61 protein-coding genes (2 of these 61 running past the window's edge) are annotated in these 54,057 nt (G+C 64.5%); 23 read left to right on the forward strand and 38 right to left on the reverse strand.

The genetic code is table 11. The annotated features are described in order from the left end of the window. The 5 genes in view from H587_RS0103820 to rpmH are tightly spaced (at most 52 nt apart) and all read right to left on the reverse strand, a layout consistent with a single transcriptional unit that may run on beyond the window. A protein-coding gene (locus H587_RS0103820; RefSeq protein WP_027175143.1) for a Jag family protein crosses the window boundary here: on the reverse strand, positions 1–935 show its 5' portion. 226 nt of this gene lie to the left of the window's left edge; 935 of the gene's 1,161 nt are visible here — the first part of the coding sequence; its start codon is at positions 933–935; its stop codon lies off the left edge, out of view. A gap of 52 nt (positions 936–987) precedes the next feature. Beyond that, positions 988–2,574 (reverse strand): membrane protein insertase YidC, encoded by a 1,587-nt coding sequence (gene yidC / locus H587_RS0103825; RefSeq protein ID WP_027175144.1) that lies wholly within the window; start codon positions 2,572–2,574, stop codon positions 988–990. 3 nt (positions 2,575–2,577) lie between these two features. After that, positions 2,578–2,826: a membrane protein insertion efficiency factor YidD gene (yidD, locus tag H587_RS17145; RefSeq protein WP_051202423.1), complete on the reverse strand. Its 249-nt coding sequence runs from the start codon at positions 2,824–2,826 to the stop codon at positions 2,578–2,580. Continuing rightward, complete coding sequence (rnpA, locus tag H587_RS17150; protein ID WP_051202450.1) at positions 2,814–3,215, reverse strand: ribonuclease P protein component; 402 nt, start codon at positions 3,213–3,215, stop codon at positions 2,814–2,816. Before rnpA ends, yidD begins: the two co-directional genes overlap by 13 nt. Further along, complete coding sequence (gene rpmH / locus H587_RS0103840; RefSeq protein ID WP_027175145.1) at positions 3,203–3,340, reverse strand: 50S ribosomal protein L34; 138 nt, start codon at positions 3,338–3,340, stop codon at positions 3,203–3,205. Before rpmH ends, rnpA begins: the two co-directional genes overlap by 13 nt. 245 nt (positions 3,341–3,585) lie before the next feature. Here rpmH and H587_RS0103845 point away from each other — a divergent pair, with 245 nt between their 5' ends. Together H587_RS0103845 and H587_RS0103850 are read left to right on the forward strand one after the other, a co-directional pair. Continuing rightward, on the forward strand, positions 3,586–4,239 hold the full coding sequence (locus H587_RS0103845; RefSeq protein WP_027175146.1) for a lactate utilization protein: 654 nt from the start codon (positions 3,586–3,588) through the stop codon (positions 4,237–4,239). 1 nt (position 4,240) lies between these two features. Further along, the gene (locus H587_RS0103850) at positions 4,241–4,981 is read left to right on the forward strand and encodes a UPF0280 family protein (protein ID WP_027175147.1); all 741 of its coding nucleotides are present in this window, start codon (positions 4,241–4,243) and stop codon (positions 4,979–4,981) included. Between the two features lie 5 nt (positions 4,982–4,986). On the opposite strand, the gene H587_RS0103855 is transcribed toward H587_RS0103850, so the two are convergent. From H587_RS0103855 to H587_RS0103880, 6 genes are all read right to left on the reverse strand, one after another. Then, entirely contained in the window at positions 4,987–5,631 is a 645-nt protein-coding gene (locus H587_RS0103855) for a Crp/Fnr family transcriptional regulator (protein WP_027175148.1), read from the reverse strand. A gap of 3 nt (positions 5,632–5,634) precedes the next feature. Continuing rightward, complete coding sequence (locus tag H587_RS0103860; protein ID WP_034608570.1) at positions 5,635–6,129, reverse strand: hypothetical protein; 495 nt, start codon at positions 6,127–6,129, stop codon at positions 5,635–5,637. Positions 6,130–6,264: 135 nt separating this feature from the next. Continuing rightward, positions 6,265–7,248: a hypothetical protein gene (locus H587_RS0103865; protein ID WP_156904443.1), complete on the reverse strand. Its 984-nt coding sequence runs from the start codon at positions 7,246–7,248 to the stop codon at positions 6,265–6,267. 62 nt (positions 7,249–7,310) lie between these two features. Beyond that, the gene (locus tag H587_RS0103870) at positions 7,311–8,468 is read right to left on the reverse strand and encodes a radical SAM/SPASM domain-containing protein (RefSeq protein ID WP_027175151.1); all 1,158 of its coding nucleotides are present in this window, start codon (positions 8,466–8,468) and stop codon (positions 7,311–7,313) included. 104 nt (positions 8,469–8,572) lie between these two features. Then, positions 8,573–9,154, reverse strand: coding sequence for a flavodoxin family protein (locus H587_RS0103875; RefSeq protein ID WP_027175152.1), 582 nt, complete (start codon positions 9,152–9,154; stop codon positions 8,573–8,575). Then, a complete protein-coding gene (locus H587_RS0103880) occupies positions 9,151–9,459 on the reverse strand; it encodes an MTH1187 family thiamine-binding protein (RefSeq protein ID WP_027175153.1) in 309 nt (102 codons plus the stop codon). The genes H587_RS0103875 and H587_RS0103880 overlap by 4 nt, the downstream gene beginning before the upstream one ends. Positions 9,460–9,555: 96 nt before the next feature. Between H587_RS0103880 and H587_RS0103885 the strand changes: the two genes are divergently transcribed. Continuing rightward, positions 9,556–10,479 carry a radical SAM/SPASM domain-containing protein gene (locus H587_RS0103885; RefSeq protein WP_027175154.1) on the forward strand — a complete coding sequence of 308 codons (924 nt, stop codon included), beginning with the start codon at positions 9,556–9,558 and terminating at the stop codon, positions 10,477–10,479. Between the two features lies 1 nt (position 10,480). Here the strand turns inward: H587_RS0103885 and H587_RS17155 are convergent, their stop codons facing one another. Beyond that, positions 10,481–11,263: a YkgJ family cysteine cluster protein gene (locus H587_RS17155; protein ID WP_051202425.1), complete on the reverse strand. Its 783-nt coding sequence runs from the start codon at positions 11,261–11,263 to the stop codon at positions 10,481–10,483. A 375-nt stretch (positions 11,264–11,638) separates the two neighbouring features. On the opposite strand from H587_RS17155, the gene H587_RS0103895 reads away from it, so the two are divergent. The 6 genes from H587_RS0103895 (at position 11,639) to argC (ending at position 16,661) form a co-directional block, all read left to right on the forward strand. Further along, complete coding sequence (locus H587_RS0103895; RefSeq protein ID WP_027175155.1) at positions 11,639–12,592, forward strand: hydrogenase small subunit; 954 nt, start codon at positions 11,639–11,641, stop codon at positions 12,590–12,592. A gap of 62 nt (positions 12,593–12,654) precedes the next feature. Further along, complete coding sequence (locus H587_RS0103900; protein WP_027175156.1) at positions 12,655–14,358, forward strand: nickel-dependent hydrogenase large subunit; 1,704 nt, start codon at positions 12,655–12,657, stop codon at positions 14,356–14,358. Between the two features lie 72 nt (positions 14,359–14,430). Next, positions 14,431–14,928: a HyaD/HybD family hydrogenase maturation endopeptidase gene (locus tag H587_RS0103905; RefSeq protein WP_027175157.1), complete on the forward strand. Its 498-nt coding sequence runs from the start codon at positions 14,431–14,433 to the stop codon at positions 14,926–14,928. An 8-nt stretch (positions 14,929–14,936) separates the two neighbouring features. Further along, complete coding sequence (locus tag H587_RS0103910; protein WP_027175158.1) at positions 14,937–15,194, forward strand: HypC/HybG/HupF family hydrogenase formation chaperone; 258 nt, start codon at positions 14,937–14,939, stop codon at positions 15,192–15,194. A gap of 110 nt (positions 15,195–15,304) precedes the next feature. Next, complete coding sequence (locus H587_RS0103915; RefSeq protein ID WP_027175159.1) at positions 15,305–15,604, forward strand: DUF1844 domain-containing protein; 300 nt, start codon at positions 15,305–15,307, stop codon at positions 15,602–15,604. 1 nt (position 15,605) lies between these two features. Beyond that, entirely contained in the window at positions 15,606–16,661 is a 1,056-nt protein-coding gene (gene argC, locus H587_RS0103920) for an N-acetyl-gamma-glutamyl-phosphate reductase (RefSeq protein WP_027175160.1), read from the forward strand. A 71-nt stretch (positions 16,662–16,732) separates the two neighbouring features. On the opposite strand, the gene H587_RS17160 is transcribed toward argC, so the two are convergent. From H587_RS17160 to H587_RS17170, 7 genes are all read right to left on the reverse strand, one after another. Next, positions 16,733–17,032 carry an ErpA-related iron-sulfur cluster insertion protein gene (locus tag H587_RS17160; RefSeq protein WP_034608536.1) on the reverse strand — a complete coding sequence of 100 codons (300 nt, stop codon included), beginning with the start codon at positions 17,030–17,032 and terminating at the stop codon, positions 16,733–16,735. Between the two features lie 149 nt (positions 17,033–17,181). Then, positions 17,182–17,478 (reverse strand): ErpA-related iron-sulfur cluster insertion protein, encoded by a 297-nt coding sequence (locus tag H587_RS21315; protein ID WP_156904444.1) that lies wholly within the window; start codon positions 17,476–17,478, stop codon positions 17,182–17,184. A 20-nt stretch (positions 17,479–17,498) separates the two neighbouring features. Next, the gene (locus H587_RS0103945) at positions 17,499–18,395 is read right to left on the reverse strand and encodes a glycyl-radical enzyme activating protein (protein WP_027175161.1); all 897 of its coding nucleotides are present in this window, start codon (positions 18,393–18,395) and stop codon (positions 17,499–17,501) included. Positions 18,396–18,486: 91 nt separating this feature from the next. Then, positions 18,487–20,931, reverse strand: coding sequence for a glycyl radical protein (locus tag H587_RS0103950; protein ID WP_051202451.1), 2,445 nt, complete (start codon positions 20,929–20,931; stop codon positions 18,487–18,489). A 322-nt stretch (positions 20,932–21,253) separates the two neighbouring features. Next, positions 21,254–22,753 (reverse strand): sigma-54 interaction domain-containing protein, encoded by a 1,500-nt coding sequence (locus H587_RS0103955; RefSeq protein WP_027175163.1) that lies wholly within the window; start codon positions 22,751–22,753, stop codon positions 21,254–21,256. Positions 22,754–22,781: 28 nt separating this feature from the next. Beyond that, a complete protein-coding gene (locus H587_RS17165; protein WP_051202426.1) occupies positions 22,782–23,696 on the reverse strand; it encodes a DMT family transporter in 915 nt (304 codons plus the stop codon). A 97-nt stretch (positions 23,697–23,793) separates the two neighbouring features. Further along, entirely contained in the window at positions 23,794–25,290 is a 1,497-nt protein-coding gene (locus H587_RS17170; RefSeq protein ID WP_051202427.1) for an APC family permease, read from the reverse strand. 537 nt (positions 25,291–25,827) lie between these two features. Between H587_RS17170 and H587_RS0103970 the strand changes: the two genes are divergently transcribed. The 3 genes from H587_RS0103970 to H587_RS0103980 all read left to right on the forward strand — a co-directional run bounded on the left by H587_RS0103970 (position 25,828) and on the right by H587_RS0103980 (position 28,170). Further along, positions 25,828–26,379 carry a DUF4125 family protein gene (locus H587_RS0103970; protein ID WP_027175164.1) on the forward strand — a complete coding sequence of 184 codons (552 nt, stop codon included), beginning with the start codon at positions 25,828–25,830 and terminating at the stop codon, positions 26,377–26,379. Between the two features lie 29 nt (positions 26,380–26,408). After that, the gene (locus tag H587_RS0103975; RefSeq protein WP_027175165.1) at positions 26,409–27,143 is read left to right on the forward strand and encodes a sulfite exporter TauE/SafE family protein; all 735 of its coding nucleotides are present in this window, start codon (positions 26,409–26,411) and stop codon (positions 27,141–27,143) included. A 172-nt stretch (positions 27,144–27,315) separates the two neighbouring features. After that, a complete protein-coding gene (locus tag H587_RS0103980) occupies positions 27,316–28,170 on the forward strand; it encodes a DUF4037 domain-containing protein (RefSeq protein WP_211219487.1) in 855 nt (284 codons plus the stop codon). A gap of 93 nt (positions 28,171–28,263) precedes the next feature. Here the strand turns inward: H587_RS0103980 and H587_RS0103985 are convergent, their stop codons facing one another. Both H587_RS0103985 and H587_RS0103990 read right to left on the reverse strand, forming a co-directional pair. Next, positions 28,264–30,312: a ribonucleoside triphosphate reductase gene (locus H587_RS0103985; protein ID WP_027175167.1), complete on the reverse strand. Its 2,049-nt coding sequence runs from the start codon at positions 30,310–30,312 to the stop codon at positions 28,264–28,266. Continuing rightward, positions 30,257–30,907, reverse strand: a complete 651-nt coding sequence (locus tag H587_RS0103990) for an anaerobic ribonucleoside-triphosphate reductase activating protein (protein ID WP_342662364.1) — start codon at positions 30,905–30,907, stop codon at positions 30,257–30,259. The genes H587_RS0103985 and H587_RS0103990 overlap by 56 nt, the downstream gene beginning before the upstream one ends. Before the next feature lie 734 nt (positions 30,908–31,641). Between H587_RS0103990 and H587_RS0103995 the strand changes: the two genes are divergently transcribed. From H587_RS0103995 to H587_RS0104005, 3 genes are read left to right on the forward strand one after another with little or no spacing between them, the layout of a single operon-like run. Continuing rightward, positions 31,642–32,049, forward strand: coding sequence for a chemotaxis protein CheX (locus tag H587_RS0103995; protein ID WP_051202452.1), 408 nt, complete (start codon positions 31,642–31,644; stop codon positions 32,047–32,049). A gap of 11 nt (positions 32,050–32,060) precedes the next feature. Beyond that, a complete protein-coding gene (locus tag H587_RS0104000) occupies positions 32,061–32,267 on the forward strand; it encodes a hypothetical protein (RefSeq protein WP_027175170.1) in 207 nt (68 codons plus the stop codon). A gap of 8 nt (positions 32,268–32,275) precedes the next feature. Next, entirely contained in the window at positions 32,276–32,812 is a 537-nt protein-coding gene (locus H587_RS0104005) for a hypothetical protein (protein ID WP_027175171.1), read from the forward strand. Here H587_RS0104005 and H587_RS17175 read toward each other — a convergent pair. Next, on the reverse strand, positions 32,778–33,098 hold the full coding sequence (locus H587_RS17175; protein ID WP_051202428.1) for a zinc ribbon domain-containing protein: 321 nt from the start codon (positions 33,096–33,098) through the stop codon (positions 32,778–32,780). The genes H587_RS0104005 and H587_RS17175 overlap by 35 nt on opposite strands. A 117-nt stretch (positions 33,099–33,215) precedes the next feature. On the opposite strand from H587_RS17175, the gene H587_RS17180 reads away from it, so the two are divergent. Beyond that, complete coding sequence (locus H587_RS17180; RefSeq protein WP_051202429.1) at positions 33,216–34,826, forward strand: hypothetical protein; 1,611 nt, start codon at positions 33,216–33,218, stop codon at positions 34,824–34,826. Between the two features lie 146 nt (positions 34,827–34,972). Here H587_RS17180 and H587_RS0104020 read toward each other — a convergent pair whose 3' ends face one another. The 5 genes from H587_RS0104020 to H587_RS0104040 all read right to left on the reverse strand — a co-directional run bounded on the left by H587_RS0104020 (position 34,973) and on the right by H587_RS0104040 (position 39,762). Beyond that, positions 34,973–35,707 (reverse strand): ABC transporter ATP-binding protein, encoded by a 735-nt coding sequence (locus H587_RS0104020; RefSeq protein WP_027175172.1) that lies wholly within the window; start codon positions 35,705–35,707, stop codon positions 34,973–34,975. Continuing rightward, a complete protein-coding gene (locus H587_RS0104025; protein WP_027175173.1) occupies positions 35,704–36,471 on the reverse strand; it encodes an ABC transporter ATP-binding protein in 768 nt (255 codons plus the stop codon). Before H587_RS0104025 ends, H587_RS0104020 begins: the two co-directional genes overlap by 4 nt. A 20-nt stretch (positions 36,472–36,491) precedes the next feature. Beyond that, positions 36,492–37,505 (reverse strand): branched-chain amino acid ABC transporter permease, encoded by a 1,014-nt coding sequence (locus H587_RS0104030; RefSeq protein WP_027175174.1) that lies wholly within the window; start codon positions 37,503–37,505, stop codon positions 36,492–36,494. Between the two features lie 18 nt (positions 37,506–37,523). Continuing rightward, the gene (locus H587_RS0104035; protein WP_027175175.1) at positions 37,524–38,432 is read right to left on the reverse strand and encodes a branched-chain amino acid ABC transporter permease; all 909 of its coding nucleotides are present in this window, start codon (positions 38,430–38,432) and stop codon (positions 37,524–37,526) included. A 148-nt stretch (positions 38,433–38,580) separates the two neighbouring features. Beyond that, positions 38,581–39,762 (reverse strand): ABC transporter substrate-binding protein, encoded by a 1,182-nt coding sequence (locus H587_RS0104040; protein WP_027175176.1) that lies wholly within the window; start codon positions 39,760–39,762, stop codon positions 38,581–38,583. 247 nt (positions 39,763–40,009) lie between these two features. On the opposite strand from H587_RS0104040, the gene H587_RS0104045 reads away from it, so the two are divergent. Further along, positions 40,010–40,630, forward strand: a complete 621-nt coding sequence (locus H587_RS0104045; protein WP_027175177.1) for a D-sedoheptulose 7-phosphate isomerase — start codon at positions 40,010–40,012, stop codon at positions 40,628–40,630. A gap of 7 nt (positions 40,631–40,637) precedes the next feature. Beyond that, positions 40,638–41,045 carry a response regulator gene (locus H587_RS0104050; RefSeq protein WP_027175178.1) on the forward strand — a complete coding sequence of 136 codons (408 nt, stop codon included), beginning with the start codon at positions 40,638–40,640 and terminating at the stop codon, positions 41,043–41,045. 3 nt (positions 41,046–41,048) lie between these two features. Here the strand turns inward: H587_RS0104050 and H587_RS0104055 are convergent, their stop codons facing one another. The 5 genes from H587_RS0104055 to H587_RS0104075 form a co-directional block, all read right to left on the reverse strand. Beyond that, complete coding sequence (locus H587_RS0104055) at positions 41,049–41,399, reverse strand: hypothetical protein (protein ID WP_051202430.1); 351 nt, start codon at positions 41,397–41,399, stop codon at positions 41,049–41,051. 10 nt (positions 41,400–41,409) lie between these two features. Beyond that, positions 41,410–42,225, reverse strand: coding sequence for a metal ABC transporter permease (locus H587_RS0104060; RefSeq protein ID WP_027175180.1), 816 nt, complete (start codon positions 42,223–42,225; stop codon positions 41,410–41,412). Positions 42,226–42,324: 99 nt separating this feature from the next. Then, positions 42,325–42,810: a VOC family protein gene (locus H587_RS0104065; RefSeq protein ID WP_027175181.1), complete on the reverse strand. Its 486-nt coding sequence runs from the start codon at positions 42,808–42,810 to the stop codon at positions 42,325–42,327. Next, positions 42,807–43,667, reverse strand: coding sequence for a metal ABC transporter ATP-binding protein (locus H587_RS17185; RefSeq protein WP_084630384.1), 861 nt, complete (start codon positions 43,665–43,667; stop codon positions 42,807–42,809). The genes H587_RS0104065 and H587_RS17185 overlap by 4 nt, the downstream gene beginning before the upstream one ends. After that, the gene (locus H587_RS0104075; protein WP_169432745.1) at positions 43,615–44,463 is read right to left on the reverse strand and encodes a metal ABC transporter solute-binding protein, Zn/Mn family; all 849 of its coding nucleotides are present in this window, start codon (positions 44,461–44,463) and stop codon (positions 43,615–43,617) included. Before H587_RS0104075 ends, H587_RS17185 begins: the two co-directional genes overlap by 53 nt. Positions 44,464–44,568: 105 nt before the next feature. Between H587_RS0104075 and H587_RS0104080 the strand changes: the two genes are divergently transcribed. Further along, a complete protein-coding gene (locus H587_RS0104080) occupies positions 44,569–44,832 on the forward strand; it encodes a SemiSWEET transporter (RefSeq protein ID WP_027175183.1) in 264 nt (87 codons plus the stop codon). 5 nt (positions 44,833–44,837) lie between these two features. Here the strand turns inward: H587_RS0104080 and H587_RS17190 are convergent, their stop codons facing one another. Further along, entirely contained in the window at positions 44,838–45,797 is a 960-nt protein-coding gene (locus tag H587_RS17190) for a rhomboid family intramembrane serine protease (RefSeq protein WP_051202431.1), read from the reverse strand. Between the two features lie 40 nt (positions 45,798–45,837). After that, positions 45,838–46,086: a hypothetical protein gene (locus H587_RS0104090; protein WP_027175184.1), complete on the reverse strand. Its 249-nt coding sequence runs from the start codon at positions 46,084–46,086 to the stop codon at positions 45,838–45,840. A gap of 195 nt (positions 46,087–46,281) precedes the next feature. Here H587_RS0104090 and H587_RS0104095 point away from each other — a divergent pair, with 195 nt between their 5' ends. Together H587_RS0104095 and H587_RS0104100 are read left to right on the forward strand one after the other, a co-directional pair. After that, positions 46,282–46,506 carry a hypothetical protein gene (locus H587_RS0104095; protein ID WP_027175185.1) on the forward strand — a complete coding sequence of 75 codons (225 nt, stop codon included), beginning with the start codon at positions 46,282–46,284 and terminating at the stop codon, positions 46,504–46,506. Beyond that, positions 46,503–46,919, forward strand: a complete 417-nt coding sequence (locus H587_RS0104100) for a secondary thiamine-phosphate synthase enzyme YjbQ (RefSeq protein WP_027175186.1) — start codon at positions 46,503–46,505, stop codon at positions 46,917–46,919. The genes H587_RS0104095 and H587_RS0104100 overlap by 4 nt, the downstream gene beginning before the upstream one ends. On the opposite strand, the gene H587_RS0104105 is transcribed toward H587_RS0104100, so the two are convergent. Together H587_RS0104105 and H587_RS17195 are read right to left on the reverse strand one after the other, a co-directional pair. Then, complete coding sequence (locus tag H587_RS0104105; protein WP_027175187.1) at positions 46,906–48,051, reverse strand: YibE/F family protein; 1,146 nt, start codon at positions 48,049–48,051, stop codon at positions 46,906–46,908. The genes H587_RS0104100 and H587_RS0104105 overlap by 14 nt on opposite strands. Before the next feature lie 57 nt (positions 48,052–48,108). After that, positions 48,109–49,614: an alkaline phosphatase gene (locus tag H587_RS17195; protein ID WP_034608537.1), complete on the reverse strand. Its 1,506-nt coding sequence runs from the start codon at positions 49,612–49,614 to the stop codon at positions 48,109–48,111. 174 nt (positions 49,615–49,788) lie between these two features. Between H587_RS17195 and nagZ the strand changes: the two genes are divergently transcribed. Continuing rightward, the gene (gene nagZ / locus H587_RS0104115; protein WP_245560819.1) at positions 49,789–50,877 is read left to right on the forward strand and encodes a beta-N-acetylhexosaminidase; all 1,089 of its coding nucleotides are present in this window, start codon (positions 49,789–49,791) and stop codon (positions 50,875–50,877) included. Positions 50,878–50,930: 53 nt separating this feature from the next. On the opposite strand, the gene H587_RS0104120 is transcribed toward nagZ, so the two are convergent. Next, on the reverse strand, positions 50,931–52,274 hold the full coding sequence (locus H587_RS0104120; protein WP_027175189.1) for a TrpB-like pyridoxal phosphate-dependent enzyme: 1,344 nt from the start codon (positions 52,272–52,274) through the stop codon (positions 50,931–50,933). Positions 52,275–52,571: 297 nt separating this feature from the next. Here H587_RS0104120 and icd point away from each other — a divergent pair, with 297 nt between their 5' ends. Next, positions 52,572–53,729, forward strand: coding sequence for an NADP-dependent isocitrate dehydrogenase (gene icd, locus H587_RS0104125; protein ID WP_034608538.1), 1,158 nt, complete (start codon positions 52,572–52,574; stop codon positions 53,727–53,729). A 57-nt stretch (positions 53,730–53,786) separates the two neighbouring features. On the opposite strand, the gene H587_RS0104130 is transcribed toward icd, so the two are convergent. Then, a protein-coding gene (locus tag H587_RS0104130) for a response regulator transcription factor (protein ID WP_027175191.1) crosses the window boundary here: on the reverse strand, positions 53,787–54,057 show its end. It continues 407 nt past the right edge of the window; 271 of the gene's 678 nt are visible here — the last part of the coding sequence; the start codon falls outside the window, past its right edge; its stop codon occupies positions 53,787–53,789.

Below are 54,057 nucleotides of genomic sequence, written 5' to 3' on the forward strand. Positions count from 1 at the left end.
CCGGTGTCGATCTGTACGCGCACCGAGCATTGCATGCGCCGGGCCACGATGCGGTTGAGCAGGTATTGCAGGGAGGCCAGGGTCTGGCCCTCGCGGCCGATGATCAGGCCCGAGTTCTCTTCGTCCTCGATGAAGACGTTCACCCTGTCCGGGATGATCTCCAGGTTCAGCTTGGGCTCGGGGATCATGGGCTCCAGGAGCTTGAGCAGCGTCTCGCGCACGGCCTGCTCCAAGAGTTGGGGATCCAGGGTGGTCATGTCCACCTTGGGCAGACCTTCCTCGACGTCCTCGGTCTCGCCGTTGTCCTGGGGCGCTGGCCGTTCGGCCTTCTCGGGCCGCGGCTGGCGTTGGCGCTCGGGGCGGCGTTCCCGGTCGCCGCCGCGGCGGCGGTCACGGCGGCCGCGCTCACGTTCCTGGCGGGGCTCCCTGGGCTTGTCCGCGCGGGGTTCGGCGGCCGCCTGGGGCTGGAAGTCGGGCTGCGCATCCTCGGGCTCGTCGGCGAGGTGCGCGTCGGCGATGGGCGCGGGTGCGGGGATGACGTCCTCGCGCGGGGCGAAGGCGGGCCGGTAGGGGGCCTGCCGGGGAGTCTCCGGCCGCTGGGGAGCCTCCGGGATGTCGATGCGCGGGGCTTCGGCGCGGGGAGTCTCGCGCGGCCGCTGGGGTTCGGGTCTGGGCGTTTCGGCCTTGGACTCCGCCCTGGGCTTCGGTTCGGGCTTGGGCTCCTCACGGCCGGGGGCCATGTCCTGCAAGGAGATGGCCTTGCGCGGGCGGGCCTTGATGGCCGCCTTCTTCACTCCCACCAGGCCGAAGATGCCGGTGGAGCCGCCTCCGATGATCTCGATCTCCAGTTTGTCGCGATTCAGGTCATAGTGTCTGCATGCGGCCTCGATGGCCTCGTCCAGGTTCTTGCCCTGGAACTCCTTGAACTCGTTCATGTGGTTCCTCGCTTCCGTCAGCGCTCCGCGATCCACTCGGTCGTCCGTCCGCCTATTTCTTCTGGGCGCGGATCATCCACCACTGCTGGGCGATGGACAGGACGTTGTTGACCAGCCAGTACACAACCAGGCCCGAGGGGAAGTTCAGGAAGAGGAAGGTGAACACCACGGGCATGAACATCATGATCTTGGCCTGTGTGGGGTCTCCGGTGGAGGGGGTCATCTTCTGCTGAATGAACATGGTGGCGCCCATGATCAGCGGAGTGACGTAGTAGGGGTCCTTGGCCGAGAGGTCGGCCAGCCAGATCAGGTCCGTGAACGGCACATGGGCGATGAAGGGCGCGTGGCGCAGTTCCACGGCTCCGAGCAGGGCCTTGTACAGGCCGAAGAACACGGGGATCTGGACGACCATCGGCAGGCACCCGCCCAGGGGGCTGACCTTGTAGGTCTTGTGCAGGTGCATGATCTCCTGGTTGAGGCGCTGCTTGTCGTCCCCGTACTTCTCCCGGAGCTTCTGGATCATGGGCTGGAGCTTCTTCATCTGCTCCATGGACTTGTAGCTCTTCTGCGACAGGGGCCAGAAGATGAGCTTGATGAGCACGGTCAGGAGGATGATGGCCAGACCGTAGTTGTGCACGAACTGATAGAACCAGTTGAGGATCCAGAGCAGAGGCACGGCCAGCAGATGGAACCAGCCGAAGTCCACGGCCGAGCCCAGATTGGCGGGCATGGTGGACAGGATGCCTCGATCCATGGGGCCCAGGTAGTAGGAGCAGTGCAGCGTCTTGGCCGCGCCGGCCTCCACCTGGAGGTCCTGGTCCACGGCCAGGCGGTAGACGCCGTCCTGGAGCATGGCCTTGAGCGTGGCCTGCTCGGTCTGGGGCAGCAGCGCGAAGATGAAGTAGTTGCTGTTGATGGTGGCCCAGTTGAGCGGCCCGGATTCGGACACGCCCTTCTCCAGGTCGCCCTTTTCCTTCTCGGTCATGCTCTTCTTGTCGAAGAGATACTCGACCCGCGTGGGGTTGTAGCTGTCGCTCGCGCCGGAGAGGGTCTTGCTGGCGGCGGTGAAGCTCATGCGGGTCTGAACCGGAGTTCCGCCGAGGTTGGTCAGGGTCAGCTCCTCGCGCACGAGGTAGCTGCCTGCCTGGAAGGTGAGTTTGCGTTCGATGCGGAATCCGGCGGAGTCGCCCACGAAGGTCAGGGTCTTGGTCTCGCCGTCGGCCAGCGTCAGATCGCCGGCCGGAGCGCCCCACTGGCCCATGTGCCAGGTGGGCACGCCGCCCAGGATGATGCCCAGGGGGGCCTTGACGCGGGCGTCGCCGACCATGTCCACGGTTCGGGAGTCGGGTCGGATGTCTTCCTTGAAGCGCTCCAGGGAGAAGCGCTCGAGCACGCCGCCGGAGGAATTGAGCACGGCGGTGAAGAGCGGAGTCTTCACGGTCACGGCGCGGCCCGGGACCGGCGCGTAGTCGGCCACGGGGGCCGGGGGAATCTGCTGGGCCGGGGCCGGGGCGGCTTCCTGCTTCTGTTCGGCCGCCGGGGGCGGGGTCGTGGGCTTCGGCGGCGGGAACATGTACTGCCAGCCGAAGAGCACGGCGAAGGAGAGAACCAGGGCGATGATGACGCGTTTGTTGTCCATGGATCAGCTCGCTTTACTGTTGCGGAAGGCTTGAATGAAGCGCGGCGGGACGGGGTCGTAGCCCCCGGCGCACCAGGGCTGGCAGCGGAGGACGCGCCAGACGGCCAGGACGGACCCCTTGAACGCGCCGTGAGCCAGGACGGCTTGGCGGGCGTATTCCGAACACGACGGAGTGAACCTGCACGCGGGAGGCAGGAGCGGCGCGAGGAACTTCTGATAGATCCAAATGAGCCCCAGGGCTATGGAGCGCATGCCTTCTTCTCCCGGTCCGGCCCGCGTCCGCCGTTTCCCGTCAGGCGGGTCAGAAGCGGGGCCAGTTCCAGGGTGGCGACGGCAAGTGTCAGCCGATCCGCGTCAAGCGATCTCTTGGGCACGAGCACGATGTCCAGTGGCCCGGAGATTCGATCCTGATGGAGCCGGAAAAACTCTCGCACCACCCGTTTGATGCGGTTGCGAACCACCGCCCGCCCCATCTTCCGGCTTACGGCCATACCCAGGCGAAACTGCCTGGGCCCGTCGGGCCGCGCGGAGACGAACAGAAGAAAACTCTTGGAGGAGAATTTCCGTCCCTGTCCGAAACAGCGGGAAAACTCGGGACTCTTGCGGAGGCGGCGTTCCCTCGACCAGGTCAGGCGGCTAATCTCTGGCGCCCCTTCTGGCGGCGGCGGCGCAGGATGGCGCGGCCGTTCTTGGTGCGGGACCGGACGAGGAAGCCGTGGGTCCGCTTCCTTCTCGTCTTGCTCGGCTGGTAGGTTCTCTTGGACATATGGGTGCTCCTCGTGAGATGAATTTCGTTGAGTGAACAAGGCTGAACAAAGCCATATAGCCCTTGAACGCGTCGTCGTCAAGGACCATGGCCCCGTCCGGGGTGCATCCCGCCCGATGCTTCCCGCCGCCCGTCATCTCTGCTACCTTCCATGCCCATGAGCGGGCCCCGCGTCAAGCACCCGGCTCTTGCGGTCGGGCCCGGGAGAGCGGGACGCCGCCCCTCCGCCCATGAAGGAGATCGACATGCGCGAACCCATCGACAAGTATTGGTCCCGGCGTCTGGACGACGTGGCCGAAGCACTCGACGACAACGGTTTCGAGGTCTTCCGCGCGACCTGCGAGGAGGATGTGCGGCGCATCGCCCTGTCCGAGATCCTGCCCGCGCTGGGGCCCCGGACGGTCAGCTTCGGCGGCTCCACCACCGTGGTCTCCAGCGGGCTGTACCAGGCGCTCAAGGACTCCATCGGCTGCGAGGTGCTGGACGTCTTCGACAAGAGCCTGTCCGAGCCGGACAAACTGGAATTGCGCCGCCGGGCCCTGACCTGCGACCTGTTCGTCACCGGCACGAACGCCCTCACCGAAGCCGGCCAGCTGGTGAACCTGGACATGATCGGCAACCGGGTGGCGGCACTGACCTTCGGCCCCCGGAATGTGCTCGTGGTGCTGGGCCGCAACAAGCTCGTGGCCGACCTTTCGGCGGCAATGCGCCGGGTCAAGGACTACGCCGCGCCGGTGAACGCCTCCCGGCTGGCCAAGAAGACGCCTTGCGTCAAGACCGCCCGCTGCATGGACTGCAACAGCCCGGAGCGGATCTGCAACGTCTGGACGATCACCGAGAAGTCCTTCCCCAAGGGCCGGATCAAGATCATCCTGGTGAACCAGGATCTGGGGTTCTAGGGTGAAGGACTACACGAAAGTCGGCCGAAACTACCGCGAGTCCGTAATCCCCGAGGAGGGGGAACGGGTCTTTCAGGTGGTCATCGAGGAATCCGACCTCTTCGTGGTGGCCCGGCGCGACCTTTCGGCCGAGGTGGCCGACTGTCTGCGCGAACTGCGCGGGGAACTGAAGAGCCAGATCCTCCTGCACCGGGATTTCCTGACCAGTCTGGTCCCCCTGCCGACCCCGCCCGGAGCCCCGGAGATCGTCCGGCGCATGTGCGAGGGGGCCCGGGCCTGCGGCGTGGGCCCCATGGCGGCGGTGGCCGGGAGCGTGGCCCAGATGGTCTGTGAGCGTTTCGTGTCCGAGAGTCCGGACATCATCGTGGAGAACGGCGGGGACATCTTCCTCTGCTCCACGCGGGAGCGGGTGGTGGGCCTGCTGGCCGAACCCGAGTCCGGGGCCCGGCTGGGCCTGCGCATCCCGGCCGGGGAATTCCCCACCAGCCTGTGCTCCTCCTCGGGCCGCATCGGCCATTCGCTGAGCCTGGGGCATGGCGACCTCGTCACGGTGCGGGCCGATTCCGGAGCCCTGGCCGACGCCGCGGCCACGGCGCTCTGCAACCGGCTGAAGACGGCCCGCGACCTGGAGGCGGTGCTGGATGGGGCGCGGGAACTGGCCCCCGCCGGTGTGCTCGGGGTCTTCGCCCAGATGGGCGGCCGGGTGGCGGCCTGGGGCCGGATGGAACTGGTGGCCCTGTAGGACTCTCAGTCCTTCTTCGTCATGATCTTTTCGAGGAAGTCCGGGTCCAGGATGCGGATGACGCGCTTGGCCACGTCGTGGTCCGGCGCGCCGATGCTCAGGTGGCCCTGCTCGGCCAACTGGCCCAGGTAGCACTCCACGGCCGAGGTCGAGGTCACGAAGGTGTCGGCCAGGGTGCGCACGGCGGCGTCATAGCCGATCTCGGTCTGGCCGTTGAGCACGAAGAGGTTCAGCACCCGGCAGATGCCCAGGGGCACGTTGGGCACCTTGAGGGCCTTCTTGGTGGTGGCCTTGAGACGGCTGACCAGCACCTGGAGGATGGAGGAGATGACCTGGGGGGCCTTGGCGAAATAGTCGTCCAGGTCGTCGCGGGTGATGATGACGAGCTTGGTGTCCTCCAGGGTCATGGCCGTGGCGGTGCGCGTCTGGTCGTCCAGGAAGAGGGCCATCTCGCCGAAGATGGACGGGGGCTTGAGCACGGCGAAAACCTTCTTGCGGCCGTCCACCGAGCCCGAGATCTCCACGGCTCCTTCCATGAGGATATAGGCCTGGTCGCCCCGGCTGCCTTCGATGAAGATGATGTTGTGCTTGAGGAACGTCTTGACCAGAAAGCCCTTGGAGACCCGTCGCATGAGCGGCGCGCCGGCCATGACCTACCTCGTCACCGCGCCTTCACTGGCGAAGAAGGGGTGCTTGGCGTTCTTGGGCTTGTCCCGGGACTCGGACAGAAGCACCCGATAGCCGAAGGAGACGAAGACCGGGCCCTTCTTGACGGCGCTCTCGTCCATCAGGAAGTCGAAATGGAACACGGCGTTGGGCTGGAAGGGGCCGGGCAGGAAGGGCTGCTCGCTTTCCATGAGCACCTCCCCGTATTCGTCGGAAAGATAGGCCGTGAGCCGCATCTCGTCGATCCAGCGGGCCCACTCGGGAACCCGGTCCATGACCGGGACCGCCTTGCCCTTGATCCCGTACTTCCCGTCGATTTCCACGGTCTGGTAGTCGAATCGCAGGAAGGCCATCTTGAGGGTCTGCCGGGAGTTCATCTGCCAGGGCTGGCGGTCGAGATGGACCACGCTGCGGTGGGCGCAGGCCGAAAGCGCGGTGAGCGCGAGCAGGAGGAGCAACGGGAGGAGTCTGGTCCTGTTCATGATCGATGGAACCATCCGTTTCCATTCGATTAGCACAAGATCTCGGTGATGCAAAGCTTCATGAGGGGTCGCGTCCGCAGCCCGCCATTTCGTCCGCCCGCTTCGCTCCGGGGCGCGGCCCGCTTCGAGACCGGGCTATGCCCCGGCCTTCCGGGTCCAGCCCGTTCGGTCGTCCCAGCCCTTGAGGCAGGCCGCGTAGTTGATCTGCCGACAGGCTGGTCCCTCCTCCAGGTATCCCGCACGGCGTTGTTTCAGGCCTCCCAGGAAGCAATGGGTGCGGGACCATATTTCGGTGCAGGGGAGGATGCGGCCCAGGCAGTCCACCTTGAAGTAGCGTTGTCCCGCCAGACAGGCGGAGGCCTCTTCGCCCCGGTAGTAGTCGTTCGTCTGGATGCGGAAGTTGTTCTCCATTCCGGCGGGGAGCAGGAATGGTCCGGGAACGGCGGCCAGAACGCGGGTGACCTCGGCCCGGACCTGCTCGTCGCGCAACAGGGGGTCGTACTGGTCCAGGACCAGACGGAGCGGTGCGCGCGTGAAGGGGTGGGCGAACTTCTTGTAGAAGAGGAGCATCTCGCTCCAGAGGTCCATTTCGGCAAGGGCGACGATGGCCTTGATGTCGTACTTCTCAGGCTGGAACCGCTTGGATATCCTGACGATGTTTTCCAGCCAGCGGTCCAGCGTGCCGCGTTTTTTCATCGCCGCGTAATGGTAGGAGATGTCCAGCCTGCCCAGCCGATCCCGTTGCGTCGCGTCCAGGTCCGGCAGTTCGTGGATCAGGACGCCGTTGAAGTCGAGGTACACCTGGACGTCGTGGGACAGGACGTGCCGCAACAGCTCGTCGGACTTTTTGTAGCCGGCGAAGAAGTCGCCGACCCCGGTGAACACGAAATAAATGTTTTCCCCGTAATACGAAAAAAGGAAGTCGAAATCCGAGCGGTCCAGGCTGGAACGTTGCTTGGCCTCATTGGTGAAACAGTAGGAGCAGGTCAGGCTGCACACGCCCGTGGTGTTCACATAGAACACCTTGGCGGCGTTCCTGAACGGGTAGGCGCCTCCACTGGGCGCCGGAGGACGATGTCCCTGAACACTGTGACGATCCCTGACCGCTGCTTCGCTCATGTCCATATCCTTAAGTCATTCGTCCCCGGGGCTCCCCGGGGGACACGTGGTGGTCGTTCCAATCAGGCCGTCAACGCCTGGGATTCCGGTCGAGCCAGCCCCAACTCCTCAAGCCGGGCCTGCACCTGTTCTTCGCTCAGGCCGCGCAGGTAGGTCAGGTGGCTGCGCACGTCGAGGGGGTTTTCCCGGCCCCGAGTGCATGTGCGGCAGGCGGCCGGAGGATTGTCGGAATTCACGCGGCGGCGGAAGGCCTGCATGACCTTGCCGTTCCAGACCTTGTGGAAGCCGTCGGTGAAGAGGTTGCCGATGCCCGAGGCCCCGCCGCAGCAGACCGTGACCACGCCGTCCTTGGAGACGTTCATGTGCTGCCAGGGGCGGGCGCAGGGCCCGCCGGTCTGGGTCGGCTTCCAGTCGAAGAAGGTGGGCTGGTGGTTGAGCTGGATGCCCAGCTTGGCGGCCTTGAGTTTGGCGTGCAGCACGAAATGGTCGTAGCGGTCGCGATGGAAGATCACGGCCTCGTCGTCCAGTTGGTGCGCGGGAGTGGTCACCAGCAGGTAGTTCACCTGAATTTCCTTGGCGTCCACGCGATGGGCCAAGTCCACATAGCGCGGCAGCTCCTGGATGGTGCGGCCCATGGCGCAGAAGACCAGGGTGAGCCGGAAGGCCGGATTGATGCGCCGCGCCTGGAGCTTGAGATGCACCAGGTTGCGGAGCACCCCCTCGTAGTCCGAGCCGCGCATGATGCCCTCGTAGGTCGCGCGTTCGGCTCCGTGGAAGGAGCACCAGACCGAACTCAGGCCGTGGCTCAGGAGGAATTCGGACATTTCCGGGGTCAGGGCGTTGCCGTTGGTGAAGATCTCGAAGGGGGCGCAATGGGCGCGCATCTTGCGGATGAACTGGTCGATCTTCGGATTGAGCAAGGCCTCGTAGGAGGAAAAAATGCCCTTGTTGATGTAGGGCAGCAGTTCGTCGAAGTGGTCCAGCCATTCCGGTTCCCGGAAGGCGTCGGGATCGGATCGGAGCTTGCGGCCGTTTTCGGCCAGGCAGAAGATGCACTTGATGTTGCAGGCGCCGGAGATGTCCAGACCGAGATTGAGCGGCCGGGACAGGCAGATCGGCAGATTATTGGCGCACTCGATGGCGTTGACCTGTTGGTTGAGGCTCCGCAGCGTCTGGCTCTTTTCCAGTTCGTTCGACGAATTGCGCGACTTCTCGGGCATGAGGACTCCCCCATTGGTCTCCGCCGCGCGGCTTTGGACGTGGAAAAAACGTCCGGCGACGGAACTGCCCGGACGCAATGCAAGTGTGGTGCCGGGGGAAGACGCTACGTCCCGGACACGATCCGCCGCCCCAGGGCGGCGAGTTCCTTCACGAGGTCCGGCCGTGCCGGGACGTCGCCGGGATGGTAGACGCCGCAGGCCCGAACGACGTGGCTTTTGGTGAAGCCGAGCCAGTTGAAGAAGTACTGGTAACGGGGGAAGATGTCCGCGAAGAGGTCTTCCCTGGGATGCCCCTGGGCGATGAGGAAGATCAGGGTCTTGCCTGGAGCCAGGCGGGAGCGGTGTTCCTTGTCCCGGGCGTACTCCGGGGTGAGGAAGGAGAAGGTCCGGTCGATGAAGGTCTTGAGTTGGGCCGAAACCTCGCCGAAATAGACCGGCGTGGCCAGGACGAGGACGTCGCAGGCTCGGGCCGATGCCAGCACCGGGGTCAGCCCGTCCTCCAGCACGCAGACCTCGGACGCGCCCTTGCAGGCGAAGCAGGCTTGGCAGCCCTTGGCCTCCAGGCCGTTGAGATGCACGCTTTCCACCTCGGCCCCGGCCTCCCGGGCCGCGTCGAGGAAGATCCGGGCCATGTCCGCGCTGTTGCCCTTCTTGCGGGGGCTGCCGAGCAGGCAGAGAATGTTCACCGTCCGCCTCCGAGTTTTTCCTCCACCGAGGCCACCTTGGACCCCATGCGCGGGGCGTCGCCGCGTTTCCAGTCGGCCTTGAAGGTCAGGTAGACCCGCTCCGAGTCCTTCTGCAATTCCTTCATGCAGTCCGAGACCACGGCCAGAACCTGGTCCCAGTGGCCTTCGACGCAGGTGCCCATGGGATTGAGCCGGTAGGGCAGGCCGGAGGCCTCGATGACGGCCAGAACCCTGGCCACGTAGGGCGAAAGGCTTTCGCCTGTCTTGTTCAGGGGGAAGATGGAAAGTTCGACGATGGCGCTCATGTCCGACCTCGCTGGGCGGGATTTCCCGCCGGTTGACACGCCCGGGGGCGGGTTTTACAACGTGCGCGGCCCGTTTCGGCGGGTCGCGGAGGATACATGGAATACTACATGCCCGGCCCCGAGGATACGCTCTGGCGCAAGTTCGTGCGCTGGCGCAAGCACCGGCAACTGCCCCGGCCGCGCTTTCCCCGGGCCATCCAGATTCAGACCGACAGCCGCTGCAACGCCGATTGCGTGTTTTGCGGCTGGCACCACACCAAGGGCAGCCAGCCCCAGGGCCGCATGGACGACGCCCTGTTCCGCAAGCTCGTGGACGAGTGCGGGGGCCACTGGATCGGCCGCATCAGCCCGTACCTGATGAACGAGCCGCTGCTGGACTCGAATATGCCCGACAAGATCGCCTACATCAACAAGCGCCGGAAGTTCGTCACCAAGACGAAGATCAACAGCAACGGCGCACTCCTCAGCGAGGGCATGAGCGAGGGGCTCATCGACGCGGGCTTGCGGCATCTCTGGATCAGCGTGCAGGGCTATTCCGAGGAGACCTATCGCCAGAGCATGGGCCTGTCGCTCTCCAAGGTTCTCGGAAACATCGACAAGTTCCTGGAGATTCGGGCGCGCAAGAAGAAGGATCTGCCCAAGCTGACCATCACCACGCTCAAGACCACCATCGTGGAGAACGAGCTGGAGTACGCCAAGAAATATTGGGCCGATCGGAACGTGCGCTTCAAGATCCATCACGTGGACAACCGCTCGGGCAAGGACATCTCGCATCTCGGCACGGCCGCGCCCCAACTGCGGCGCAACTGCGACCTGTTCCTTAAACAGGCGTACGTGCTCTACAACGGCGACGTGATCATCTGCTGCCACGACTGGAAGCGCACCGTGGTTCTCGGCAATGTGGGCGAACAGTCCCTCTACGACATCTGGAACTCGCCGCGCTTCCTGGAGCTCATCCGGCAATACCAGGCCGGGGACTTCCGCAACCTGAAGCTCTGCGCCTCCTGCACCGTGACCTGATTCAACGGTCGGAAAAACGCGAGGCCAGCTCCAGGAATCTGGAGAGCATCTCGGGGCCGGGCACCTTTGGAAGGGGTCCGGCCCCGTTCGTTTTTTCCAGGAGCAGGCAGAGGGCCAGGGGCAGGGCGCGGGTGGCTCGGGCGCGGGCCCCGTCGAAGGCGGCCAGGGCCCCGGCCATGTCCATGGGCTGGCGCACCTCGCCCAGGCGCACCCCGGGCTCGAAGGGCCGGGCGCAGAGCGCCGGGTCCGAGGTCACGGAATACTGGCGGCAGATCACCGGCCGCGCCGGATGCACCGAGCAGGAGCCATGCTCCAGGAACGGGCAGGGCAGGCCCAGGGCCCAGTAGTCTCGTTGCAGGCGCGGCAGGACGCCCTGCTCGTGGATGTGCCCGGAAAAGTCACGGACGAGATGTTCGAGGAGCCCGGCGTCCTCCAGGGCGCCGACCGTATGCCGGAAGCGGTTCGTGACCTCGCGGCGGCGGGGCTCGGGCAGGGTATGCACCAGCCGGGCCAGGGCCAATCCCTCCTCGCGGCTCACCGGCACGAGCTGGTTGCAGCAGATTCCGCAGCCTGGACCGCAGGAAATGGTCCGCCCTTCCCGGGTCGCGGCTTCGGCTCCCCGGGCGAAGACCATGTCCGCCGCCAGCCGGATGGTCGGGAGCATCTCCAGCAGGTCCGCCAGGCCCTCGGGCACGGGCAGATCCAGGCGCAGGGGGCCGCCGTCGGCGAAGTCGAGCACGTATGTCTGCCGCTTCCCGACGGAGGCGGTTCTTCCGTCACCCATGCAAAACCCTCCAGCCCCTTTCTATAAGATAATCAACCGGTGGGGAAGACAAGGCACGGGCGCGGGGACGGTTGGATGGCGACCCGCCGGGGCTCCGTCCCGTGTCGGAGGTGAATCACCCTCATCTTGGCTTTTTTTTATTTTCCCCGGTTGATTTTACGATAAATGTCAGGTATGTTCACGATGCTTTTTGCATCCATCTGTTCTCTTTCATAAGTATCTGAAAATATGACAGAAATAACACGAAATGCAAATTCGTGTTACGCTGCCTGCAAGGGGGCGCGCGCGGCGCTCTCGCACCCTGGTGCGCCCCTTGAGGAGTATCGACGTTTTCAGCGTCTTCAATCTTCTTTCATTCTTTTACGGAGGTGTTCTATGAAATTTTACGTAGGTCATGGCAGGGACGGGGCCGAGGAACGGCTGCAGAATCGCGGCGTCTCGCGCCGTGAATTCATGAAATTCTGTGGCACCGTGGCCGCTGTCATGGGCATGGGCCCGGCTTTCGCTCCGAAGGTCGCCGAGGCCCTGACGGCCAAACGCCGTCCGTCCGTGGTCTGGCTGCACAACGCCGAGTGCACGGGCTGCTCCGAGTCCATCCTGCGCACCGTTCAGCCGTACATCGACGAACTGATCCTGGACGTGATCTCCCTGGACTACCAGGAGACCATCATGGCCGCCGCCGGTGAAAAGGCCGAAGAGGCTCTGCATCAGGCCATTTCCGCCCCCGAGGGCTTCGTCTGCGTGATCGAGGGCGCGCTGCCCACGAAGAACGGCGGCGAGGCCGGCAAGGTCGCGGGCCGCACCATGCTGGAGATCAACCGCGAAGTGGCCGCCAAGGCCAAGGCCGTCATCGCCTACGGCACCTGCGCCACCTTCGGCGGCGTGCAGGCCGCGGCTCCAAACCCGACCGACGCCAAGGGCGTGAACGACGCGCTCAAGGCCCAGGGCGTGAACGCCATCAACATCGCCGGCTGCCCGCCGAACCCCTACAACCTGGTCGGCACCATCGTGGCATACCTCCAGGGCAAGAAGATCGAAATGGACGACTACAACCGTCCGCTCATGTTCTTCGGCGACTCCATCCACGACAAGTGCCCCCGCCTCAAGTACTTCGAGAACGACCAGTTCGCGAAGTCCTTCGGCGACGAAGGCGCCAAGAAGGGATACTGCCTGTACAAGGTCGGCTGCAAGGGCCCCTACACCTACAACAACTGCCCCACGGTGAAGTTCAACCAGACCAACTGGCCCGTGGAAGCCGGCCACCCCTGCATCGGCTGCTCCGAGCCGAACTTCTGGGACGAGATGAGCCCCTTCTACGTCGAGAAGTAAGCGGGCATTTGCCAACGGGTTTCAACAGAGCAGACGCACAGACTCTTTAAGGAGGAGACAATATGTCCGGTTGCAAAGCCAAAGCCGCCCCGGTCATGGCGACGCCCAAGAGCAATTACACTGGGCCGGTCGTGGTCGACCCGGTAACTCGTATTGAAGGCCACCTGCGCATCGAGGTCCAGGTGGAGAACGGAGTGGTCAAGGACGTGCGCAGCAGCTCGCAGCTGTTCCGCGGTCTGGAGATCATCCTCAAGGGCCGCGACCCCCGCGACGCCCAGCACTTCACCCAGCGTTCCTGCGGCGTGTGCACCTACGTCCACGCCCTGGCCTCCACCCGCTGCGTGGACAACGCCGTGAAGGTGAAGATCCCGGACAACGCCCGGCTCATGCGCAACCTGGTGCTGGCCGCCCAGTTCATGCACGACCACATCGTGCACTTCTACCACCTGCACGCCCTGGACTGGGTCAACGTGGCCAACGCCCTGAAGGCCGATCCGGTCAAGGCCGCCAAGATCGCCAACAGCATCTCCCCCCGTCCGACCACGGCCGAGGGCTTGAAGGCGGTCCAGGACAAGGTCGGCGCCCTGGTGAAGAGCGGCCAGCTCGGCATCTTCACCAACGCCTACTTCCTGGGCGGACATGAAGCCTATTACCTGCCCGCCGAGGTCGATCTCATCGCCACGGCCCACTACCTCGAGGCCCTGCACCTCCAGGTCAAGGCCGCCCGCGCCATGGCCATCTACGGCGCCAAGAACCCCCACACCCAGTTCACCGTGGTGGGCGGCGTCACGAACTACGAGGGCCTCAAGCCCGAGCGGTTCGCCGAATTCGCGGCCCTGTACAAGGAAGTGAAGGCCTTCATCGAGCAGGTCTACATCCCCGACCTGATCGCCGTGGCCGGCTACTACAAGGACTGGGCAGGCATCGGCGCCGGTTGCAAGAACTACCTGTCCTGCGGCGACTTCCCGGACGTCGAGGGCAACCTGGACAGCAACTGGATGGCCCCCGGCGTGCTCTACGGCGCCGACCTGACCAAGATCGACAAGATGGACGGCACCAAGATCACCGAGGCCATCAAGCACAGCTGGTACAAGGGCAATCAGGCCCCCCTGCATCCTTACAAGGGCGTCACCGATCCGCAGTACACCAGCCTGAACGACAAGGAGCGCTACTCCTGGATGAAGGCGCCCCGCTACGACGGCAAGCCCATGGAAGTGGGCCCGCTGGCTCAGGTTCTGGTGGCCTACGCCAAGGGTGTGCCCGAGTACAAGGCCGGCGTCGACCTGGTGCTCTCCAAGCTCGGCGTGCCCGCCTCGGCGCTCTTCTCGACCCTGGGCCGCACCGCCGCCCGCGGCGTTGAGACCTTGGCCATCGCCCAGAAGACCCAGAGCATCTTGGACCAGCTCATGGCCAACGCGAAGAAGGGCGACACCAAGCTCTACACCGACTGGAAGATGCCCAAGGAGGCCGAAGGTGTCGGCTTCGTCGCCGCCCCCCGCGGTCACCTGTCCCACTGGATCAAGATCAAGAAGGGCAAGATCGAGAACTTCCAGCTCGTCGTGCCCTCCACCTGGAACTTCGGTCCCCGCGACGACAAGGACGTCTTCGGCCCGGTCGAGCAGGCCCTCATGGGCACGCCCATCGCCGATCCCAAGCGCCCGGTGGAAATCCTCCGCACGGTCCACTCCTTCGACCCCTGCATCGCCTGCGGTGTGCACGTGATCGACGCCAAGACCGGCGAAGTGAGCAAGTTCCGCGTCCTGTAATCAGGGCGAGTCGACGCAACAACGGCGGGAACCCGGATTCTCCGGGTTCCCGCCCTTTTTCAGAAGGTCGTGATGTCCGATTCCCCCAAACGCATCCTCGTGCTCGGAGTGGGCAACATCCTCTACACCGACGAAGGCGTCGGCGTACGTGTGGTCGAACACCTCCAGGCAGGCTATTCCTTCTCCGAAAACGTCACCCTCATGGACGGAGGCACCTTGGGCACCCGGCTCATGGGCCCCATCCTGGAGGCCGACTTCCTCATCGTCGTGGACGCGGTGCTCGGCGGCGATCCCCCGGGCGCGATCTACCGTCTCACTGGCGAGGATCTGCGCAAGTCGCTGGCCTTCAAGGATTCCATGCACCAGACCGACCTGGTGGACACGCTCATCTACTGCGGACTGGTGGGCAACCGCCCGGACGCCGTTGTCGTGGGCATCGAACCCGAGGACTACCAGTCCATGGCCGTGGAGCTGTCGCCCACCCTTGCCAAGCGCGTCCCGGACATGGCACAGGTGGTGCTTCGGGAGATCGAACAGGCCGGGGGAGCCTACACCCCGTCGGCCGCTTAGGAGGGCCCATGTGTTTGGCTGTTCCCGCTGAGATCGTGGAGATCAACGACGGCGTCGCCACCTGCCGCGTGGGCGAAGGGCAAACCACCGTGCAGGCCTCGCTCATGCTCCTGGAGTCCGAGCCCAAGCTCGGCGAGTTCCTCATCATCCACGCCGGATTCGCCCTGCGCGTCTTGGACCGCCAGGAGGCCCTGGAAAACCTCAAGCTTCTGCGCGACGTGATCCAGGCCGCCAAGGAAGCCGGAGTCGAGCAGGACATGCTCTAGCCGGTACCCTCTCGGCTCCTCCCGTTTTCCGCCCTGCGCGCGGCCTCCGGGCCTTGTGCCTCATCGTCGGCTGGGATAGGATTCCGCCCACGAGAGAGGAGGTTTTTTTCATGACCGACGACACGACCTGCGGGTGCGGCGAGTCCTACATGGACGGCATGCCGCTGCCGGACATCACGTTCTCCACTTTTGTGCTTTCCCTGAGTTCCCAGGCCCTCATGCACCTGGGCGAGGAGCCCGACCCCGATACGGGCGAGACCCAATTCCGGCCGCATCTGGCCAAGCAGACCATCGACATCCTGGCCATGCTCCAGGCCAAGACCGAAAAGGGCCTGGACCCGGATGAGAAGAAGCTCCTCTGCGGGCTGCTTTACAACCTGCGCATGCAGTACGTGAACAAGGTGAAATAGCATGGCCGAGAAGATCCGCGTGGGCCTGGTGGGCGTCACCGGCTACACGGGCATGGAACTGGCGCGCATCCTGGCCTCTCATCCTTCCATGGAACTGGTTCGAGCCACCTCGCGCTCCGAGGCCGGGCAGGCCTTGGAGTCCCTGTATCCCTTTCTGCGCGGCACGGACCTGGGCGACCTGATCGTCACCGAGCCGGACCCGGCGGATCTGGCCGGGGCCTGCGAACTCTGCTTTCTGGCCGTGCCGCACAAGGCGGCCATGGAGACGGCCGACGCCCTGATCCGCGCCGGTCTCAAGGTGGTGGATCTCTCGGCCGATTTCCGGCTGCGGGACAAGGCCGTGTACGAGGCCTGGTACAAGACCGGACATACCCGCGCGGCGCTTTTGGACGAGGCCGTCTACGGGCTGGTGGAACTCTATGCCGAGGAGGTGCGCCGCGCCCGCCTGGTGGCCAACCCGGGCTGCTACCCCACGGCCTCCATCCTGGGCTTGGCCCCGGCCCTGTCCGCCGGGCTGGTGGAGACGGGCGACATCGTCATCGACGCCAAGTCCGGAGCCTCGGGCGCGGGCCGCAAGGCCGCGGTCGCCACGCTTTTCTGCGAGACCCACGACAGCTTCCGGGCCTACAGCCTGCCCACGCATCGGCACACCCCGGAGATCGAACAAGAAGTTTCGCGGCTGGCCGGTTCGGACATCACCGTGTCCTTCAACACGCACATCCTGCCCATCGACCGGGGCATCCTGGCCACCATCTACACCAAGCTCAAGCCCGGCGCGGACGCGGAGCGGGTGCGCGCGGCCTACGAGGACTTCTGCCGCGACAAGCCCTGGGTGAGGCTCTTCCCGGCGGGCACGCTGCCGGAAACGCGCTGGGTGCGCGGCACCATGTACTGCGATCTGGGGCTGGTGGTGGATCCACGCACCGGGCGGCTCATCATCCTCTCGGCCATCGACAACCTCTGCCGGGGAGCCTCGGGACAAGCCGTGGCCAACGCCAACCTCATGCTCGGCCTGCCCGTGAACGCGGGTCTGGATATGGCCCCAATGATGCCGTGAGGCGCTGGCCACACCGCATCCAAAAAGAAAGGCTCCCGGAGGAGCCTTTCTTTTTGGATTTCGTCCCAACCTCACGCGGGTGGCTGCAGCGCGGTCAGAACAGTCTGCTTGTTCTCATCAAGGGTCAGCATGTAGGACTTGCCGTGCTTCAGCAGGAAGTCCTTTTCCGCGATGAACGGGACGCCGTCGACGTCGATCCGTTCATCCTCGCCCTCCACGGCTTCCTCAAGACCCAGACCAAGCATGATCTTGCTGTGGCAGCCGCAGCCGGCCTTGTACTCACGCAGGCGCACGCAGGCGTCTTCTTCCTCGTCACTCAGCATGTTCCTGAGTTTCTTGAGAATTTCTTCAGTCGTTTCGACCGAGAACATCGTTCCTCCTTTTTGGGTGTCGCATGGTGACGGGCACATGCCCGTTTTCCGAGACGTTCCAGGGCAATTGCTTTTCGAACGTACCGTGCGCGCGGGAGGGCCGATTCGGCGCGAAGCGCCTGTCATTCTCGAGGAAACGGCGCGGCCCGCTATGGCGCGGCGGTAGCGTTCAAAACGGTCTGCTTGTTCTCATCAAAGGTCAGCGTGTAGGACTTGCCGTACTTCAGCAGAAAGTCCTTTTCCGCGATGAACGGGACGCCGTCGACGTCGATCCGTTCATCCTCGTCCTCATCGGCTTCTTCCATGCCCAGACCGAGCACGATCTTGCTGTGTCACCCACCGCCTACCTTGTACTCGCGAAGGCGCACACAGGTGCCTTCGTCCTCGTCCGCCAGCATCTCGCGGAGCTTTTCGAGGATTTCATCCGTTGTTTCCAGTGTGAACATTGTTCCTCCGTTTTCCGTCGTTAAACGATGACGGGCTTGAGCCCATATCTTCCAAAGCGCTCCTCGACCGCCCTGAGCTCCTCGGGGGTATACTGGCGCAGAGGCGGCATGGACAGGTTGAGCGCGAGGTATTTGTTTCTTCCGAAGAAATGGCACGGCATGATCTCGATCTCGTGACGGTGGAATTCGCCAAAGAAGTCGGCCATCGCCGCGAGATTTTCCTCCGTGTCGTTCAATCCCGGCATGAGGGGCATGCGGATGCGCACCTTGGTGTCGGAGCTCAAGGCGTTCCGCATGTTCTTCAATATGAGCGCGTTGCCCTGTCCGGTCAGGGCCTTGTGACGTTCGGGGTCCATGTGCTTGCAGTCGAAGAGCAGCAGATCGGCCAGCCTGATCGTTTCGCTGAAGCGGTCTTCCGGGCAGCAGCCGCAGGTGTCCACAGTGCAGTGGTAGGCCTCGTCATGCGCCTGTTGCAGCAGGGCGAGGAAAAAATCCCCGCCGGCCGTCGGTTCTCCGCCTCCGAACGTCACGCCCCCGTCGGAATTGAGGTAGAAGAGTTCATCCTTGCGGACGACCTCCATGACTTCCTCCACGGTCATGATCTTGCCGGACATGACCCGGGCCTGGCGGGGGCAGACTTCCGTACAGACGCCGCAGTCGGTACATTTTTCCGGATCGCGCCCGAACTTGCCGTTTTCAAGAAGCACGACCGCGCCGTTGGGACAGGCATTGGCGCACGCGCCGCAGCCCGTGCAGAGATTCTCGAAGTACATCATCTGCGGCGCGAACTTCTGCGACTCGGGATTGCTGCACCAGATGCAGTGCAGGGGGCAACCCTTGAGAAAGACAGTCGTCCGCAGGCCGGGGCCGTCCTGCACCGACATCCGTTGAATATTGTATACCATTCCCTCTTGCATGGTCAGGAACTCCGAGTCGATTTGATGAGGCGGGAACCAAAGAAGGGGGACGCCGCGGCAGCGGCAACGGCGTCCCCCTTGGGGCATAGGGTCAGTTGGCCTGCGCGTATTCCGTGCGCTTCACGATTTCGTCCTGTACGCCCTTGTCGAGGCGGGTGAAGTAGGCGCTGAAGCCCGCCACGCGGACCACGAGATTCTTGTAGTCCTGCGGGACTTCCTGGGCCTTCTTCAGGGTGGCGGAGGTCACGACGTTGAACTGGATGTGCGATCCGCCGAAGTCGCAGTAGGTCTTGATGAGCGAAGTCAGCAGGCGCGTTCCGGCGGGGCCCTCGAGAGCCGCGGGCACCAGCTTCACGTTGAAGTGGTTCGCGCCGTAACGAACCGTGTCGATGGCCTGGGCGCCGGACTTGATGAGGGCGGTGATGCCCTCATGGTCGGTGCCGGGCATGGCGGAGACGGAACCGTCGGTGAGCGCGACGCCCGCCTTGCGTCCGGTCGGCAGGGCGCCCATGAGCGCGCCGAAGTAGTTGTGGTACGAGAGGGAGTAGGCGTCCAGCGGCGTGCGGTAGCCGAAGCAGTCCGGACCGATGGAGTTGTGGATCTCGTCCACGTCGCGGTAGTACTGCTGAACGAAGGCTTCGGTTTCGGGGTAGTCGTTGCCGTGTTTGGGCGCCTCGTAACACATCCTGCGGATGTCCTCGAAACCTTCGAAGTTGGCCTTGATGGCCTCCATGAGCTGGGCCATCGTGATCTTCTTGGTGTCGAACACGAGGTGCTTGATGGCCAGCAGGGAGTTGGCCGCGTCGACGCCGGCGGTCATGATCGGGTTGACCTGCGGGTAGCGGGTGCCGCCCGCCTCTTCGCACTTCCCCTTGTCGATGCAGCCGTCGTACATGACCGAGCGGAGCACGCTGGGCACCACCTGCAGGCGCGCCATCTGGGACAGGTCGGAGTGCTTGCGGGAGATGCCGAAGAGGTGCTTCAGCTGCTTCTTGTAGGCCTCGTAGACCTCATCGAAGCTCTTGAACTCGGTGAATTCGCCGGTTTCGATTCCGAGCTGCTTCTTGGTGGTCGGATCCGTGCCGTTGTACATCACCATTTCGATGATCTTCGCGAGGCACGGCTGGTCTTCCTGGGTGATGAAGCTGCCCTTGCCGCAGATGCCCGTGGACACGCAGCCGTAGTTGCCGCAGTTGCGGGCGTCTTCCAGGGTGATGCCGCCTTCATACTGGGCGAAGCGGGCGAGGGTGCGCTGGATCACGACGTTGTTGTTGAGGATCTGGGGCTGTCCCGAACCGCCGCGGATGCATTGCACGACCTTGCTCATGTAAGCATCCGACATCTTGGGATGATAGAGCAGCGTCAGCGTGGGCTGGATGCCGCGCACCTGGATCTGTGTTTCGAGCAGGAGTTCCTCCAGCTCGGTGCTGGCGTCGTTGCCGTCCTTGTCCACGCCGCCGATCGTGATGGTCTGGCCGGTGTGGCCGGAGAGGGTCTTGGCGTAGGAGCCGCCCTGATACTCACCCAGCTCCATGTGCTTGATCCACTGCATCTTGAGGAGGGCGACAACCTGTTCGCGGCTGAGCTTTCCTTCGTCGAGGTCCTTCTTGTAGAAGGGATACATATACTGGCCGTAGCGGCCCGGGGAGGTGGCGCAGGCCATTTGTTCGGTCTCGATGCACAGATGCATGAACCAGAAGGACTGGACGGCCTCACGGAAGTTGCGCGCCGGGAACTCGGGAACGCGGCGGCAGATTTCCGCGATTTCGAGCAGCTCGGCCTTGGTCTTCGGGTCGGTTTCCGTCTCGGCGGTCTTTTCCACCAGTTCGGCGTAGCGGTGGGAATGGGCGACCACGGCCTCGCAGACCACGATCATGGCGCGGTAAAGATCGAAGCGCTCCTTGTCGTCGAGGGTGGTGGGGCAGTTGCGCAGACGATCCTTCAGGTCGTCGATGATTGCGCGCATTCCCTCATTCAGCGCCCTGGGGTAGTCGGCGATGCCGGAGCCGCTCGCGACGCTGACGTTCTCGTAGTACATGCCCCCCTTGTGGTAGGCGGAGGGGTTGAAGCCGAACATGTCCTTGAACATCTTGTTGTTCAAGTCGATGCAGGTGCGGCCCTTCCATTCCTTGTAAGTCTGCTGGAGAAGCTCCTCGGTTTCCTGCGGGATCTTCATTTCGCCGAGAGAGGCCATCTTGGCCATCTGCATCTCGTCCTTGATCCACTGCACGTTCCACTCGGGATACGGGAGCACGCCGCAGCGGGCGCTGGTGAGGGTGCCGACGATGGGGTTGCCGTCGAGAAAGATCTTCTTCTTGAGGAGCACGCGCTCAAGCAGCTTGGCGCGAATGTAGACGACCGGCTCCCCCGCGAATTCCTTGTATACGTCGTGCAGGTGCTGAAGGCGCTCGGCGTCCATGACCTGAGGCGCGTTCATCAGGAACTCCATCTGTTCCTTGAAGCGCGAATTCATGGTCTCCCAGTTGAGCTTGTATTCCTTTGGTCCCGTCGCCACCTTGTTCATGTCGAACGTCATGTTCGCCACTTCTTCGATGGCTTGCTTCTTGGAGCTGGAGAAAGGAAGCGTCGTCATGGTCATTCCTCCCGATTGGCAAGTGGTGCGATTATGTCCGCCAGCTCGTGGCGCTCTCCGCCATTGCGGAGTTTGTGATATTTTGCATTAGCAGGAGGTATGCCAGCACTATTTTTGTTTGTATTAATTTGATATAATTGATTTTTTTATCAAAAACCCGGAACGGTGGGCGCAACAAATTTTTAGATTGAGAAAGTTTTTTTTCTTTTTTCGAAGATTTTTTCCGCAGTCGAGGCGCTGCGAAGGGAGCGATGGGGGACGGGGATCAATACACGTCGTCTATTTCCAGCGTCTTGATCCTGTAGCGCAGGCCGGCCGCCGTCATTTCGAGGATGCGGGCCGCCTTGGCCACGTTGCCGCCGGTCACGCGCAGAACGTTCGTGATGCAGCGGCGTTCATATGCGTTCAAGCAGTTCTTGAGCGCGATGACCTCGGTGCGTTTTACGTCGCTGTAATCGTAATACTCGTTCGCGGGCGCTTCCGGGAGAGCTTGGGCCGTCACGGACCCCTTGGCCGCAAGGCCGAGATTGCGCCCATATTCACGTTTCGCCTCAAGGAAATGCTGCGGTAGGCAGGCTTGTTCGATAATGCCCGATGGCCCCACCATGATCATTGAGCACTCGACCACGTGCGCGAGTTCACGAATGTTGCCCGGCCAGTCGTATTCCTTGAAAAGCTGAAGCACTTCCGGAGAGAATTCCACCTGTTCGTACTTGGAGCGCAGATCCGAGGCCTCCACGAAGGAGCGGACCAGCATCGGAATGTCGTCCTTGCGTTCGCGCAGGGGCAGGATCTCCAGGCCGACAACGGCCAGTCGATAATAAAGATCCCGGCGCAGGATGCCGCGTTCCACGGCCTGCAGCGGCGGCTCGTTGAGGATGCTGATGATCCGCACATCCACCGGAATTTCCGTGAAGGAGCCGAGACGTCGCACACGTTTTTCCTGCAACACCCGCAAGAGCTTGGCCTGCAATGCCAACGGCATGGAGTTCAGCTCGTCGAGCAGGATGGTGCCGCCGTCGGCCTTTTCGAAAAGGCCGGGCTTGTCGTTTGCGTCGGTGTAGGATCCCTTGACCGTTCCGAACAGGATGCACTCCAGCAGATTTTCCGGAATCGCCGCGCAGTTCACCGGGATGAACGGTCTGTCGCGCCGGTCGCTTTCCGTATGGATGGCCTGGGCGAAAACCTCCTTGCCGACGCCCGATTCGCCCCAGATCATCACCGAGGAAGCGGTTCCCGCGGCGACCCTGGAGGCGTCGACGACCGCGCGCAGTTTTTCATCGCGGCCCACGATGCTGTCGAAGGTGTAAAGGCTCGGGGCGCTGACGCTGGAGAGCGGGGATTTCGCCTTCTTCCCGGAGTCGCCGAACATGGCCGGCCCGAGCCAGATGATGAAGGCGATGCATCCGTCCTTCTTGCCCCGATCGAAAAGAGGAAAGAAATCCGTGACCGTGCTGGCCAGATAGTTTTTGGTGGTTTTGTACCAGTAGGCCCGCTTCAGGAGGGGTTCGCCCTTCTGCAGGCACTCCATGGTGGGGATCAGGTCGCGCTCGTGAGGAAGATAGAGGCTGGTGATGTGCCGACCGATCACATTGATTTCTGTGAACCCGTCGGTGCGGCGCTGGATGGGATTCATGTATTCGCAGATGCCCTTGGCGTTCACGACGGCGACACCGACGGCCATGGAGTCCCACAGGGCCTGCATTTCCTGGGTCAGGACGCTTGCGCGGCTGACATTGTGGAATTTGCGGATGTCGAAATCCATAGTCCCCCTCTCTCAGGGCTGTTGTTCTTCAGGCCCGCCTTTCAGATATTGGCGAACTCCGGCCGGAACCGCAAGGCGGCGTCGGCCAGAAAATCAAAACCAGCGCGGAGCAGAGAATGCAGGCGATGCCCGTGACGGCTTGGGCCGTCACGGGTTCGTGCAGGCACGCAAAGCCGAGCAGCGCGGCGCAGAGCGGTTCAGCCAGGCCCAAGGTGGCGGCGGTGGGCGCGGGTGTTTTCATCAACCCCGCGAGCATGAGCGAAAAAGCAAGCGCCGCGGTGACGACGCCGAGGTTCAACGCGACCAGGACGCCTTTGACCGACAGCAGCCAGTGCAACGGAGAAATGAAGAGAAAGGGTCCGAGGAGGAGGCCGCAAAGCAGGCAGGCCATCATCATGATGGCTTCAGGCGCGTACATCCGGAGAGGCTTGCTGCAGACTACATAGACCGCGTAGGACAGTCCGGCGGCCAGCGAAGGCAGCAGGCTGCACAGGCGGTCCAGCGCCCCATCGGTCCAGTTCAGCAGCACCAATCCGAGCACGGCCGCCGCAGTGGCCGGATACCAGGCGCGCACAGGTTTTTCTCTGTATATCAGCCAATTCAATGCCGCCACGCCGAGCGGCGATACCCCGATGCTCGCCACCGTGCCCACGGCCACGCCGACCGAGGCGGTGCCTGTGAAAAACAGCACCTGGTATCCCGCCAGCCCCAAGGCGGGCAGGAGCACCCCTTTTAGCGGCCAACGGCCTTTATTCGGCAGAATTCCCCTCCAAACGCACCATGCCGCCAGCGCTGCACCGCCGATGAGCATCCGCAGGGCCCCTATGACGAGGGGGGTGGCCCCGTCTCCGACCACCAGGGCCTGGGCGAATCCCGTGGTGCTGAAGCATAGGGCCCCGGCGAGAACGAGGAGCGGGCCGTTCAGAGTCGGTTGAATCAACATGTCGGCGTCACCTGGGACAGAACGTTTATCGGCGAAAATCCCCCCGTCGCGGACAGGACCGTGACGGGGGGATTGTTTATTGCGCGGAACCTTTGTTTTAGTTCGTGGACTTGGCCTCGGCGCCTCTCTTGCCGGGGTTGAAGAACACCTGGATGTCCTCCGAGCCGGGCATGTGCCGACGGACTTCCCGTTCAGGCATGTCCATCCAGGTCTTGCGGCTGGAGTAGTAGAAGAACACGCCCATGACGACCCACACGGTCAGGCACCATGCCGGCGCGGCGCCGATGGCCGCCGGCGAACCGGGGATGCACAGAAGCAGCAGGCAGAGCACGGAGGTCAGCGCGCCGACGACGCAGTAGAAGGACTTCAGATTCTTGCCTTCGGCGTTGGTCGTCAGCAACATGCGGCGGGCGGCCAGGCAGGTGTACAGGTAGCCGATGGCCGTGCCCACGGCGCTCATGTCCACCGTCCAGCCCACTGCGGAGCGTCCGGCGTAGGGGGTCAGCAGCACGAGAATGATCGTGAAGACGACGGCCTTGTAGGGGCTGCGGTACTTCGGATGGATGTCGCCGAACCAGGTGGGCAGGATCCGGCCGCGGGCCATGGCCAGCATGAGACGGGTGGAGGCGACGTAGAAACCGTTGATGCCGGTGCATACGGCTCCCAGCACGGCGCAGGCGAGGATGACGGCGCCGAACTTGCCGAAGGCCAGCGTGGCCGCTTCGGCCGTGGCCCAGGCGACGCCGCCGGCGGCGCGTTGCTGGGCCATCTTCTGGAGCATCTCGGGATACGGGATCGCGAGGCCGGCGGCGAGCGTCACCAGGCTGTAGAGCGCCATACCGACGATGATGGCGATGAGCATGATGTTGCGGGAGCGGGCCGGGTCGAAGGCGAACTCCTCGGCGGCCTGGGGCACCGTGTCGAAGCCCACGTAGAGGAAGGGCGAGATGGCGAAGATGATCAGGACGCAGGAGAAGGCGGACTTGCCCTCGGCGAAGACCGGAGTCAGGTTCGAGAGGTGCGCGGTATCCAGCGAGGAGACGCCGAAGATCAGGGCCAGGATGCCGAAGGTGAGCATGAAGGCCAGCACCACCTGGATCTTGCCCGCGACGCTGACGCCGCGATAATTCATGATGCCGAAGGCGAGCACCGCGATGCTCATCAGGATGACCTCGCCGGCGTAAACCTTCCAGCCGGCGATCGTGTAGAGTTCCCCGAAGTTCAGGAAGCCCGGCAACAGGAAGCGGCAGATCAGGGCGAGCGCGGAAATGTTGATGGCGATGATCGCGATGTAGCCGATGATGAGCGCCCATCCGCAGATGAACGCGGCGACCGGGCCGAACCCGATGTAGGCCCAGGCGAATTCGCCGCCGGCCACCGGGGCGTACTTGATCATGTAGCTGTATGCCATGGCCACGAAGCTGATCAGAAACGCGCCGATGGCGAAGCCGAGCAGCGTACCGAGCGGACCGGCCTGGGGCAGGAACATGTCGCCGGGCAGCACGAAGCAGCCCCACCCTACGATGGAGCCCAGCGCGAGTGCGCAGACCTGTAAGGGAGACAGCGTCCTTTCCAACTTTACTTGTTCAGACATAGGCTTCCTCAACCTCCTCAGAATACACGATGCATCCGCCACAAGTCCATACCTGACTTTTGCGTCTGAGGTTTATCGCCGTCAGTCCGCTTTGAGAGAAGTATGGAGACAACACACTAAATGCAAATAAACCGATAAAGAGAGCATTTCTTGATCAGTTGCATGGAGCGCTGTGGTCGTTTCATGCGTAATGCATATTCATGTGCAGATATTCACAAATGCCGTGTAAACGCGTACAGAATAGCAACTCGTATGCCATGGGCCCCGTGGAGACGCCTGCCGAGCCTACTTGCCCGAAAGGAAAAGATATTTCTGTTCTAGGAATGTTTCTTAAAAAGAAGATTTCTTTCTTTTTCGAAAAAATTTTAGTGAGAACGAAGTTTTTTCTTCTGCAAAAGTCCCTGGAGCATCTCCCACCCCCAAAGTCGACTTTTCGGAACCGGCAGAAAAATAAAATGTTTCTCCAAGCGTCAGTGTGGAGCGGCCTTTTCCTTGCATATCCCGGCCGATTTCTCTGAACCCGGAGGGAACTGAGCCATGATCACGCGAAAAGATCTGTTGTCGGAGATCATCGAACGCGAACTCGCCATGTTCCAGAGCGTGAATAATCGCGGGGGGCGGGCGGACTGCCAGGACATGCCCGAGAGTTTTCGCCTGATGCGCGAAATCACCCATGCCGTCCTGTCCGTCGCCTTTTTGGAGAGTTATGGGCAGGATCTGCGTCGCGCTGAACGAGATGGGCGCAATTTCATGACCGAAAAATACGCGATCATGGAAGGGCAGATCGCGCCCATCAATCCCGACCCGCGCATCCCCGAGATCGCGGACCAGGAGACTGACTGGCGCGAAGCCGTGGCCGCGGAATTCCCCCATGCCGTCGAACCGGGTGGGAGTGAGGCCTTCCGCCGCTATCTCCGCGCGGAGCTGCAAACCTATTCGCCGGGCACCATCGGGGCCTATGCGGAATGCGTGGACGCCGCCCGGCGCGAAGGGCGGAATCTGGCCCGCGAACGCTACGATCTTCTCATGAGCAAACTGGGTTTCGGCTCTCTCGCGGAGCGCGAGGCATCCGTGGAGAGGGGCGGCTGAGCCGCCCATGAAAAGGATACGGACGGACCATGTTCGACCTGGAGCACATCATCGTCTTCTCCGCCTGGCTTTGCGGCGGCTTCATCTCCGGCGTGAGCGGCATCGGCGGGGCCATGTTCGCCGTGCCGATCGCCGCGGCGTTCATCCCGATGCACGAGGTCATCGTCCTGAGTTGCATCCTGAACTTGGCCATGGATGCGGGCATCTGCGTCATGCAGTACCGCTTCTGCCGCGTCACGGCGGTGCTGCCGATGCTGGCCGGGGCCATCCCCGGCTCCTTCGCGGGGCTGTACATCCTGAAATTCGTCTCCGGCGACGTGCTGCAGGGCGGTGTGGGCCTGCTGTTGCTTTTTTATGTCTGGTGGCAGTATGCCTCCCGCAAGACCAAGCCCCGGGGGGAATCCTGGCCCGTCGGCGCCTCGGCCGGTCTGGCCGCGGGGCTTCTGGGCACCGCCATCTCTTTCGACGGACCGCCGGTCGGCGCGTATGGGCTCTACGCCGGATGGCAACCCCGGGTGTTTCTGGGAACGATGAGCGTGTTCTTCGTCCTGCGCAGCACATTGACCTGCACCCTGCAGGGGATGGCCGGGCTTTATACGCCGTCCGTGCTCAGCTACGCGATGGTCGGCGTACCGGCGACGTTTCTCGGGGCCTTGCTGGCCTATCCCCTCACCAAGCGGATTCCACAGCTCGTCTTCCGCCGTGTGCTCATGGTGATCATCGCGGTGGCCGGGGCGTCCTGCCTCCTCCGTTCGTTGCTATGACCGGTCGGGATGATCCGCACGTTTTTCCCCGAACTGCGCCGGATCACCCGACCCCCCGGGAGGTGCGCGGATGAGTGGGGAAAACGGTGGTGGTCTCGCCCTGAGTCGTTTTTTTTATGCCGAATATGGGCGGGACATTCTGCGCTGGCTGCTTCCGGATGTTTTCCCCCACATGGCGGTCGGGCTGGTGGGGGAAGGCTCGGAATGCTTCGGCTTCGACGACGTCCTTTCCCGTGACCATGACTGGGGACCGGCTTTTTGCGTCTGGCTTCCGGCGAATGAGCTGGAAGCGTCGCGCGAGTCGATTCTCACGGCGTTGGCTGAGCTGCCCGATGAGTTTCGAGATCATGCGACGCGGCTGAACCCGCCGCGTCCGGCGGATCGCGTGGGCCCCTTGTCCGTGGAGGATTTCTACGAACGCTTCACCGGACTTCGCCGCCCGCCCGAGAGCTGGCGGGAATGGCGGCTCATTCCCGAACCGAACCTGGCCGTCTGCACCAACGGCGAGGTCTTCGAGGACAACCTCGGCCTGTTCTCCGCATGGCGGGAGACCCTGCTGACCTCCTTCCCCAAGGATCTCCGGCTGAAAAGGCTCGCGGTCCGCTGTTTCGACATGGCGCAGGCCGGGCAGTACAACCTGCTCCGCATGGGCTCGCGGGAGGACGCGGCGGCCGTCCTGTTCTGCGCGGCGCGTTTCGCTGAACAGGCGGTGTCCTGCGTCTTTCTGCTCAACAGGCGTCATGCGCCGTTCTACAAATGGGCCGCCCGGGGCGTCCGCGCCCTGCCCCGGCTTGGAATGGAGGCCGGAGAGGTGTTGGACGTCCTGTCCGGCGTCCGCTGGAGCGATGCGGGCGAACGCGGGCGGGCGCAGGACGCCGTGGAAGCCTTTTGCGCACAGGTGGCCACCGAGCTTCGCCGCCAGGAGGTGAGCGGCGCGGCGGGCGACTGGCTCCTTGATCACGCCGAGTCCGTGCGGGCGCGGATCACGATCCCGGCGCTGAGGGAGATGCCGTTGTCGCTGGAGTGAGCGGGCGCACCCGTCGCCGCATGATGACGAAAAAAGGCCCCGATCCCTCGGGGCCTTTTTTCGTCATCGGGAAGTCGCGGAAGCGGTGCGGGCTCAGCAGACCCCGTGGAAGGTCACCCGGTCGTGGTACTCGGCCTGCTTGCCCTTGTTCCAGCGGGACACGGGGCGGTAATAGCCCACGATGCGGGTGTATATTTCGGTTTCCGCGCCGCATTCCGGGCAGGCGTCCTGCTCGCCGCGCAGGTAGCCGTGCTCCTTGCAGATGGAAAAGGTCGGCGTGATGGACAGGTAGGGGATTTTGGTCATGCTGAAGGCCTTGATGATGAATTGCTTGAGGGCCCCCATGTCCGCCGCCGACTCGCCCAGGAAGGTGTGGAAAACCGTGCCGCCGGTGTACAGCGGCTGGAGCTGGTTCTGGTGTTCCAGGGCCATGATCACATCGTCGCAGAGATGCACGGGCAGGGCCGTGGAGTTCGTGTAGTAGGGCGTGCCGTTGCCCTGGGCCTGGATCTCGGAATAGAGGCTTTTGTCGATCTTGGCCAGGCGGTAGCTCGTGCCTTCGGCGGGCGTGGCCTCCAGGTTGTAGAGGTTGCCGGTCTCCTCCTGGAAGCGCGAGGTGAGGTCGCGCAGATGGTTCAGGGTCCGGCGCATGAGCCGGATGCCCGCCTCGGTTTCGATGCCCTTGCCCAGGAGGTTCAGGCAGGCCTCGTGACCGCCCAGGATGCCGATGGTCGAGAAGTGCCCCTTGTATCCGTTGCGCAGGTACCTCCGGGACCAGGGGAACATGCCGTTCTCCAGGTTGTTGGTGATGAGCTTGCGCTTGTACTCCAGGGAATTCTTGGCCAGTTCGGAGTACTCCGTGACCAGCTCCAGGAAGTCTTCCTCGCTCTGGGCCAGGTAGGCCAGCTTGGGCAGGTTCAGGGTCACCACGCCGATGGAGCCGGTGAGGTCGCCCGCGCCGAACAGACCGCCGGTCTTCTTGCGCAGTTCGCGAAGGTCCATCTGGAGGCGGCAACACATGGAGCGCACGTCCTCGGGCGAGAGGTCGGAGTTGATGAAGTTCTGGAAGTAGGGGACGCCGTATTTGGCCGTGAGCTTGAGCAGCAGTTCGCCGATTTCCGAATCCCAGGGGAAGTCCTTGGTCACGTTGTAGGTCGGGATGGGGAAGGAGAAGATGCGGCTGTTGTAGTCGCCCTCGAACATGACCTCCAGGAAGGCGCGGTTGATCATCTCCATTTCCTCGACATACTCGCCGTAGGTGGAGTCCTGGAGCTTGCCGCCGATGATCACCGCCTCGTCGGCGATGTGCCTGGGCGGCACGAGGTCGAAGGAAAGGTTGGTGAACGGGCTTTGGCCGCCCCAGCGCGAGGTCGTGTTCAGGTTGAAGACGAACTTCTGCATGGCCTGGCGCACTTCGTCGTAGGAGAGCTGGTCGTGGCGCACGAAGGGGGCCAGGTAGGTGTCCACGTTGTTGAAGGCCTGGGCTCCGGCCCACTCGTTCTGGAGCGTGCCCAGGAAGTTGACCATCTGGCCCAGGACCGAGTCGAAATGGCGCGCGGGACCGGCCGAGGAGCGGCCCTCCAGGTTGAAACCTTCCAGGAGCAGGTCGCGCAGACTCCAGCCCGCGCAGTAGCCGGCCAGGCCGAAGGAAAGATCGTGGATGTGGAAGTAGCCGTGCTCGTGGGCCAGGCGCACTTCCTCGGGATATTTCTCCAGGGCGTAGCGGGCCTGCACCGTGCCCGAGAGGTGGAGCATGAGGCCCTGAAAGGAGTGGGTCATGTTGGCGTTCTCGGACACGCGCCAGTCGGCCTTGCCGAGGTAGTCGTCGATGATCTCCTTGATGTCCAGGTAGGCCTCGCGCTGGTTGCGCAGTTGGCGGCGTTTCTCACGGTAGAGCACGTAGCGGCGGGCCACGGTGTAGAGCCTCGATTCCATGAGCACTTGTTCGACCATGTCCTGGACGAATTCCTGCTCGGGAATCTCGATGCCTTCGAGCTTGGCCTCGACCTTCTTGCCCAGTCGCTTGGAGAGGATGGGATCCTTGATCCCGCTGGCCTGCAGGGCCTTGAAGATGGCTTGGGCGATCCTATCCGTTGACCACGTTTCCAACCGGCCGTCGCGCTTCATGATCTGCGTGGGCATTTGCTCTCCTCGGGGCTCTGTACGTTTGCAGCGTGAGTGTATGTCCAGCGGGGAGGTAACCCCTTGCGGTCTCGATGTCGTCGCCGGTCAGCCCGGGAACGCGCGTCAGGCGGAAGGAAAACGCACCGGGACGGCGCTCGGCCTGGGCGAAGACGGACTCCAGGTTGCGCCTCGCCTCGGCGGCGGTGACGCGGTCCCCGCTCAGGGCGGGATACAGGGCGTAGGGGCCCTTGACGTCCACGGCGCAGTGTTCGGCCAGCCCGGAATCCAGGGCCTCGGCCAGGATTTCAGGGCGCATGCCGTTGCTGTCCAGCTTCACGGGCAGGCCGATCTTGCGGATTTCGTAAAGCAGTTCGCCCAGTCCCGGGGCGCAGGTGGCCTCGCCGCCGGTGACCGTGACCCCGTTCAGCCAGCGTTTGCGCTCGGCCAGGAAGAGCAGGAGCTTGGAGCGGGCGAACAGGGGCTGGCTCTCCATGTTCCAGGCCAGCTCGAAATTGTGGCAGGTGGGGCAGCGGAGGTTGCAGCCTCCGAGGAAGATCACGCAACAGGAGCGGCCGGGCCAGTCACAGAGGGACAGACGCTGCAGACCGCGCACATGAGTCCATATGGAGGCGTGTTCTTCCATGTCCAGCCGGGGCGCGAGACGCGCCGGTTGAGGGGGCCGGTACGGAGAAGACGGACATCGCGGGGGAACTCCGCGGGCATCCCCGTCCCGCTCCGGCGGAGAATTCGGCTTGCGCCGACACAGTGAAACAGCACAGCGAACGTGGGGTCAGGTATACGCCCGCGGGCATTTTTTGTACAGGGGGAGGGCGGAAAAAAATGAAAGCTTTGGCTGAATTGGGATGATAAAGGCGGTTATCGGAGATTATTTGGAAACCGTGAAAGTTTTCAACAGTACTGATCAAAGATACTCGTCGGAAATACAGGGAGTTTTCTAGACATAGTTTAGAAAAAAAAACACGCCTTCCCGCAAGAAGGATTTTTCGACAAGGAGCTGAGAAGGGAGTGAAAGGGCAGGTGGTTACGTTGTCGTGTAAAGAAAGCGTAACACAAACCCGTACGCACTGTAAATCTGGAAACGGGAAAGGATTTCTCTGTCATTCCCAAAGCCCCGGCGTACGCCCCTTCGCGCCCGCCGGGCCGGCGCCGGAACGCGCATGGGCGCTTTATACTTGGCAAAGGCGCTGCAATCATTGTATGGATTCGTGAAACGGATGGGGAAATCGGTGCGCCGGGCCCCCGGGTTTTCGATGAGGTAGGTTGCCGCACGTGGATACCGTCAATATCGCCAAGCCTTTCGTCAGCGCCACAGTGGGCGTGCTCTCGATGATGGCCATGATTTCGCCCAAGGCGGGAAAGCCCTACGTCAAGCGGGACAGCCTGGCCAAGGGCGACGTCTCCGCCGTGGTGGGCATCACCGGGGCCAAGAACGGAACCATCTCCCTGTCCTTCGAGAAGGCCTGCGCCGTGGCCATCGTCAAGAACATGCTCGGCGACGAGATCACGGACATCCTCACCGATGTGCGTGACGCGGTGGGCGAGATCACCAACATGGTTTCCGGGCAGGCCCGCAGCGGCCTGGCCGAGATGGGCATGGTCTTCCAGGCCGGAACCCCCACCGTGATCATGGGAGACAACCACGTGATCTCCCACATCTCTTCCGGGCCGATCATGGCCATTCCCTTCGAAACCGAGCACGGCGGTTTCATCCTGGAGTTCAGCTTCGAGGGCTGAGGCGGGGCGCCATGCGTTTTGTGGAGTATATCCGGGACCAGGGCTACCGCCGCTTCCGCGGCAACGTGGACCAATCGGTGTACCTGGGCTTTCACTGCCCCGATCCGGCCAGGGCGGTCTGGTACTACAAGGAAGGCAGTTACCAGTGCACCGGCTGCCGGGAGCAGTGCGAGACCGACAGTCCCGAGGGGTTTCAGACCTTTCTGCTCCGGGAGTGACCACGACCATGCGCGTCATCCTCGCCCTTCTCCTCGCGTTCGCCCTGGCGGCTCCGGCGTCGGCCCAGCAGGCCGGTCCCGACGACATGAACCTCTGCCTCTGCTCCTCGGCCCTCTCGCGGCTCTTGTGCAAGAAGAAGAACGAATTGGCCTTCGTGGCCAAGATCGACGCCGGTGTCTATCTCTACACCGTGCATTACGGCGCCAAGGACACCCGCTTCACCTGCAGCGTGACCGGCGAGGCCATCCTCGTGCGCGGGGAGACCGTGCCGGTGCTCCTGCGGACCATCCCTTACACGTATGATCCGGCCAAGATGAGTGGGGTCTTCAGTCTGACCGAGCCCGATTGTCCCATCGGCGGCCAGGCCCGGTGCGTGGGCAAGAAGACGGCCAAGCAGCTCACCGTGGAGAAGGAAAACGCCTTCTGGAACCGGCCGATTCCGACCATCCTTCAGGATGAACTGCGCGCGGGCACCTTCGGCAACGCCACCGGGGCGGAGCCCGCTCCGGCTACACCTTCCGGGTCCACGCCACCAGCCCAATGAAGGCCACGGCCGGAGCCAGGGCCTGCCATTTCCCGGTGATCACGGCGAAGACGCCCGCCGCGCCCAGGATCAAAGCGTAGACCCAAGCCTCCAGGCCTTTGAGCAGCAGTCTCCTCAGCATGGCGGAGGAGGGCTGGACGCGCATGGGACTCAACGGTCCGCGAGTTTCGGCGTTCTTCTGTTCGACGCCCGCGCCGTGGATGCCGGATTGGAGTTTGCGGCCGCATTCCATGCAGACGAGTTCCTCGTCAAGGTTGGCCGCGCCGCAACGGTTGCAGATGATCATCGCCCCTTCTGACCCAGGGGAGCAGACGCGTCAAGGCGTCTTGAGCGTCACCGCCCTTGACTTTCTTCTCGTTTTCCTGACACTGAGTACTCTTTTCTTCGTCCCTGGAGCGGAGTCATGCCGGAATCGACCACATCACCCGAGAATCAAACCGCCGCCTCCCAAGTCTCCGACGACACCCAGGCGCCGGAGCGCGGTCAACGGCTTTCGGCCTACCTGGACAAGCTCGCCCAGCTCAAGGAACGCAGCGCCCTGCGAGAGGTCATGGAGCGGGAACTCCTTCTGGAGTTCATCCGGGCCAACCGGGCCAACATCAACGAATATCCCTTGCTGGAGACGCAGCAAAACAGCGTCATCAACCTCATCTGCCAGCGCGGCGGTGAGCATCCAGCCTACGAATACGTCCGCAAGCTCACCGGCGCCTTCATCGTCCTGCTCACGCACTACGGCAAGAGCAAGGACGGTCCGGATCGGGACCGGGCCGAGCAGTTGCGCGTCCAGTTGGAGAACACCGAGACTCTGCTCATCAAGTGCGTCCAGGGAGTGGTCTACGCCCTGGGCCTGATCACGGACAATTTCGAGGAGATCGTGCTGCGGCATTTCGGGGCCGGCGGACTGGACAAGTACAACGCCCTGATCCAGCAGATGGAGCTGGACCAGAATTTCTGGCGGGCCTTCATCGAGCGTTTCGTGGCCCAGCAGGTCAAGGACGCCTTCGAGGACATCCGTTCCGGCGACCGTTACGCCCTGACGCGCGAGGGACAGCAGCTCTGCATCCGCTACGCCTTCGACGACGTGCTGGCCCGGCTGAACCCGTTGGCTCAGAACGTGGAGAAGACCCGCATCCAGAGCGCCATCGAGCGCCTGGGCACGGACTCAGAGGAGCAGAAGACCTTCAAGGTGGTCCTCTCCTGCCTGAACAAGGGCCTGGCGTTCATCCCGGAGAGTGTGCTCACGCGCGCCGATGTGGATTTCGTGGCCCGCATCGTCTGCATCGACGAGGCCATGCGTGAGCTGCGGGATCGGTACCTGGAGCATCTCTGGGCTTCCCGCGAGGGAGGACGGGCGACGGACGACGTGGCACGGCCCGATCCCAGGGTCTTGCAGTTCCTGGTGGAGCAGGCCGTGGCCTCGGGCGTGGGCGCGGTCATCGCCGTGGGCGTGACCCGGGACAGCTTCGCCCAGGCCCTGAACGCCTTTTTCCCGGCCGCCCCGGAGAGCGTCAGAGCCCTGGTCGGCACCTTCGACTTCGGCTCCTTGGAACGAGTGCTCTTCCATCTGCTGGAGAATCAATTCCTGCATCTGCTGCGGGAGTTGGCCGCGCCCGAGGGAGGCAAGCTCGTGGTCCGTTCCCTGCGCCTGCGCCGGGCGCCCCTGGCCGAGGTGGATGCTTTGTTCGCCTCGGGTCTGACCAAGATCCGCAAGACCAAAATATGGGCCGCGGACCGCGGGCGGCCGGACATGCTGCTCTTCCGTCAGCGTACGGGCCGTGAACTGGCGGCCGCCATGGGGCTGCTTCAGATGGAAGAGCCGCTCAAGCTGGCCGTGCTTTCCCTCTGGGAGGGGGCCTCGGTGAAGATAGAGGCCGTGGTGCTGGTGGATCTGGAACTGGTCGCGCGCACGACCACGAACATGAAGGCCAAGCTGGCCGAGATTCTCGGCCGCTTCGGCATCCGGCCCGGCCGCAAGGAGGAGGGGGAGTCCTCAGGCGAGGGACAGGGGGCCTAGCGCGGCGTCACGAATCATGTATCGGCTGCCTGCGAAACGCGCGGGCGGAGGGCGAAAAAGATACGGCCGGGGCGTCCCTTCAAGACGCACCGGCCGTGGTTTTTTTTCAGCACCGCTGTTGGGGTGGTTCCTCCGTGAACCGGCTCTCAGCCGCCGAGGTAGGCCTTCTTCACCTCGGGATCATCCATGAGCGTGTCGCACGGTCCCTGGGCCACGATCTCGCCGGTGTCGATGACGTAGCCCCGGTGGGCGAACTTGAGCGCCAGCTTGGCGTTCTGCTCCACGAGCAGGATGGTCAGGCCCTGGCTGTTCAGCTCCTTGAGGGTGCGGAACATGTCGTACATGAGCAGCGGGGCCAGGCCCATGCTCGGCTCGTCGAGCATGATGAAGGTGCAGCGGGACATGAGCGCCCGGCCCACGGCCAGCATCTGCTGCTCGCCGCCGGAGAGGGACTCGCTGCGCTGCTTGCGGCGCTCGGCCAGGCGCGGGAAGAGTCCGTAGACCCGTTCGTAGTCGTGCTGGATGTCCGCGTCGGAATCCTTGCGGGCGTAGGTGGCCAGCTTGAGGTTCTCCTCCACGGTGAGGTTGCCGAAGATGCGCCGCCCCTCGGGCACGAGCACGGCGTGCAGCTCCGAGACGACCTTGTCCGGCGCCACGCCCAGGATGCTCTGGCCCTTGTAGCGGATGTCGCCCGAAACCACCTTGGGCCCCTCGGGGGGGTAGACCCGGCTGATGGAGAGCAGCGTGGTGGTCTTGCCCGCGCCGTTGGCCCCGATGAGGGTCACGATCTCCCCTTCGTCCACGTGGAAGGTCAGTCCGTGCAGGGCCTCGATGTTGCCGTAGCGGACCTTGAGGTCCGTCACTTCCAAGAGCGTGCTCAAATCGTGTCGTCTCCCAGGTAGGCTTTGATCACGGTGGGGTTGCTCTGGATCTGCTCGGGCGTGCCCTCGGCGATGGTCGAGCCGAAGTCGATGACCTTGATCCAGGAGCACAGGCTCATGACCACCTTCATCTGGTGCTCGATCATCCAGATGGTGATCCCGAACTCCTTGTGAATCCAACGCACCAGCTTGATGAGCCCGTCCACGTCGGCGGAGTTCAGGCCCGCCGCGGGCTCGTCCAAAAGCAGCAGCTTGGGCTTCACCGACATGGCCCGGGCGATCTCCACCCGGCGCTGCAGGCCGTAGGGCAGGTTCTTGGGGTACTCGTCCGCGTACTGACGCAGGTCCATGGCCTCCAGCAGATCCAGGGCGATGGAGTCGATGCGCTTTTCGTTCTCCCGGTACCGCTTGGAGCGCCGGAAGGCGTCCAGCAGGCTGTAGCCCATGCGGTAGTGTTGGGAGACGCGGATGTTGTCCAGCACGGTCATGTCGTGCCAGAGGCGGATGTTCTGGAAGGTGCGGGCCACGCCCAGGGCCGTGACCTGATGGGGCCGCAGCCCCTTGGTCTTGGACCCGTTGAGGATGATCTCGCCGTCCGTGGGCTGGTAGAATCCCGAGACCAGGTTGAAGACCGTGGTCTTGCCCGCGCCGTTGGGGCCGATGAGGCCGACGAGTTCGCCGCCCTCGAGGGTGATGTTGAAGTCGGAGACGGCCAGGAGGCCGCCGAACTTCTGGGTCAGTCCGTTGATGGAAAGAAGCGTCATCTCGTCTCCGTCTCCGACCGCTACTTGAACGTGAAGTACTTGCGCATCCTGGGGAACAGGTCGGACAGCTCCTTGTTGCCCATGATGCCCTCGGGCCGGAACTGCATGAGCAGGATGAGGATCAGGGGCACGATGACCCACTTGTAGATCTGCAGGGGGCGCAGGGCCTCCAGCAGAATGGTGAAGACCACCGCCGAGATCACCGAGCCCGACAGGGAGCCCATGCCGCCCAGGTAGACCATGACCATGGCCTCGGTGGACTTGAGGATGTCGAAGGAGCCCGGGTTCAGGTAGCCGACCACATGGGCGTAGAGCGCTCCGGCCACGCCGGCCAGCCCGGAGGAGATCATGAAGGTCACCAGCTTGATGCGGTTGGTGTCCACGCTCATGATCTCGGCCGCGATCTCGTCCTGGCACACGGCGTTGACGCCCTTGCCGTAGGTCGAGGAGATGTAGCGGCGGATAAGGAAGACCGAGCCGAAGCAGCCGATGAGAACCCAGATCATCATCCAGGGCAGGTTCACCACATCGCCCATGGCCGCGATGGTCGGGCGCATGCCGGTGAGCCCCCTGGGGCCGCCGATGACGTCCAGATTCTGGATGGCCGAGATGACGATGTAGTTCACCGCCAGGGTGATGATGGCCAGGTAGTCGCCACGGGTCTTGAACGAGGGCACGGCCACGATGATCCCCGCCAGGGCCGCGACCACGCCCGCGCCCAGCAGCACGATGGGGAAGAGGAAGACCGCCGTGGCCGGGGGCAGGAGCGCGGCCCCGAAGAGTTTGCTGTTGGTGAAGAGGAGCATGGAGAGCAGTGAGCCCACGTAGGCGCCGACGCACATGAAGCCGCCGTGGCCGCAGGAGAACTCGCCCATGTTGCCGTTCACGAGGTTCAGGCTGGAGGACATGATCACGTTGATGGCCATGAACATGATCACGGACTGCACGTAGAGGTCGATGGCCCCGGCCTGGGAGAGGCCGATGATCACCAGGGCCAGGACGAGGAGCAAGGCGTTCAGGGCGTATCGTTGCATCGTCGGTTATCCGCTTGCCTAGATTTTCTGGTGTTTGGCCACGCCGAAGATGCCCGTGGGTTTGCGCCACATGATGAGCAGGAGCACGGTGAAGGCGATCAGGTCGCGCAAAGTCGAGGGGAACACGGCGGCCACGCCGATCTCCAGGAAGGCCAGGAGGAAGCCGCCGAGGAAGGCCCCGCGGATGTCGCCGATGCCGCCGACCACCGCCGCGATGAAGGCTTTCCAGCCGATGAGCGCTCCCATGTAAGGCTCCAGGACGGGATAGGCCATGGCGAAGAGCAGGCCCGCCAGCCCGGCCATGCCCGAGCCCAGGACGAAGGTGAAGACGATGATGCTGTCCACCGGGATGCCCATGAGCGGGATGGCGAACTTGTCCCAGGAGATGCCGCGCATGGCCATGCCGATCTTGGTCCTGGTGACGATGAACTGGAGCACGGCGAAGGCGATGAAGGCGGTGATGATGACCACCACCTTGAGGTTGGTCACCGAGAGCCCCGCGAAGGAGTAGACCGTCTTCTCCATCAGCTCGGGGAAGTACTTGCGGCTGGCGCCCAGCAGAGCCAGGTTGCCGTTCTCCAGCATCAGGCCGCACATCAGGGCGGTGATGACCACGTAGAGCCGGTGCGCGCCCTTGCGCCGCAGGGGGCGGTAGGCCACGCGCTCCAGGGTCACGCCCACGCAGGAGGTGAGGATCATCGTCAGGGGCACGGCCAGCACGAGAGTGGCCGTGGGGCCGAGGCCCATGGTCCCCAGGAACAGGGTGGCCACGAAATAGGCGATGTAGGCGCCGACCATGAAGATGTCGCCGTGGGCGAAGTTGATCAGCAGGAGCACCCCGTAGACCAGGGTGTAGCCCAGGGCGATGAGGGCGTAGAAACTGCCCCATTGCAGCGCGTTCAGGATGTTCTGGAAAACGAATTCCACGTCGGGTCCTCTTTCGGGTGTCCGGGCTGTGCAGGCTGCGGGGGCGAGAATCCTTTGCGCGCCTTCATGCCCTTTTTACTCGGAAAAAGCAAAGCCCTTGAAAAACGGCGGGGACCTCAAGGTCCCCGCCGCGATCAAAGGCCGTCCCTTACGGGCAGACGGACTCGGCGAAGGTGAACTGGCCGTCCTCGCTGATGCGCACGACCACGGCGCACTTGATCGGGTCGCCCTCGGCGTCGAACTTCATGGAGCCGGTGATGCCCTTGAACTCCTTGATGTTCGCGATGGCGTCGCGGATGGCCTTGCGCTCGGCCTTGACGTCGGCGTTGAACTTGCCGGCGTCCTGGATGCCCTGGAGCACGATGCGGGTGGCGTCCCAGGTCAGGGCGGCCACGTCGTCCGGCACGTAGCCGTACTTCTGGTTGTAGCGGTCGATGAAGACCTTGGTCTCGCCCTGCGCGCCGGCGGCGGCGTAGTGGGTGGAGAAGAACTGGCCCACGCAGTCCTTGCCGCACAGGGTCATGAGTTCGGCGGAACCCCAGGCGTCGGCGCCCATGAAGGGATTCTTGAAGCCCAGGTCATGCGCCTGCTTCACGATCAGGGCCACCTGGTTGTAGTTGTCGGGCACGAAGATGAAGTCGGGCTTGGCGTCGATGATCTTGGTCAGCTGGGCCGAGAAGTCCTGGTCCTTGGTGCCGTGGGACTCGAAGGCCACCAGGGATCCGGCGCCCATCTTCTGCTCCCAGACCTGCTTGAAGATGTCGGCCAGGCCCTTGGAGTAGTCGTTGGCGATGTCGAAGATCACGGCCGCGGTCTTGGCGCCGAACTGCTTGGCCGCGAAGTTGGCGGCCACGGGGCCCTGGAAGGGATCCAGGAAGGCGGCGCGGAAGACCCACGGACGGCCCTTGGTGGTGTCGGGGTTGGTGGACCAGGGCGAGATCATGGGCGTCTCACGCTCGTTGCAGATGCCGCCGGCGGGCACGGCCTGCTTGGAGGAGTTGGGGCCGACGATGGCCACGACGCCGTCCTGCTCGATGAGCTTGAGGGCCGAGTTCACGGCCGAGTCGGCCTTGGATTCGTTGTCCTGGTAGATGAACTCAAGCTTGTATTTCTTGCCCCCCACTTCCAGGCCGCCCTTGGAGTTGATGTCCTCCTTGAGCATTTCGGCGGCGTACTTGGACGCCTCGCCGACCTTCGGGATGTCGCCGGTGAGCGGAATGTTGAAGCCGATCTTGATCGTTTCCGGTTCCTTGCTGCAGCCGGTGACCAGAAGCAGAGCGCCGAGAACGAGAGCCAGCGCCAGCAGAGACAGTCTGCCGAACTTCTTCATCGTCAACCTCCTCTCAGTGGGGAAAGATGTTGGGTATCGGGTCCTATGGAAATGCAGGAATGTTCCATAGCCCAATTCCCGCCGGAAAAAAAGAAATTTCTGCATTAGTCGCGCGCATCTGCATTTTTGTCATGCCGTTCCGCGCCGAGGCTTTCAGGTGGCCGATTTCAGGCCGTTTTCATCGATTGCACGAAATGGTGAAGTACAGTACACGGGGGCCGTGCGACGGCACCGAGGGGGATTGCGCATGTCCGAGAAAGCATTGGCCAAGATCCGCGAACATGCCCGCAAAGGGCTTGAAATACGTGAGAAATTTTTCGAGGAACGCTCCGGGCAACTGGTGGAGATCGCCCGCGCCATGGCCGTGTGCCTGGCGCGCGGGGGAAAGATCCTTTTCTGCGGCAACGGCGGCAGCGCCGCCGACAGCCAGCACCTGGCCGCCGAATTCGTGAACCGCTTCGTGCTCGAGCGGCCGCCGCTGCCCGCGCTGGCCCTGACCACGGACACCTCGATTCTGACCGCCATCGGCAATGACTACGGCTTCGACCGCGTCTTTGAGAAACAGGTCCAGGCCCTGGGCAACCGGGGAGACGTGCTGGTGGGCATCAGCACCTCGGGCGCCAGCCCCAACGTCCTGACCGCCCTGCGCGAGGCCCGCCGACGCGAATTGGTCACCGTGGGAATGACCGGCCAGCAGGGGGGCGAGATGCAGCCCCTGTGCGACCACCTCATCCAGGTTCCCGGCCGCGAGACCGCGCTGGTCCAGGAAATCCACATCGCGGCGGGGCACATGCTCTGCCACATCGTGGATCACTTCCTGTTCGAATCGGTGCTTGAGCTGGACCCCTATCTTTCGGGCGGCGCGTAGGGCCTTCATGTCTCGCCCGCGCGTGCTCATCGTGGAGGACAACGCGGTGAACCGCGAATTCCTGCTGGCGGTGCTCAGCCGCCACGGCGAGTGCGCGACCGCCCCCTCCGGCGAGGACGCCCTGGAGCTGTTTCAAAGGACGCTGCTGGAGGGGACGCCCTTCGACCTCGTTTTCATGGACGTGCTGTTGCCGGGCATGGACGGTCTGCAGGCCCTGGAGCGCATCCGTGACCTGGAGCGGAGTGCTGGACGCGTCGAGGGAAACGGGGCCAAGGTCGTCGTGGCCACGGCCCTGGATGACGACCAGTATGCGGCCCGGGCCTTTTCCCAGGACCAGGCCGTGTCCTTCATCGCCAAGCCGCTGTCGGTGGACAGGATTCTGAGCGGGTTGAGAAGATTCGGCTTTCTCGACTGAGGCTCAGGGCTCCGCGCGTTTGATGCGCACCGACAGGCCCTTGTTCCCAATCCTCTCGGCCAGCCGCGCGGCCATTTCCCTGCTGCGCATGTTGGCCAGCACCAGCTGCGCCCGGTTGGTCTCGTCCCAGACCCAGACAAGCTCCGGCAGCATGATGCCGTGCCCGGCCACTGCCTCGCGCAGGCGGCCGCGGGCCTCGTCGCGTTCCTCGAGTGAGAGTCCCTCGAAAGAATCCCCATAGGCCAAGACCCACCAGCCCTCGGGCTGGGGCGGGACGGTTTCGCGCTTCCAGGCGCGCACCCGCTCCAACAGTATCGCCAGGGTCTGTTCCAGGTCGCCCAGTCGCGTGGTCATGGAGACGACCTCATGCGCGGCCGCCGGATCTGGCCGACGGCAGCAGGGTGGAGAGGAAGAAGGCCAGGGCCGCCACGGCGATGATGGCCGCGCCGGAGGTGATGTCCAGGGAATAGGCCAGGGCCAGCCCCGCAACGCAGAACGCGGCGCTCAAGACCCCGGACAGGACCATCATGGCGCCCAGGGAGCGGGCCCGGCGCTCGGCGATGAACGGCGGGATCGTCAGCAGGGCGATGACCAGGATGAGACCCACCACCCGGATGATCATGACCACGCAAAGCGCGGTGAGAGCCAGCAGAAGCACGTGCAGGGCGGCCACGGGTAGGCCACGGGCCCGGGCGAACTCCTCGTCGAAGGACAGGGCCAGGAAGCCCCGGTAGCAGAAAAGCACCGTGGTCATGACCACGGCGGCCAGGGCGGCCATGATCCAGATATCCTCGCGGGGCACGGCCAGGATGCTGCCGAAAAGGTAGCTCATGAGGTCGGCCTTGTAGCCCGGGGTCAGGTCCACCAGGATGATGCCCAGCGCCATGCCCGAGGCCCAGAGCACGCCGATGACCGTGTCCGCCCGCTCCCTGGCCTTGAGCGTCACGGCGGCCATGATCAGGGCGCAGAGCAGGGCGAAGGCCGCGGTCAGGGGCAGCACGGGCAGCCCCAGGAACAGGGCCAGGCCCACGCCGCCGTATGCCGCGTGGGCGATGCCCCCGGAGAGGAAGACGATGCGGTTGACCACCACCAGGGTGCCGATGACGCCGCAGATGCAGCTGGCCAGCAGTCCGGCCAGCAGGGCGTTGCGCATGAACTCGAATTGCAGGGCCTCGACCATCCGTCTCTCCGCGTCCCAGTGATGGTGATCAGCAATAAAAGTTTAAAAAATCAATTGAATATAAAGCAATGATCAATATTGATCAACAACGATCAACTGTCAATCGGCGATCTCGCCACGAGCTACCGCCTGGACGTATTCCAGAGGCATCATGGTCTTCTTGGCCGCTTCTTCCGCGCTGCCCTCGGTCAGGGCCCGGCGCACCACCACGGACATGGGTTCGGCCACCTCCACGAGGTGCCCGCAGGGATCCAGGACGCGGAAGCAGCGCTGGCCCCAGGGTTGCTCCACCATCTCGTGGACCAGGGGCGCGGAGGCGGCGCGCACACGCTCCAGGGCTTCCGCCGGGTCCGGGCACTCGAAGTACAGTTCCAGTCCTCCTGGTCCGAAGGAGAACGACGTCGTGGTCTTGCCGAAGATCATCTCCCGGGCCGCGTCTTTCTGCCAGAGGCTGAACTCGCCGGTGAAGACCACGTAGACGCCGAGGTCCATGACCACGGCCTGTCCGAGTACGCCCTCATAGAACGCGCGGGCGGCGGCCATGTCGGAGACGAAGACGGCGGGGGCCTTGTAGCGGACGCTCACGAGTCCTCCTTGATGGGGATTCCGCCCAGCGTGCAGCGCGCCCCCCGGCCGTGGGTCACCAGGTCCACGGGGCAGCCCGCCGCCTCGTCGCCGCCGTAAGTCATGCGGAGCATCTCCGGGGTCAGGGCCGGAGCGGCGTGCGAGTGCAGGGCGCGGTTCACGCAGGCCACGGACTTGACGCCGCGCGTGAGCACGGAGACGTCGTGGCTGACCATGACGATGGTCATGTCCCGGTTCAGTTGGAGCAGCAGGCGGAAAAGGTCGTCGCGGGCGCGCGGGTCCACGCTGGCCGTGGGTTCGTCCAGGAGGAGAAGGCTGGGCTGGTCCACCAGGGCCCGGGCGATGAGGGCCCGTTGCTTCTGGCCGCCGGAGAGCGCGGAGATCTGTCGACCGGCCTGATCCGTGAGGCCCACCCGCTCCAGGGCCAGCAGGGCCTTTCGCCGGTCCTCGCGGCGCGGCAGCAGACCACGCACGCCGTTCAGGCCCGGCCGCACGAGCCCCAGGGTCACGGCGTCCAGCACCGTGATGGGGAAGGCGCGGGAAATCTGGGTGTACTGGGGCAGGTAGCCGATGCGCGCGCCGGCCTGTCCCGGAGGCAGGCCCAGGACGCTGATCGAACCGGAGGCGGGAGCGAGCAGGCCGAGCACGAGCTTGAGCAGGGTGGACTTGCCCCCGCCGTTGGGCCCGAGGAGCACGAGGAAATCGCCCTCGGGCACGCTCAGGTCGACGTTCTCCAGCACCGGGGAACCGTCGTAGGAAAATGAGATGCCGCGCAGTTCGATGGCGGTCACGTCCACCTCGCCCTCAGCGCAGGGCCGCTCGGATGCGGCGGGCCACGCGCAGAAGATTGTTTTCATAGTCCCCGTCCAGGGGATCGGCCGGAAAGACCTGGGCCTTGAGGGTCAGGGCCAGGGCCCGGGCCGCCTTCGATCCGCAACGGGGGCGGTCGAGCACCTGCGCCACCCCGCGTTGTCTGGCCGTGAGCCAGACCTTCCGCTGCCAGGCGGCGTTCGGTTCTTCTCCGAAACCGGCCACGGCCAGTTCTTCCAACCCATAGGCCGCCGCCAGCCAGGCCCAGTCCGGCCGCCCGCTGACGAAGAGCCTCCGCGTCCCGGCCGAGGCGAACAGCTCCGCAAGCCTGGCGTCCAGGCCGTCCAACCGTTCTTCCAGAGCCGCCAGGTTGCGGTCGTAGGTTCCGGCTCCGGCCGGGTCCGCCGCGCGCAGGGCCTTGGCCGCGTTGCGCGCCAGTTCCCTGGCCCGGGCCGGAGCCAGCCAGACCCCGAACAGGCCCCGGGCGCGGATGTCCGTCCCGTCCGGGCCGCCGAGTTCGGCCACGCCCTCGGCCAGATCCACCAGCCGCAGATCCGGCTTCGCGCGAAGGAGCGCCTCGCGCCAGGGGCGTTCGTACTCCGCGCCGAGGAGAAAGACCAGTTCCGAATCGACGGCCCGCCGGATGTCCTCGGCTCCTGGACTCCACGTTTCGCAAGCGCGATCCGGGAGCAGGGTCCGCACCTCGGCCCGTTCCCCGGCCACGGCCCTGACCAGCCAGGACAGCGGGGCGACCCCGGCCGTGAGGCGCAGAGGCGCGGCCCCCGCCACGGCGGGCAGCAGGACGAGCAGGAGGGCGAGGACCGTCGGGAACCGGCGTTGCAAGCGGACCTCCGGGGTTCGGGAATGGTACAACATCACGGTTGCCTGTCAATGGCCGTTGGGGTAGATCGGGCGCACGACGCCTTGAATCCGGGGCGCGGAGGGAACATGGCCGAGGCGTGGGTGGAGGCTGTCGGGTTGACCGCCGGGGTGCTGACTACCCTGGCCTTTCTGCCCCAGGTGCTCAAGACTTGGCGGACCCGGGCCGTGCGCGACCTGTCCCTGCCCATGTACCTGTCCCTGACCGTGGGGGTCTTCCTCTGGCTGGTCTACGGGCTGCTCCAGGATTCGCCGTCGATCATCCTGGCCAACGGCGTGACCTTCATCCTGGCCCTGTCCATCCTGATCATGAAAATCCGTTATCACCGCTAGGCGTTTCAGCCGCCCAGCCAAGCCCAGGCCCAGGCCGCCGGAAGCAGGGCCAGAGCCGCCACGCCCATCATCCATTGAAGCCGGACGGACGGTTCCGTGGCGTGTTTCAGCGTTCCTGCCGCCAACCCGAGAACCAGACCCGCGGCGAAGCCCGTGAGGTGCGCGCCCAGGTCCGTGTTTTCCCCGGTCGAACCGAGCATGGCCAGGATGCCGAGTCCCGCGGCCACGGGCACGACGAAGGAGCGGAAGTCCAGGGCGCCGTCCGCGGCGCGCAGGCCGGAGAGGATCGCGGCGGCCGCGAACACGGCCGTTGAAAAGCCGATGGAGGAGTGTTCCGGGTTCTGGACCAGGGCGTTGCAGACGGAGCCCAGCACGCCCCCGGCCAGGATGAGCAGCCAGCCGAGCCCGTTGCCCAGCTCCCGGCAGACGAGCCCGGCGAAGATGCCGCCGATGACCGCGTTGGAGAGCACGTGGGCCGCGTCGCCGTGCAGGGTCAGGGCCGTGGCCGCGCGCCACCATTGGCCGCCGAGCAGCAGCTCCGCGCGGGCCTGGCCCAGTTCGAGCCATTGCTGGGGATAGAGTCCGAGGCTCGGCAGGGGACGGCTGACCAGGGCGTGAAAGGAGAGCAGGGCCAGCATGGCCAGCCAGGTGGGCAGATCGTTCGCGCGCGGCCTTGGCGGCGGAGGCGGGCTTTCCTGCGGGCGAGGGTTCTCGGCCAGATAGCGGCGGATTTCCCGCTCGGCGCGCTCGGCGTACCAGACTGGAACCTCCAGCCTCCAGCCCCGGCCCAGGTTGCGCACCCGGTGCGGCACCCGCCGGGACTCCAGGGCCAGGGACCAGGCCCTGGCCTCGGCCCGCGATAAATCTTGGCGGTCCTCTCCGCGCACCAGAGCGGCCAGGTTTTCCCAGGAGGGCCGGAAGACCCGGCGCAGGAGGTTGGGCGGTCGGCGCGGCGGCAGGGGCATGGGGGCAGTGTAAGGGAAAAGCCCCCGGCCTGGAAAGGCGTTATTCCTTCTCGCGCCTGATGACCCAGGCGCGCCAGGGGTTGAGCGGGGCGCAGCAGCCCCGGCCCTGGCGCAGTTCGGTCAGGTCCACTCCGGGATGGGAAGAATACAGCAGGAGGCAGAAATAGCGGCCCTCGGCCTCGTCCCAGAAGAGTTCCGGGCAGCGCGGCAGATAGCCGTGCAGGCTGTGGGATACGCCGCACTGGGCGTCCAGGCAGCACCAGCCGCAGCCCACGCAGAGCAGGCTCATGGGAAGGGGAGCGCGGACGACATTCGGGGCACGCCGGATCCTCGCGGCTGGACGTTGCCCCGGAACGGATGAAGCGGGGCGGAAAGCGGCCCGAGCATACGCCCGGGGGACGGGAAGGCAAGCGGAATCGGCCCTCGCCGGGCTTGGCAGCCTTGGCGGCCTCTGCTAGCGTGCGGAAAAGACAGGGGGAATCCCATGCAGCAGGCCTGGATCGCGAGCGCCTTGGAGTGGGCGGGCTTTTTCGGTATCACCCTGGGCGTCATCCTGGTGATCAAACATTTCACCCTGGACACCCGCCTGGGCGACATGGCCCGGCATGCCACCATCCGCTGGGTGCGGCTGGGGGCCTATGTCCTTCTTCTCGTGCTTGGGCTCGTGGCCCAGCACCTGGCCCGGGTGCTGACCGGAGGCCCGTCGTGAAGTCCCATCGCCAGGAGCTCTGGTTCAATGTTCCGTCCCGGCGCGGCTTCCTGAACATCACGCCCGAGGTGGAGGCGAGCCTGGCCGAGAGCGGCATCCGCGAGGGCATCTGCCTGGTGAACGCCATGCACATCACGGCCAGCGTGTTCATCAACGACGACGAGTCCGGCCTGCACCACGACTACGAGGTCTGGCTGGAGAAGCTCGCCCCGCACGAGCCCGTGGGCGGCTATCGCCACAACGTGGGCGAGGACAACGCCGACGCGCACATGAAGCGCCAGATCATGGGCCGCGAGGTGGTGGTGGCGGTCACGGACGGCCGCCTGGACCTGGGCCCCTGGGAGCAGATATTCTACGGCGAGTTCGACGGCCGCCGGAGAAAGCGGGTGCTGGTGAAGATCATTGGGGAGTAGCGACCCGCTTCCGGCGCGTGAACACCGCCGCGCCGATGAGGGCCGTGAAGGGCGCGGTGGCCACCAGCCCGAACGATCCAACCAGGGTGTTGAAGACCTCGGCCGCCACGTAGTTCAGGTTGAACAGGTTGGCCATGGGCACGCCCTGGGCCATGAAGACCATGAGCAGGGTCATGTAGCCCCCGGAATAGGCCAGCAGGAGCGTGGTGGTCATGGTCCCGGTCACGGCCCGGCCCACGGCGAAGCCCGAGCGCAGCGCCTCCCCGAATTTCAAATCCGGTTTCTTTTGCAGCACTTCGTTTTGCGAGGCGGCCACGTCCATGGCCAGGTCCATGACCGCGCCCGTGGCGGCCAGGCAGATGCCGGCCAGGAAGATGCGGGTCAGGTCCAGGTGGCCGAAGCCGGTGTAGAGCAGGGTCTCGGAGAAGGGCTTCACCGCGCCGTTGAGATGGAAGGACGGGGCCAGGAGCAGGGCTGTGGCCCCGGTGGTCAGAAAGCCCGTGAGCGCCCCCAGGAAGGCCGCCAGACTCTTGCGCGAGAGCCCGCCCACCAGGAAGATCACCGCCGCCGTGATGGCCGTGGTCAGGGCCAGCCCGATCCAGACCGGGTCCAGGCCGCGCAGCATGGCCGGGATGAACAGTTTCCAGATGGCCAAGGCCGTGAACAGGAACGAGAGCAGGGCCCGGGCTCCGGTGAACCCGGCGAAGAGCACGAGGAGCCCGGCGAAGAGCGCGAACAGGAGCGCCTCCACGCCCAGACGATAGTGGTCCTGGGGGTTGACCCGGGAGATTCCGCCCTCCGGCGTGGTGGTGATCACGGCCAGGGCCGTGTCCCCGGGCTGGAAATACTTGTCCATCTCCAGTTTGCCCAGGAGCTGGTTGTCGCCCTCCACCACCTGGCCTTGGAACGGCCCTTCCAGCAGGCGCATGGTCAGGGTCTGCCAGCCGGTCTTGAGCACGCCGAAGCGCAGCACGCGGGAGTCGTCCACGGTCAGGATTTCGGCCTTGGCGCGCACGGCTGTGGGATCGCCGCGGTCCTCGAAGCCCGTGGGCAGGAACCAGAGGATGGCGGTCAGCACGAGAAACACGAGCGAGAGCCAGATGTCGCGGCGCAGGCGGGAACGGTCGGGCATGGGGATTCCGTGGAGAAGGCCGGGGCGGCATTTCCGCCGCCCCGGGTTCGCGGTGGGCTAGTTTCCGGCCAGAGGCGTGGGTGTGGCGTCGAAACCCATGGCCGCGGCCAGTTTCTTGAAGATGTCGGTGTTGTCGTAATACCCGGCGAAGAGCCTGCCGCCGGGGCCCTGAGCCGCCGTGGCCACGGGCACGCCGGTGTGCGAGTAAGTGGTCCAGCCCAGGCCCGCCTTCTGGTTCAGGAGGTGGGTCACGGTCACGGTGAGCGGGTCGTAGCCGCCGTAGAGCAGGTAGCCCTGCTCGTCCTTGGAGGCCTCCTTCTCGCCGACCAGGCTGCGCTGGAAGGCCTCGCGGAGCTGGGCCGCCTCGTAGTCCTTGAGCACGAGGCGGTCGGCCTTGGGATCGCCCGCGAACTTGAGCCCGAAGTGTCGGGTGATGAGCGGCTGCACGTCCTCGAAGCGGGCGGCGGCCCCGTGGGAGGCGAGGAACGGGGCGAGCACCTCGTCCCTGAAGGCCTGGAAGGAAGTCTGCTGGCCGTCGAGCACGGTGAAGAAGTTTTCGTACTTGGTGCCCGCGAAGCCCACGGTCAGGCCGCCGGTCTCATGGTCGCCGGTGACCACGATGAGCGTGTCCTTGGGGTGGGTCTCGGCGAATGTCCGGGCCTCGGCGACGGCCGCGTCGAGGGCCATGAGGTCGGCCAGGGTGGTGGCGGCGTCGTTGGCGTGGCAGGACCAGTCGATCTTGCCTCCCTCGACCATCATGAAGAACCCCTTGGGGTTGTCCAGGAGCCGGATGCCCTTGGCCGTGAACTCGGCCAGGGCGACGTCCGGGGCCTTCGCGTCGATGGCGTAGGGCATGGCCTCCTCATCGGGCAGGCGTTTGTTCATGGCCAGGACTTTGCCGGACTTGGGCCCGAGAGCCTCGAAGCCCGCGCGGTCAGCTACCACGGTGTAGCCCGCCTTCTTCACGGCCTCGACGACGTTGCCCTGGGGAGCCTTGGACTTCTTGCCGTCGGGGTCCAGGAAGCCGCCGCCCGCGAAGTAGTCGAAGCCGCTCTTGGCCAACTCGTGACCTATTTCATGGTAGGAGCGGCGTGATTCCTGGTGGGCGTAGAAAGCTCCCGGGGTCGCGTGGTCCAGTGACACGCTGGTGACGATACCGACCTTCATGCCCTTGGCCTTGGCCAGCGAGGCGATGCTCCGGTAAGGTTTCTTCCGGTCGTCCACACCCAGGCCCGCGTTGTAGGTCTTGACGCCGCAGGCCATGGCCGTGGCAGCGGCCGCCGAATCGGTGATGGGGGATTCGGCGGAATAGGTCGTGGTGATGCCCTGGTAGGGCATGGAGGTCATGACCAGATTGTTTCCGCCCACCGTGCCCTCCTTGGCGGCGAGGTAGTACTGGGCCGCGCTGATCTGCGGCAGGCCCATGCCGTCGCCGATGAAGAGGAAGACATACTTGGGCTTGCGCTCGGGAGCGTCGGCGGCCGGAGCGGGTCCGGCCAGGAAGGAGCACAGGACCAGGACGGCCAGCAGGGCGACCGTCGGGCCCGACAGGGGGGATTTCATTGCCGTTGACCTCCAGAAAAGTGTTGAAGTTCTGGAAAACCCCGCAGAGTATTATGGAAGTCGGTGACGGTCGTTTGCCGGTCCCGTGACGGTTTCGCGCCGACCCGATGTCTCAAGGAATGGAGGCGGTTCATGCGGTTTTCTTCTTCGGCGAGAGCGGCGGTCCTGTCCGTCATGTCGCTCTGCCTGTGGTTGTCGTTCCTGGCCGTTCCCGCGCTGGCCGGTCCCCCGGCCGACCTGGAGCACATGGCCGGACAGATGCTCCTGGTGGGCTTTCGGGGACTGGAAATTTCCGGCGACGACCCCATCGCCCGCGACGTGGCCCTTGGCCGCGTGGGTGGGGTGGTGCTTTTCGACTTCGATGTACTGCTCAAGCAACCGGGGCGCAACATCAAGAATCCCGAGCAGGTGCGGCGGCTCACGGCCGCACTCAAGACCCTGGCCCCGCTGCCGTTGATCGTGGCAGTGGACCAGGAGGGCGGCCGGGTGCAGCGCTTCAAGGCCCGCGACGGCTTCGCGGACACGCCCTCGGCCGCCGAGATGGGATCCTGGAACGATCCGGGCCGGGTGCGGGGCGCGGCCGAGGCTCTCGGGGACATGCTCCGGGGACTGGGGGTGAACATGGACTTCGCCCCCTGCGTGGACGTGAACGTCAATCCCAAGAGCCCGGCCATCGGCGCGCTGGGCCGAAGCTTTTCCTCCGACCCGGAGCGGGTGGCGCTCAACGCCGAGGCCTTTCTCCGGGGTCTGGCCGACGCCGGGGTGCTCTCCTGTCTGAAGCATTTTCCGGGGCACGGCAGCGCGACCTCGGACAGCCACCTGGGCTTCACCGACGTGAGCGTCACCTGGCGCGAGGCGGAACTGACGCCCTACCGCCTCCTGCTGGCCCGCGACCGGGTGGACATGGTCATGACCGCGCACGTCTTCAATTCCAACCTGGACCCGGATTACCCGGCCAGCCTCTCGCGCCGGATCACGACCGACCTTCTGCGCGGGGAACTGGGCTTCACCGGAGTGATCGTCACCGACGATCTCCAGATGCGCGCCGTGACCGGGAAATACGACCTGGAGACCACGGTGCGGCTGGCCCTGGACGCCGGGGCCGATATCCTGCTCTTCGGCAACAACCTGGCCTACGACCCGGATCTCCCGACCAAGGCCCAGGCGGTCATCGTGAAACTGGTCCGCGACGGCGTGATCCCCGAGAGCCGGGTGCGGGAGTCCTACGAGCGGATCATGGTCTTGAAAAATAAGTTGCAATAGCAACCATAAGCGAAGCGAAAAGGCCGGACGGGATTCCGCCCGGCCTTTCCATTTCAGACTGTCGGGCAGTCCTTGAGCGCGCTGTCGATGTCCTCCTGGGGCAGCTCGAAATTGGTCAGCTCGCCCTTGAGGAAGGCGTCGTAGGAGGCCAGGTCGAGCAGGCCGTGGCCGGAGTAGAGGAAGGCGATGACCGAGCCGGGCTTGGCCGTCTTGGCCAGGTCGATGGCCGCCTTGATGGCGTGTGAGGTTTCCGGCGCGGGCAGGTAGCCCTCCGTGGAGAGGAAGAGCTTGGCCGCCTCGAAACACTCGTTCTGGTAGTAGGCCCGGGCGTCCACCAGGCCTTCGGCGTGCAGGTTGCAGACGATGGGCGCGTCGCCGTGGTAGCGCAGGCCGCCCGCGTGGATCGGCGCGGGCATGAAGGCGTGGCCCAGGGTGTGCATCTTCATCAGGGGAGTGAGCCGGGCCACGTCGCCGTAGTCGTAGCGGTAGGCGCCGCGCGTGAGCGAGGGGCAGGCCTTGGGCTCGGCGGCCACGAAGGTGATGTCCTCGCCCTGGAGCTTCTGCGGCAGGAAGGGCAGGACGAAGCCGCCGAAGTTGCTGCCTCCGCCCACGCAGCCCACCAGATAGTCCGGCTTCTCCCCTGCCATGGCCAACTGCTTCCGCGTCTCCAGGCCGACCACGGACTGGTGCAGGAGCACGTGGTTCAGCACGCTGCCCAGGGTGTACTTGGTGTCCTCGTGGGTGGCCGCGTCCTCCACGGCCTCGGAGATGGCCAGGCCGAGGCTGCCTTTGCAGCCCGGATCCCTGGCCAGCATGGCCCGGCCCGAGTTGGTGCGGTCCGAGGGCGAGGGGAAGACCTCGCCGCCGTACATGCGCATGAGGATCTGCCTGTAGGGCTTCATCTCGTAGCTGACCTTGACCATGTACACGGTGCAGGTCATGCCGAGCATGTTGCAGGCGAAGGACAGGGCCGTGCCCCACTGGCCCGCGCCGGTTTCGGTGGACAGGCGCTTCACGCCCTCGATCTTGTTGAAGTAGACCTGGGGCACGGAGGTGTTCGTCTTGTGCGAACCGGCCGGGGAGACCGACTCGTCCTTGTAGTAGATGCGGCACTTGGTGCCGATGGCCTGCTCCAGCCGCCGGGCGCGTTTGAGCGGCGTGGGGCGGAAGAGACGATAGATGTCCAACACCGGCTCGGGGATGTCGATGAGCCGCTTGGGACTCATTTCCTGTTCGATGAGCGCGTTGGGGAAGATGACCGAGAGCTGCTCCGGGGTGATGGGCTGCTTGGTCTGCGGGTCCAGCGGCGGGGCCAGCGGCGTGGGCAGGTCGGGCAGGGCGTTGTACCACTGCCGGGGCATGTCGCTGAGGGGCAGGATGATGCGGTCGTCAGTCACGGCGGATTCCTCCTCGTGTTTCGCCGCCGCCTCCAGCGCCGCCCTCTCCTCTGTCGAGGATGCGAAAGGGCCGCGGACTGGAAGCCCGCGGCCCTTGAATCGTTCAAGTCAGCGCTTGCGGCTTCAGTTCCTCTGCCGCCAACGCCACCAATAGCCGTTCGTGTTCATGCTCTGCGCCTTGTTCATGGAACCCCCATAGCGCGGGTCGGGGGCTCCGTCAAGATGGTCGCCGCGCTTCAGCCCCTTGCCTTCGGCCCGGCGACCGGCTATCGGTCGGGAAATTTTCTCCGAGGAGGCATGAGCGTGGCCGAGAAGACAGTCTATTTCATCGAGGGCGACGGCATCGGGCCGGAAGTCTGGAAGGCGGCCCGTCCGGTCCTGGACGCGGCCGTGGCCAAGGCCGGTGGCGGCCGCAAGCTGGTCTGGAAGGAGCTTCTGGCCGGTGAGAAGGCCTTTCGGGAGACGGGGCGGCACCTGCCCGAGGCCACCATGGAGGCCCTCAAGACCGCCGAACTGGCCATGAAGGGCCCCTTGGGCACCCCGGTGGGCAAGGGCTTCCGCAGCCTGAACGTGACCCTGCGCCAAGTCTTCGACCTCTACGCCTGCATTCGACCCATCCGGTATTTCCAGGGCATCGAATCGCCGGTGAAACGGCCCGATCTGGTGGACATCGTCGTTTTTCGCGAGAACACCGAGGACGTCTACGCGGGCATCGAATGGGCTGCCGGTACGCCCGAGGCCAAGAAACTCATCGCCTTCCTGCGTGACGAGATGGGCGCCAACGTGGACGAGGCCGCCGGCGTGGGCATCAAGCCCATGACCGAGAAGGGCTCCAAACGTCTGGTGGAGAAGGCCCTGCGTTTCGCCGTGGAGCAGAAGAAGCCCAACGTGACCCTGGTGCACAAGGGCAACATCATGAAGTACACCGAGGGCGCGTTCCGGGCCTGGGGCTACGACCTAGCCCGGGAGAAGTTCGGGGACGTGACCATGACCGAGGCCGAGGCCGCCGAAGGCGGAAAGAAGCCCATCGTGGTCAAGGACCGCATCGCCGACGCCATGTTCCAGGAAGTGCTCATCCGGCCCGAGCAGTACAGCGTCGTCGCGACCACCAATCTGAACGGCGACTACATCTCCGACGCCCTGGCCGCCCAGGTGGGCGGGCTCGGTCTGGCCCCCGGCGTGAACATGAGCGAGAAGCTGGCCTTCTTCGAGGCCACCCACGGCACGGCCCCGGGCATCGCGGGCCAGGACAAGGCCAACCCCGGCAGCCTGCTGCTCTCCGGAACCATGCTCCTGGAGCACGTGGGCTGGCACGACGCGGCCGCGCTCATCCACAAAAGCGTGGAGAAGGCCATCGCGGCCAAGCGCGTGACCGTGGACCTGGCCTCCCAGATCCCCGGCGCGACCGCCGTGGGCTGCGCGGAATTCGGCGAGATCCTGCTGAAGAACCTGTAGCGGACATTCTCCGGCGTGGTTTCTGGGGCCGCCGCCTGGACAAGGCGGTGGCCCTTTTCAGTCCGCGTCCTCGTCCAGCTCGATGAGTCCCAGGCGCGCGGCGTGGCGCACGAAGGCCAGTGGGCTCTTGATGCCGAGCTTGTTCATGATGGCGTAACGGTGGTTCTCGACGGTCTTGCGGGTGATGAAGAGCTTGGCCGCGATCTCCTGGGGCTCCAGGCCCTCGGCCAGCAGACGCATGACCTGCTGTTCGCGGAAGGAGAGGCTGCCGTAGGAGGCGTCCACGGTGCGGGCCTTGCGCGTGGAGAGGTCGTTGAGCTTGCGCACG

The organism is Desulfovibrio aminophilus DSM 12254 (genome assembly GCF_000422565.1).
In the GTDB taxonomy this organism is placed as follows: domain Bacteria; phylum Desulfobacterota; class Desulfovibrionia; order Desulfovibrionales; family Desulfovibrionaceae; genus Aminidesulfovibrio; species Aminidesulfovibrio aminophilus.

Excerpts from the sequence above, each read along its gene's own strand:
- yidC (WP_027175144.1), bottom strand. The coding sequence starts at position 2,574 with ATGGACAACAAACGCGTCATCATCGCCCTGGTTCTCTCCTTCGCCGTG.
- yidD (WP_051202423.1), bottom strand. The coding sequence starts at position 2,826 with ATGCGCTCCATAGCCCTGGGGCTCATTTGGATCTATCAGAAGTTCCTC.
- rpmH (WP_027175145.1), bottom strand. The coding sequence starts at position 3,340 with ATGTCCAAGAGAACCTACCAGCCGAGCAAGACGAGAAGGAAGCGGACC.
- H587_RS0103845 (WP_027175146.1), top strand. The coding sequence starts at position 3,586 with ATGCGCGAACCCATCGACAAGTATTGGTCCCGGCGTCTGGACGACGTG.
- H587_RS0103855 (WP_027175148.1), bottom strand. The coding sequence starts at position 5,631 with ATGGCCGGCGCGCCGCTCATGCGACGGGTCTCCAAGGGCTTTCTGGTC.
- H587_RS0103860 (WP_034608570.1), bottom strand. The coding sequence starts at position 6,129 with ATGAACAGGACCAGACTCCTCCCGTTGCTCCTCCTGCTCGCGCTCACC.
- H587_RS0103865 (WP_156904443.1), bottom strand. The coding sequence starts at position 7,248 with ATGAGCGAAGCAGCGGTCAGGGATCGTCACAGTGTTCAGGGACATCGT.
- H587_RS0103870 (WP_027175151.1), bottom strand. The coding sequence starts at position 8,468 with ATGCCCGAGAAGTCGCGCAATTCGTCGAACGAACTGGAAAAGAGCCAG.
- H587_RS0103880 (WP_027175153.1), bottom strand. The coding sequence starts at position 9,459 with ATGAGCGCCATCGTCGAACTTTCCATCTTCCCCCTGAACAAGACAGGC.
- H587_RS0103885 (WP_027175154.1), top strand. The coding sequence starts at position 9,556 with ATGGAATACTACATGCCCGGCCCCGAGGATACGCTCTGGCGCAAGTTC.
- H587_RS17155 (WP_051202425.1), bottom strand. The coding sequence starts at position 11,263 with ATGGGTGACGGAAGAACCGCCTCCGTCGGGAAGCGGCAGACATACGTG.
- H587_RS0103895 (WP_027175155.1), top strand. The coding sequence starts at position 11,639 with ATGAAATTTTACGTAGGTCATGGCAGGGACGGGGCCGAGGAACGGCTG.
- H587_RS0103900 (WP_027175156.1), top strand. The coding sequence starts at position 12,655 with ATGTCCGGTTGCAAAGCCAAAGCCGCCCCGGTCATGGCGACGCCCAAG.
- H587_RS0103905 (WP_027175157.1), top strand. The coding sequence starts at position 14,431 with ATGTCCGATTCCCCCAAACGCATCCTCGTGCTCGGAGTGGGCAACATC.
- H587_RS0103910 (WP_027175158.1), top strand. The coding sequence starts at position 14,937 with ATGTGTTTGGCTGTTCCCGCTGAGATCGTGGAGATCAACGACGGCGTC.
- H587_RS0103915 (WP_027175159.1), top strand. The coding sequence starts at position 15,305 with ATGACCGACGACACGACCTGCGGGTGCGGCGAGTCCTACATGGACGGC.
- argC (WP_027175160.1), top strand. The coding sequence starts at position 15,606 with ATGGCCGAGAAGATCCGCGTGGGCCTGGTGGGCGTCACCGGCTACACG.
- H587_RS17160 (WP_034608536.1), bottom strand. The coding sequence starts at position 17,032 with ATGTTCTCGGTCGAAACGACTGAAGAAATTCTCAAGAAACTCAGGAAC.
- H587_RS0103945 (WP_027175161.1), bottom strand. The coding sequence starts at position 18,395 with ATGCAAGAGGGAATGGTATACAATATTCAACGGATGTCGGTGCAGGAC.
- H587_RS0103950 (WP_051202451.1), bottom strand. The coding sequence starts at position 20,931 with ATGACGTTCGACATGAACAAGGTGGCGACGGGACCAAAGGAATACAAG.
- H587_RS0103955 (WP_027175163.1), bottom strand. The coding sequence starts at position 22,753 with ATGGATTTCGACATCCGCAAATTCCACAATGTCAGCCGCGCAAGCGTC.
- H587_RS17165 (WP_051202426.1), bottom strand. The coding sequence starts at position 23,696 with ATGTTGATTCAACCGACTCTGAACGGCCCGCTCCTCGTTCTCGCCGGG.
- H587_RS17170 (WP_051202427.1), bottom strand. The coding sequence starts at position 25,290 with ATGTCTGAACAAGTAAAGTTGGAAAGGACGCTGTCTCCCTTACAGGTC.
- H587_RS0103970 (WP_027175164.1), top strand. The coding sequence starts at position 25,828 with ATGATCACGCGAAAAGATCTGTTGTCGGAGATCATCGAACGCGAACTC.
- H587_RS0103975 (WP_027175165.1), top strand. The coding sequence starts at position 26,409 with ATGTTCGACCTGGAGCACATCATCGTCTTCTCCGCCTGGCTTTGCGGC.
- H587_RS0103980 (WP_211219487.1), top strand. The coding sequence starts at position 27,316 with ATGGCGGTCGGGCTGGTGGGGGAAGGCTCGGAATGCTTCGGCTTCGAC.
- H587_RS0103985 (WP_027175167.1), bottom strand. The coding sequence starts at position 30,312 with ATGCCCACGCAGATCATGAAGCGCGACGGCCGGTTGGAAACGTGGTCA.
- H587_RS0103995 (WP_051202452.1), top strand. The coding sequence starts at position 31,642 with ATGATGGCCATGATTTCGCCCAAGGCGGGAAAGCCCTACGTCAAGCGG.
- H587_RS0104000 (WP_027175170.1), top strand. The coding sequence starts at position 32,061 with ATGCGTTTTGTGGAGTATATCCGGGACCAGGGCTACCGCCGCTTCCGC.
- H587_RS0104005 (WP_027175171.1), top strand. The coding sequence starts at position 32,276 with ATGCGCGTCATCCTCGCCCTTCTCCTCGCGTTCGCCCTGGCGGCTCCG.
- H587_RS17175 (WP_051202428.1), bottom strand. The coding sequence starts at position 33,098 with ATGATCATCTGCAACCGTTGCGGCGCGGCCAACCTTGACGAGGAACTC.
- H587_RS17180 (WP_051202429.1), top strand. The coding sequence starts at position 33,216 with ATGCCGGAATCGACCACATCACCCGAGAATCAAACCGCCGCCTCCCAA.
- H587_RS0104025 (WP_027175173.1), bottom strand. The coding sequence starts at position 36,471 with ATGACGCTTCTTTCCATCAACGGACTGACCCAGAAGTTCGGCGGCCTC.
- H587_RS0104030 (WP_027175174.1), bottom strand. The coding sequence starts at position 37,505 with ATGCAACGATACGCCCTGAACGCCTTGCTCCTCGTCCTGGCCCTGGTG.
- H587_RS0104040 (WP_027175176.1), bottom strand. The coding sequence starts at position 39,762 with ATGAAGAAGTTCGGCAGACTGTCTCTGCTGGCGCTGGCTCTCGTTCTC.
- H587_RS0104045 (WP_027175177.1), top strand. The coding sequence starts at position 40,010 with ATGTCCGAGAAAGCATTGGCCAAGATCCGCGAACATGCCCGCAAAGGG.
- H587_RS0104050 (WP_027175178.1), top strand. The coding sequence starts at position 40,638 with ATGTCTCGCCCGCGCGTGCTCATCGTGGAGGACAACGCGGTGAACCGC.
- H587_RS0104055 (WP_051202430.1), bottom strand. The coding sequence starts at position 41,399 with ATGACCACGCGACTGGGCGACCTGGAACAGACCCTGGCGATACTGTTG.
- H587_RS0104060 (WP_027175180.1), bottom strand. The coding sequence starts at position 42,225 with ATGGTCGAGGCCCTGCAATTCGAGTTCATGCGCAACGCCCTGCTGGCC.
- H587_RS17185 (WP_084630384.1), bottom strand. The coding sequence starts at position 43,667 with ATGAAAACAATCTTCTGCGCGTGGCCCGCCGCATCCGAGCGGCCCTGC.
- H587_RS0104080 (WP_027175183.1), top strand. The coding sequence starts at position 44,569 with ATGGCCGAGGCGTGGGTGGAGGCTGTCGGGTTGACCGCCGGGGTGCTG.
- H587_RS17190 (WP_051202431.1), bottom strand. The coding sequence starts at position 45,797 with ATGCCCCTGCCGCCGCGCCGACCGCCCAACCTCCTGCGCCGGGTCTTC.
- H587_RS0104090 (WP_027175184.1), bottom strand. The coding sequence starts at position 46,086 with ATGAGCCTGCTCTGCGTGGGCTGCGGCTGGTGCTGCCTGGACGCCCAG.
- H587_RS0104095 (WP_027175185.1), top strand. The coding sequence starts at position 46,282 with ATGCAGCAGGCCTGGATCGCGAGCGCCTTGGAGTGGGCGGGCTTTTTC.
- H587_RS0104105 (WP_027175187.1), bottom strand. The coding sequence starts at position 48,051 with ATGCCCGACCGTTCCCGCCTGCGCCGCGACATCTGGCTCTCGCTCGTG.
- H587_RS17195 (WP_034608537.1), bottom strand. The coding sequence starts at position 49,614 with ATGAAATCCCCCCTGTCGGGCCCGACGGTCGCCCTGCTGGCCGTCCTG.
- nagZ (WP_245560819.1), top strand. The coding sequence starts at position 49,789 with ATGTCGCTCTGCCTGTGGTTGTCGTTCCTGGCCGTTCCCGCGCTGGCC.
- icd (WP_034608538.1), top strand. The coding sequence starts at position 52,572 with ATGAGCGTGGCCGAGAAGACAGTCTATTTCATCGAGGGCGACGGCATC.